This window comes from Arthrobacter sp. K41 (assembly GCF_059089645.1).
The window spans coordinates 448140-502251 of sequence record NZ_JBNHEW010000002.1 but is presented as its reverse complement, the minus strand read 5'-3'; the positions used below and the strand labels follow the sequence as shown (position 1 = coordinate 502251).

55 protein-coding genes, 3 tRNA genes and 2 pseudogenes (1 of these 60 running past the window's edge) are annotated in these 54112 nt (G+C 65.1%); 21 read left to right on the top strand and 39 right to left on the bottom strand.

All coding sequences use genetic code 11. From position 1 onward, the window contains the following. Positions 1–15 precede the first annotated feature (15 nt). Positions 16–720 carry a 3-oxoacid CoA-transferase subunit B gene (locus tag AC5RTE_RS06725; protein ID WP_494040617.1) on the top strand — a complete coding sequence of 235 codons (705 nt, stop codon included), beginning with the start codon at positions 16–18 and terminating at the stop codon, positions 718–720. A gap of 106 nt (positions 721–826) precedes the next feature. On the opposite strand, the gene AC5RTE_RS06720 is transcribed toward AC5RTE_RS06725, so the two are convergent. After that, positions 827–1543 carry an ankyrin repeat domain-containing protein gene (locus tag AC5RTE_RS06720; protein WP_494040616.1) on the bottom strand — a complete coding sequence of 239 codons (717 nt, stop codon included), beginning with the start codon at positions 1541–1543 and terminating at the stop codon, positions 827–829. A gap of 9 nt (positions 1544–1552) precedes the next feature. After that, positions 1553–2116, bottom strand: a complete 564-nt coding sequence (locus AC5RTE_RS06715; RefSeq protein WP_494040615.1) for a GlcG/HbpS family heme-binding protein — start codon at positions 2114–2116, stop codon at positions 1553–1555. Between the two features lie 205 nt (positions 2117–2321). Here AC5RTE_RS06715 and AC5RTE_RS06710 point away from each other — a divergent pair, with 205 nt between their 5' ends. The 5 genes from AC5RTE_RS06710 to AC5RTE_RS06690 all read left to right on the top strand — a co-directional run bounded on the left by AC5RTE_RS06710 (position 2322) and on the right by AC5RTE_RS06690 (position 5943). Then, a complete protein-coding gene (locus tag AC5RTE_RS06710; protein ID WP_494040614.1) occupies positions 2322–3623 on the top strand; it encodes a sensor histidine kinase in 1302 nt (433 codons plus the stop codon). Then, entirely contained in the window at positions 3620–4246 is a 627-nt protein-coding gene (locus tag AC5RTE_RS06705) for a response regulator (RefSeq protein ID WP_494040613.1), read from the top strand. The genes AC5RTE_RS06710 and AC5RTE_RS06705 overlap by 4 nt, the downstream gene beginning before the upstream one ends. 132 nt (positions 4247–4378) lie before the next feature. Next, the gene (locus AC5RTE_RS06700) at positions 4379–4582 is read left to right on the top strand and encodes a cold-shock protein (protein WP_013599688.1); all 204 of its coding nucleotides are present in this window, start codon (positions 4379–4381) and stop codon (positions 4580–4582) included. A gap of 170 nt (positions 4583–4752) precedes the next feature. Beyond that, a complete protein-coding gene (locus AC5RTE_RS06695; RefSeq protein WP_494040612.1) occupies positions 4753–5136 on the top strand; it encodes a hypothetical protein in 384 nt (127 codons plus the stop codon). Between the two features lie 33 nt (positions 5137–5169). Continuing rightward, entirely contained in the window at positions 5170–5943 is a 774-nt protein-coding gene (locus AC5RTE_RS06690; RefSeq protein WP_494040611.1) for a MerR family transcriptional regulator, read from the top strand. Between the two features lie 61 nt (positions 5944–6004). Here AC5RTE_RS06690 and AC5RTE_RS06685 read toward each other — a convergent pair whose 3' ends face one another. Next, on the bottom strand, positions 6005–6982 hold the full coding sequence (locus AC5RTE_RS06685; RefSeq protein ID WP_494040610.1) for an SDR family oxidoreductase: 978 nt from the start codon (positions 6980–6982) through the stop codon (positions 6005–6007). 125 nt (positions 6983–7107) lie between these two features. Next, on the bottom strand, positions 7108–8295 hold the full coding sequence (locus AC5RTE_RS06680) for an acyl-CoA dehydrogenase family protein (RefSeq protein ID WP_494040609.1): 1188 nt from the start codon (positions 8293–8295) through the stop codon (positions 7108–7110). Between the two features lie 109 nt (positions 8296–8404). On the opposite strand from AC5RTE_RS06680, the pseudogene AC5RTE_RS06675 reads away from it, so the two are divergent. Then, positions 8405–8915, top strand: a pseudogene (locus AC5RTE_RS06675) (MarR family winged helix-turn-helix transcriptional regulator). A 51-nt stretch (positions 8916–8966) separates the two neighbouring features. Here AC5RTE_RS06675 and AC5RTE_RS06670 read toward each other — a convergent pair. From AC5RTE_RS06670 to AC5RTE_RS06650, 5 genes and pseudogenes are all read right to left on the bottom strand, one after another. Further along, a complete protein-coding gene (locus AC5RTE_RS06670; protein ID WP_494040608.1) occupies positions 8967–9620 on the bottom strand; it encodes a DedA family protein in 654 nt (217 codons plus the stop codon). Between the two features lie 123 nt (positions 9621–9743). Continuing rightward, positions 9744–10520 carry an enoyl-CoA hydratase gene (locus AC5RTE_RS06665; RefSeq protein WP_494040607.1) on the bottom strand — a complete coding sequence of 259 codons (777 nt, stop codon included), beginning with the start codon at positions 10518–10520 and terminating at the stop codon, positions 9744–9746. Beyond that, positions 10517–11533 (bottom strand): 3-hydroxyisobutyrate dehydrogenase, encoded by a 1017-nt coding sequence (gene mmsB, locus AC5RTE_RS06660; RefSeq protein WP_494040606.1) that lies wholly within the window; start codon positions 11531–11533, stop codon positions 10517–10519. The genes AC5RTE_RS06665 and mmsB overlap by 4 nt, the downstream gene beginning before the upstream one ends. Further along, positions 11526–12599, bottom strand: a complete 1074-nt coding sequence (locus tag AC5RTE_RS06655) for an enoyl-CoA hydratase/isomerase family protein (protein WP_494040605.1) — start codon at positions 12597–12599, stop codon at positions 11526–11528. The genes mmsB and AC5RTE_RS06655 overlap by 8 nt, the downstream gene beginning before the upstream one ends. Then, positions 12599–12802: pseudogene (locus AC5RTE_RS06650) on the bottom strand (aldehyde dehydrogenase family protein); the annotation flags it as partial. The gene AC5RTE_RS06655 and the pseudogene AC5RTE_RS06650, both read right to left, overlap by 1 nt. Positions 12803–12931: 129 nt before the next feature. Between AC5RTE_RS06650 and AC5RTE_RS06645 the strand changes: the two are divergent. Together AC5RTE_RS06645 and AC5RTE_RS06640 are read left to right on the top strand one after the other, a co-directional pair. Beyond that, positions 12932–13738 carry an exodeoxyribonuclease III gene (locus AC5RTE_RS06645; RefSeq protein ID WP_494040604.1) on the top strand — a complete coding sequence of 269 codons (807 nt, stop codon included), beginning with the start codon at positions 12932–12934 and terminating at the stop codon, positions 13736–13738. Positions 13739–13772: 34 nt separating this feature from the next. Next, a complete protein-coding gene (locus AC5RTE_RS06640; protein WP_494040603.1) occupies positions 13773–14657 on the top strand; it encodes a DUF8083 family protein in 885 nt (294 codons plus the stop codon). A 49-nt stretch (positions 14658–14706) separates the two neighbouring features. Here AC5RTE_RS06640 and AC5RTE_RS06635 read toward each other — a convergent pair whose 3' ends face one another. The 5 genes from AC5RTE_RS06635 to AC5RTE_RS06615 form a co-directional block, all read right to left on the bottom strand. Beyond that, the gene (locus tag AC5RTE_RS06635) at positions 14707–15759 is read right to left on the bottom strand and encodes a LacI family DNA-binding transcriptional regulator (protein WP_494040602.1); all 1053 of its coding nucleotides are present in this window, start codon (positions 15757–15759) and stop codon (positions 14707–14709) included. A 154-nt stretch (positions 15760–15913) separates the two neighbouring features. Further along, a complete protein-coding gene (locus AC5RTE_RS06630) occupies positions 15914–16162 on the bottom strand; it encodes a hypothetical protein (protein WP_494040601.1) in 249 nt (82 codons plus the stop codon). Continuing rightward, positions 16159–17055, bottom strand: coding sequence for a carbohydrate ABC transporter permease (locus tag AC5RTE_RS06625; RefSeq protein WP_494040600.1), 897 nt, complete (start codon positions 17053–17055; stop codon positions 16159–16161). The genes AC5RTE_RS06630 and AC5RTE_RS06625 overlap by 4 nt, the downstream gene beginning before the upstream one ends. Next, positions 17052–18089 carry a carbohydrate ABC transporter permease gene (locus AC5RTE_RS06620; RefSeq protein WP_494040599.1) on the bottom strand — a complete coding sequence of 346 codons (1038 nt, stop codon included), beginning with the start codon at positions 18087–18089 and terminating at the stop codon, positions 17052–17054. The genes AC5RTE_RS06625 and AC5RTE_RS06620 overlap by 4 nt, the downstream gene beginning before the upstream one ends. Positions 18090–18095: 6 nt before the next feature. Then, complete coding sequence (locus AC5RTE_RS06615; protein ID WP_494040598.1) at positions 18096–19394, bottom strand: ABC transporter substrate-binding protein; 1299 nt, start codon at positions 19392–19394, stop codon at positions 18096–18098. 139 nt (positions 19395–19533) lie between these two features. Between AC5RTE_RS06615 and AC5RTE_RS06610 the strand changes: the two genes are divergently transcribed. Further along, positions 19534–21342, top strand: coding sequence for a glycoside hydrolase family 13 protein (locus tag AC5RTE_RS06610; RefSeq protein ID WP_494040597.1), 1809 nt, complete (start codon positions 19534–19536; stop codon positions 21340–21342). Positions 21343–21354: 12 nt separating this feature from the next. On the opposite strand, the gene AC5RTE_RS06605 is transcribed toward AC5RTE_RS06610, so the two are convergent. From AC5RTE_RS06605 to AC5RTE_RS06570, 8 genes are all read right to left on the bottom strand, one after another. Continuing rightward, the gene (locus AC5RTE_RS06605) at positions 21355–21966 is read right to left on the bottom strand and encodes a hypothetical protein (protein WP_494040596.1); all 612 of its coding nucleotides are present in this window, start codon (positions 21964–21966) and stop codon (positions 21355–21357) included. Further along, positions 21963–22568 (bottom strand): hypothetical protein, encoded by a 606-nt coding sequence (locus AC5RTE_RS06600; RefSeq protein ID WP_494040595.1) that lies wholly within the window; start codon positions 22566–22568, stop codon positions 21963–21965. The genes AC5RTE_RS06605 and AC5RTE_RS06600 overlap by 4 nt, the downstream gene beginning before the upstream one ends. Further along, a complete protein-coding gene (locus AC5RTE_RS06595) occupies positions 22565–22945 on the bottom strand; it encodes a hypothetical protein (protein ID WP_494040594.1) in 381 nt (126 codons plus the stop codon). The genes AC5RTE_RS06600 and AC5RTE_RS06595 overlap by 4 nt, the downstream gene beginning before the upstream one ends. After that, positions 22942–23133, bottom strand: coding sequence for a hypothetical protein (locus tag AC5RTE_RS06590; protein WP_494040593.1), 192 nt, complete (start codon positions 23131–23133; stop codon positions 22942–22944). Before AC5RTE_RS06590 ends, AC5RTE_RS06595 begins: the two co-directional genes overlap by 4 nt. Continuing rightward, positions 23130–23585 carry an Asp23/Gls24 family envelope stress response protein gene (locus tag AC5RTE_RS06585; RefSeq protein WP_494040592.1) on the bottom strand — a complete coding sequence of 152 codons (456 nt, stop codon included), beginning with the start codon at positions 23583–23585 and terminating at the stop codon, positions 23130–23132. The genes AC5RTE_RS06590 and AC5RTE_RS06585 overlap by 4 nt, the downstream gene beginning before the upstream one ends. 178 nt (positions 23586–23763) lie before the next feature. After that, positions 23764–23839: transfer RNA gene (locus AC5RTE_RS06580), tRNA-Phe, on the bottom strand. Positions 23840–23887: 48 nt separating this feature from the next. After that, positions 23888–23961: transfer RNA gene (locus AC5RTE_RS06575), tRNA-Asp, on the bottom strand. Between the two features lie 90 nt (positions 23962–24051). Further along, positions 24052–24124: transfer RNA gene (locus tag AC5RTE_RS06570), tRNA-Glu, on the bottom strand. Between the two features lie 165 nt (positions 24125–24289). On the opposite strand from AC5RTE_RS06570, the gene AC5RTE_RS06565 reads away from it, so the two are divergent. Beyond that, entirely contained in the window at positions 24290–25339 is a 1050-nt protein-coding gene (locus AC5RTE_RS06565; RefSeq protein WP_494040591.1) for a PHP domain-containing protein, read from the top strand. Here AC5RTE_RS06565 and AC5RTE_RS06560 read toward each other — a convergent pair. Then, entirely contained in the window at positions 25336–26019 is a 684-nt protein-coding gene (locus tag AC5RTE_RS06560) for a DsbA family protein (RefSeq protein ID WP_494040590.1), read from the bottom strand. The two genes, AC5RTE_RS06565 and AC5RTE_RS06560, sit on opposite strands and share 4 nt — an antisense overlap. A 125-nt stretch (positions 26020–26144) precedes the next feature. Between AC5RTE_RS06560 and AC5RTE_RS06555 the strand changes: the two genes are divergently transcribed. From AC5RTE_RS06555 to AC5RTE_RS06545, 3 genes are read left to right on the top strand one after another with little or no spacing between them, the layout of a single operon-like run. Beyond that, positions 26145–27122: a DMT family transporter gene (locus AC5RTE_RS06555; RefSeq protein WP_494040589.1), complete on the top strand. Its 978-nt coding sequence runs from the start codon at positions 26145–26147 to the stop codon at positions 27120–27122. A gap of 9 nt (positions 27123–27131) precedes the next feature. Then, the gene (locus tag AC5RTE_RS06550) at positions 27132–27578 is read left to right on the top strand and encodes a metallopeptidase family protein (RefSeq protein WP_494040588.1); all 447 of its coding nucleotides are present in this window, start codon (positions 27132–27134) and stop codon (positions 27576–27578) included. A gap of 10 nt (positions 27579–27588) precedes the next feature. Then, the gene (locus AC5RTE_RS06545) at positions 27589–28509 is read left to right on the top strand and encodes a cation diffusion facilitator family transporter (protein ID WP_494040587.1); all 921 of its coding nucleotides are present in this window, start codon (positions 27589–27591) and stop codon (positions 28507–28509) included. Between the two features lie 6 nt (positions 28510–28515). On the opposite strand, the gene AC5RTE_RS06540 is transcribed toward AC5RTE_RS06545, so the two are convergent. The 5 genes from AC5RTE_RS06540 to AC5RTE_RS06520 all read right to left on the bottom strand — a co-directional run bounded on the left by AC5RTE_RS06540 (position 28516) and on the right by AC5RTE_RS06520 (position 35611). After that, positions 28516–29400 carry an ABC transporter permease gene (locus tag AC5RTE_RS06540; RefSeq protein ID WP_494040586.1) on the bottom strand — a complete coding sequence of 295 codons (885 nt, stop codon included), beginning with the start codon at positions 29398–29400 and terminating at the stop codon, positions 28516–28518. After that, a complete protein-coding gene (locus tag AC5RTE_RS06535) occupies positions 29387–30433 on the bottom strand; it encodes an ABC transporter ATP-binding protein (protein ID WP_494040585.1) in 1047 nt (348 codons plus the stop codon). The genes AC5RTE_RS06540 and AC5RTE_RS06535 overlap by 14 nt, the downstream gene beginning before the upstream one ends. Next, positions 30430–31713, bottom strand: coding sequence for a LolA family protein (locus AC5RTE_RS06530; RefSeq protein ID WP_494040584.1), 1284 nt, complete (start codon positions 31711–31713; stop codon positions 30430–30432). Before AC5RTE_RS06530 ends, AC5RTE_RS06535 begins: the two co-directional genes overlap by 4 nt. Before the next feature lie 58 nt (positions 31714–31771). After that, a complete protein-coding gene (locus tag AC5RTE_RS06525) occupies positions 31772–34444 on the bottom strand; it encodes a PEP/pyruvate-binding domain-containing protein (protein ID WP_494040790.1) in 2673 nt (890 codons plus the stop codon). Positions 34445–34573: 129 nt separating this feature from the next. Next, on the bottom strand, positions 34574–35611 hold the full coding sequence (locus tag AC5RTE_RS06520) for a universal stress protein (RefSeq protein WP_494040583.1): 1038 nt from the start codon (positions 35609–35611) through the stop codon (positions 34574–34576). Positions 35612–36033: 422 nt separating this feature from the next. Between AC5RTE_RS06520 and AC5RTE_RS06515 the strand changes: the two genes are divergently transcribed. Continuing rightward, positions 36034–36660 (top strand): NAD(P)-binding protein, encoded by a 627-nt coding sequence (locus AC5RTE_RS06515; protein ID WP_494040789.1) that lies wholly within the window; start codon positions 36034–36036, stop codon positions 36658–36660. A gap of 6 nt (positions 36661–36666) precedes the next feature. Here the strand turns inward: AC5RTE_RS06515 and AC5RTE_RS06510 are convergent, their stop codons facing one another. Further along, positions 36667–37272, bottom strand: a complete 606-nt coding sequence (locus AC5RTE_RS06510) for a copper resistance CopC family protein (protein ID WP_494040582.1) — start codon at positions 37270–37272, stop codon at positions 36667–36669. 113 nt (positions 37273–37385) lie between these two features. Here AC5RTE_RS06510 and AC5RTE_RS06505 point away from each other — a divergent pair, with 113 nt between their 5' ends. Next, on the top strand, positions 37386–38828 hold the full coding sequence (locus AC5RTE_RS06505; protein WP_494040581.1) for an NCS2 family permease: 1443 nt from the start codon (positions 37386–37388) through the stop codon (positions 38826–38828). A gap of 17 nt (positions 38829–38845) precedes the next feature. Here AC5RTE_RS06505 and AC5RTE_RS06500 read toward each other — a convergent pair whose 3' ends face one another. Next, positions 38846–40150 carry a cation:proton antiporter gene (locus tag AC5RTE_RS06500; protein WP_494040580.1) on the bottom strand — a complete coding sequence of 435 codons (1305 nt, stop codon included), beginning with the start codon at positions 40148–40150 and terminating at the stop codon, positions 38846–38848. 178 nt (positions 40151–40328) lie between these two features. On the opposite strand from AC5RTE_RS06500, the gene hutG reads away from it, so the two are divergent. Beyond that, entirely contained in the window at positions 40329–41279 is a 951-nt protein-coding gene (gene hutG, locus AC5RTE_RS06495) for a formimidoylglutamase (protein ID WP_494040579.1), read from the top strand. 36 nt (positions 41280–41315) lie between these two features. Here the strand turns inward: hutG and AC5RTE_RS06490 are convergent, their stop codons facing one another. Then, entirely contained in the window at positions 41316–41996 is a 681-nt protein-coding gene (locus AC5RTE_RS06490; protein ID WP_494040578.1) for a response regulator, read from the bottom strand. Beyond that, entirely contained in the window at positions 41993–43588 is a 1596-nt protein-coding gene (locus tag AC5RTE_RS06485; protein ID WP_494040788.1) for a sensor histidine kinase, read from the bottom strand. Before AC5RTE_RS06485 ends, AC5RTE_RS06490 begins: the two co-directional genes overlap by 4 nt. Positions 43589–43920: 332 nt before the next feature. Here AC5RTE_RS06485 and AC5RTE_RS06480 point away from each other — a divergent pair, with 332 nt between their 5' ends. The 4 genes from AC5RTE_RS06480 (at position 43921) to AC5RTE_RS06465 (ending at position 47451) form a co-directional block, all read left to right on the top strand. Next, the gene (locus AC5RTE_RS06480) at positions 43921–44931 is read left to right on the top strand and encodes a Bug family tripartite tricarboxylate transporter substrate binding protein (protein WP_494040577.1); all 1011 of its coding nucleotides are present in this window, start codon (positions 43921–43923) and stop codon (positions 44929–44931) included. Then, a complete protein-coding gene (locus tag AC5RTE_RS06475) occupies positions 44928–45431 on the top strand; it encodes a tripartite tricarboxylate transporter TctB family protein (protein WP_494040576.1) in 504 nt (167 codons plus the stop codon). The genes AC5RTE_RS06480 and AC5RTE_RS06475 overlap by 4 nt, the downstream gene beginning before the upstream one ends. Then, entirely contained in the window at positions 45431–46984 is a 1554-nt protein-coding gene (locus AC5RTE_RS06470; protein WP_494040575.1) for a tripartite tricarboxylate transporter permease, read from the top strand. Before AC5RTE_RS06475 ends, AC5RTE_RS06470 begins: the two co-directional genes overlap by 1 nt. 74 nt (positions 46985–47058) lie before the next feature. Continuing rightward, positions 47059–47451, top strand: coding sequence for a universal stress protein (locus AC5RTE_RS06465; RefSeq protein ID WP_494040574.1), 393 nt, complete (start codon positions 47059–47061; stop codon positions 47449–47451). Between the two features lie 11 nt (positions 47452–47462). Here the strand turns inward: AC5RTE_RS06465 and AC5RTE_RS06460 are convergent, their stop codons facing one another. The 7 genes from AC5RTE_RS06460 to AC5RTE_RS06430 form a co-directional block, all read right to left on the bottom strand. Then, positions 47463–48326 (bottom strand): fumarylacetoacetate hydrolase family protein, encoded by an 864-nt coding sequence (locus AC5RTE_RS06460; protein WP_494040573.1) that lies wholly within the window; start codon positions 48324–48326, stop codon positions 47463–47465. Between the two features lie 301 nt (positions 48327–48627). Then, a complete protein-coding gene (locus AC5RTE_RS06455) occupies positions 48628–48864 on the bottom strand; it encodes a hypothetical protein (RefSeq protein ID WP_494040572.1) in 237 nt (78 codons plus the stop codon). 160 nt (positions 48865–49024) lie between these two features. Continuing rightward, a complete protein-coding gene (gene hutH, locus AC5RTE_RS06450; protein WP_494040571.1) occupies positions 49025–50617 on the bottom strand; it encodes a histidine ammonia-lyase in 1593 nt (530 codons plus the stop codon). A gap of 5 nt (positions 50618–50622) precedes the next feature. After that, positions 50623–52320: a urocanate hydratase gene (gene hutU, locus AC5RTE_RS06445; protein WP_494040570.1), complete on the bottom strand. Its 1698-nt coding sequence runs from the start codon at positions 52318–52320 to the stop codon at positions 50623–50625. A gap of 191 nt (positions 52321–52511) precedes the next feature. After that, a complete protein-coding gene (locus AC5RTE_RS06440; RefSeq protein ID WP_494040569.1) occupies positions 52512–53345 on the bottom strand; it encodes an IclR family transcriptional regulator in 834 nt (277 codons plus the stop codon). Positions 53346–53535: 190 nt separating this feature from the next. After that, positions 53536–54072, bottom strand: coding sequence for an NAD(P)-dependent alcohol dehydrogenase (locus AC5RTE_RS06435; protein WP_494040568.1), 537 nt, complete (start codon positions 54070–54072; stop codon positions 53536–53538). Continuing rightward, a protein-coding gene (locus AC5RTE_RS06430) for a hypothetical protein (RefSeq protein WP_494040787.1) crosses the window boundary here: on the bottom strand, positions 54060–54112 show its 3' end. Its footprint extends 127 nt past the window's final position; the window shows 53 of its 180 coding nt (coding positions 128–180); the start codon falls outside the window, past its right edge; it ends in the stop codon at positions 54060–54062. The genes AC5RTE_RS06435 and AC5RTE_RS06430 overlap by 13 nt, the downstream gene beginning before the upstream one ends.

The window sequence follows — 54112 nt, the reverse complement described above, 5'->3', positions numbered from 1 at the left end:
CCCGAGGAGCACCCCATGGCCTGGACCAGGGATGAGATGGCTGCGATCGCGGCCGAAGAATTGAATGACGGAGACTACGTAAACCTGGGAATCGGAATCCCCACCCTGGTGGCCAACAACCTGCCCGCCGGCGTCCGGGTTGTCCTGCAAAGCGAGAACGGCCTTCTGGGCATGGGGCCGTTCCCCTTCGAGGGCGAGGAGGACGCCGACCTCATCAATGCCGGCAAGCAGACGGTCACGGTGCTGCCCGGCGGAAGCATCTTCGACTCCGCAACCTCTTTCGGCATGATCCGCGGCGGGCACGTCAAAGTGGCAATCCTGGGAGCCATGCAGGTCTCCGGCAGCGGCGACCTCGCCAACTGGACCATCCCCGGCAAGATGGTCAAGGGCATGGGCGGCGCCATGGACCTCGTGGCCGGAACCCCGCGCGTGGTGGTCCTCACCGAGCACAATGCCAAGGACGGCAGCGCCAAGATCGTGCGGGAATGCACCCTTCCCCTTACCGGCCTTGCGGTGGTGGACCGTATCATCAGCGACCTCGCCGTCTTCGACCTGGTCAAAAGTGGAAGTAAAGCAGGCGGCGGGCGCCAACTTACCCTTACCCGCCTCGCCCCAGGGGTCACCGTGGAGGAGGTCCGCGCGAAGACGGAGGCCGAGTTCGCTGTTGCCCTTGAAGGGCAGGAACCGGCAGCGTCTGCCCTGGAAGGGGCACCGGCTTGAGCCTGCAGGAGCGGTTCGGGAAGGATGTCCTGCTGACCGGCTGGGGACACAGCCGGTTCGGCAAGCTGGCGGAGGAAACCCTGGTGTATAGCGGCCGCTGCGCTGGTCAGCCCCCGCCGCGAAGCACGGCCGCGATCTCCGTAAAGCCCAAACGTTCGGCATTCTGCAAAGCCGTCCGCCCTTCCGGATCCGCGATGTTGGGATCGGCGCCTGCCGCCAAAAGCAGGCGCACCACTTCCTGGTGCCTGGGCCCGCCGTTGTTCAGCAGGATGGCTTCCTGCATGGCCGTCCAACCCAGGTTGTTGACGTGGTTGACGGGCACGCCGGCGTCGATCAGAATCTGCACCGTCTCCACGTGGCCGTGTTCGCTGGCCGGGATCAGGGCCGTTCCGCCGTACCGGTTGGTGCTGGAGACGTCTGCTCCCGCGGCCAGGGTCAGCCGAAGGACCTCGTTGAATCCTTCAGCGCCCGCGTAGAGGAACGCAGAATCCTCGATGGCGTCCTTGGCGTTCACGTTGCCCCCACGGGCGATCAGTTCTTTGACCAACGGAGCGTTGTTGGCCTTGGCCGCGGCTATCAGCTCCTGGTCGAGTTGTGCCTGCGCCTCGGCGGAGAGCGCGGGCGCCGTGGTTTCCGGTACCGGCTGCGCGGGGGAAGACGCCGGTGATGCCGGGCCCGTGGACTCCTGGGCGTCCGGGCTGGCCTGGACCGACGCTGGAGGAGACGCCGGCTGGCGCTCCCTCTGGCCCTCCGGAGGCGCCTGGCAGGCTGTCATTGGCACCGCCAAGGAGAGGACCAGAAGCAGAGCCCCGAACCATTTCATGCGCTTAGCCTACTGAGGGGCACCGGCACCTGTAATGGCATCCGCCCCGGCTGCAGCACAGGCCTCATCAAGTGCACCGTCCGGCGCCCCGCCGACGCCGATGCCCGCCACCGACACCCCGTTCACCTTCAGCGGAACGCCACCGGCCAGGAAGAGAGTGCCCGGGAGGTCCGCAATGCTGGGGCCTGTTCCGTTGATCCGCTTGGCCAGTTCGCTGGTTGGAGTGCCAAAGGCGGCGGCGGTGTAGGCCTTCTGCCGGGCGGCTTCAATGGTGTGCTCGGCTGCATTGTCACCACGCAGGAGCGCCTGCACTGTCCCGAAGCGGTCCACCAGCGCCACCGTGACGAACGGCAGTTTGTCCGCCTGGCACTTGGCCAGCGCTGCCTGCACTGCCTTGGTCGAGGCGCCGACCGAGATGCGGTTCTGCTGCACCACATTCTCCGGCACGGGCTGGATATCGGCCGCAGGGACGGCGGTTGGAGCCGAACCGGCATTTGCGGCAGCCGTTGCACCGGCAGTGAGGGTAAGCGCGCCGGCTGCTGCGGCGGCGAGGACTTTCGTGAACTTCTTCATGGATTTTCCTTTGTTCGGAGCCCTAAACGGCGTTTGGAGCGGCTACGGTCCAATCCTTCCGGGACTCGGCGTTCCTGCCATCGGGCCTTTGGTGCAGGCGGTGTGCTACGAAAAGCCAGCTGTATCAGCCAAAAGGCTGAGGGACGGAGCCGGGAGGGGGCCATAACATTGACAGGTAGCACTCCCCCACCGGAACCGGATCTCCATGCCTGCCCAAGCCAACGCCGCCCCAGCCGCATCTGCCGGTGACCCGACAGCTGCCGGCGGTACCGCCCCGGACAGGCCGCACCAGCTGCAGGGGCCGGGCGACAATAAGACGGCCGCGGCCCTGAACAGTACCGGCGCCCGCTTCGGCACGATCGACGCAGCAGTGCACCTTGGCTTTGCTGTACTGCTGGTGGCCTCTCTGGTCCGTTATCTGATGCGGCACAGCCCCGCGGACAATGTCCTGGTTCTTGGCCTTGCTGCAGCCGCCTGCCTGCTGTACTTCGTCGTCGCCATCCTTGCATCCCGCGGCAGGCCGGGAGCGCCCTTGGTGTTCGCGTTGGCGGCAGTGTGGGCGGTCCTGGTCATCGCAGCCCCGAGCTTTGCCTGGTGCTCGTTCGCGCTCTTCTTCCTCTGCCGCAGTGCGCTGAGCGGCGCGGCCGCCTATGCAGCGGCTGGAGTTACCGCCGCAGCTACCGCTGCAGGGCTGTTCCGCTTGAGCAGCGGCACTGACCTGGCAATGCTCCTCGGCCCGCTCGCCGTCGGCCTGATGCTGACCTTGATCTACGACAGGATCCAGCACGACGCCGAGGAACAGCGCCGCCTGCATGCGGACATCTCCCTCGCCCAGGGACAGCTCGCAGCCAGTGAGCGCCGGGCCGGCACCATTGCCGAACGGGAGCGTGTGAGCCGGGAAATCCACGACACCGTGACCCAGGGCCTGGCCAGCAGCCTGCTCCTGCTGGAAGCGGCCGGCAGGGCGTGGCCAAGTCCTTTGGCCCAAGCGGAGCTCGGGCAGGCCACCGCCCTGCTGCGCGGCAGCCTGTCCGAAACCCGCAGCCTGGTCCATGAACTTGCCTCCCCTGGACTGGACACGTCCCCCCTGCCTGAGGCCTTGCTGTTCGCGGCCAGGCAGTATGTTCCGGACGCCAGGCTCCTGGTCACCGGTGAGCCGCGCCCGGTGCCGCCGGAAGTCCGCCACGCGCTGCTGCGGGTAGTCCAAAGCGCGGCGTCCAACATCAAGCTCCATGCAGGCGCAGCCACCGGCACAGTGACCCTTGGCTACCTTCCGGACGCTGTCACCCTTGATGTTTACGACGACGGCGGTGGCTTCGATCCGGAGGCGGCAGCACCGCCGTCGGACGCCGGAGGGTACGGACTCCGGGCCATGCGGCAGCGGGTGGAGCAGTTGGGCGGCATATTTTCAGTGGAAAGCGCCCCTGGCGAAGGGACCGTCGTGGCAGCCCAGCTCCCGGCGCCGGATGTGCCTTTCGACCCCGCTGCGCCGGAAGAACCTGCATGAGCGCCATAACGGTGCTGCTGGTGGACGACCACCTGGTGGTGCGAAGCGGACTGCGGGCACTGTTGGCCACGCAACCTGACATCGCCGTCGTCGCCGAAGCGGCCTCCGGAGAGGAAGCCCTGCAACGGCTGGAACAGGACGCCGTCGCGGTAGTGGTCATGGACCTGGCCATGGGCCCGGGGATGGACGGGATCGAGGCAATCCGGTTTATCCGCGAGCGCAACCGAAGCCAGGCCATCCTGGTTTTCACCACGTACGACTCTGATGCGGACATTGTGCGGGCCGTGGACGCTGGCGCCATGGGATATCTCCTGAAGGACGCCGCACCTGATGAGATCTTCGCGGCCATTCGCGGGGCAGTTCAAGGCAAAAGCGTGATGAGTGCTCCGGTCGCGTCCCGGCTTTTCCAGCAGCTGCGGAACCCTGACGAGATTCTCACTCCGCGTGAAGCGGAACTGCTCAGCCTCCTCACGCAAGGACTCAGCAACCGGGAACTTGGGCAACGGCTGTTCATCTCCGAGGCCACGGTCAAGACGCACCTGGCCCACATCTACGCCAAGCTCGGAGTGGATACCAGGGCCGCTGCCATTGCCACAGCGATCCGCCGCGAGGGCATGCGCTGAGAACACTTTATTGCCGCTACCCTTGCACGGATGGCGTACGCCCCGTACGTTGGGGACTGCGGGGGACGTTCTCCGCGCACCTCGGGCCGATGGCCTGGGGAGAGAATCAGAGTCACACGAAGGAATGCAGCCATGGCAACAGGCACAGTTAAATGGTTCAACGCCGAAAAGGGTTTTGGCTTCATTGCCCCCGATGACGGGTCCGCTGACGTTTTCGCCCACTACTCCGCAATCGCCAGCAGCGGATACCGCTCACTCGATGAGAACCAGAAGGTTGAATTCGATGTGACCCAGGGTCCCAAGGGCCCGCAGGCGGAAAACATCCGCCCGCTCTAAGGCTTCGGCTTTCCTCCCGCTTCCGCAGGAGGGACCCGCCACGACAGCGGCCCCACCAACAGATGTTGGAGGGGCCGCTGTTTTATATTCAGTTCGTCCCTCCCCGCCGGCTCGCTCCCCGTGCACGCTTTTGGCCTCCCTTTCCCGGCCGATGCTGGGATAATTGCGTTATGACCGGACAACGCCCGGACAACGTCCCCGGCAACGATGGAGAAAAGGATCCGTGGGAGGAGTTTGACACGCTTCCGCCTCCCGTGCCGGACCGCGTTCCCGGGCAACCCGGTGGTGAACCCTATGGTTTCGGTTTCCGGACCGGCGTCCGCAGCGCGCGGGTGGCCGTGGGGTTTGCCGTTTACACTCTGGTACTTGGGACCGTGCTGGCGCTGGCAGGATGCGTTGTTTTTGTGGCCGAGGAACAGTGGCTGCTAGTGGCACTGATGATCCTTATCGAAGCGGTCTTCATCTTCGCCTTCACCCGCCTCGTCGCCCAGGCCCGTACCCGCTCTCCCCGCAACCCGCGCTTGCGTAACCGTTACCCGGAAAAACCTGCTTGACCTTGACGCTGCGTCAAACCCTACGCTCGGAGCATGGAAGCACCCGAACCGGACTGGTCCATTCAGGATGTTGCCAGGATGGCAGGCACAACAAGCCGGACCCTGCGCCACTACGACGACGTCGGGCTGCTGAAGCCCAGCCGCGTTGGGAGCAACGGATACCGCTACTACAACGCCGCAGCCCTGCTGCAGCTGCAGCGGATCCTCCTTCTCCGGGGACTTGGGCTGGGGCTGCCGGCCATCGCCGAGGTCTTCCACCACGAGACAGACGCTGTCAAGGCACTGAGCCGCCACCTGGATTGGCTGCGGCAGGAACAGGACCGGTTGGCCCGGCAGATTCTGTCCGTTCAGGAAACAATCGCAACAGCTAAAGGAGGCGGTGAACTCATGGCCGAGAAAATGTTCGACGGCTTCGACCACACCCAGTACAAGGACGAGGTGGAGGAACGCTGGGGAAAGGAAGCCTACGCCAAAAGCGACGCCTGGTGGCGCGGCATGGGAAGCGGGCAGAAACAAGCGTGGAGGGCCCGCGCCGAAAAGCTGGGCGGCGACTGGATAGCCGCTTCCGCATCAGGAATCGGCGCGGACAGCCCTGAAGCGCAGGACCTGGCCCGGCGCCACGTGGAGTGGTTGGCCTCCATACCCGGCACTCCAGCTTCGGAGCGCGGCGGTGACGTCAGGGCTTATGTGGCGGGGCTGGCCGAGATGTACGTGGCCGATCCCCGGTTCGCCGCCAACTACGGCGGGGAAGCAGGAGCCGGTTTTGTGCGGGACGCGCTGCGCCTGTACGCCGAAAGGGACCTCTAAGGGGGGGCCGAAGCACGACGCCGGGTCCGTGTTTGGCGGGAACCGGCGCCGTAGCCGGCAATCAGCCGAGCCGCTTACGCAGGACCGCCACCGCGCCGGCCAGGGCCGTGGCACCCATCAAGGTGCGCTGGGCAGTCCGTCGCCGGCCGTGCCACCCCCCGGTGACAGATGTCCTCCGGACGGACTGGGACGGCTGGTGAAGGTTTCCGGGAGTCACGGGGGCGGACTGCCGACGGGAAAGCTGCCGCCTGTCCACCTGACGGGCGGTCGCAGCTTCCACGGCACCGGGTGTCACCTTATGCTGCAGGAGCAGCAAACGGCCCGCCAGCCCGCCCGCCACGCTTTCCCGGCGCGGATGGGCCACCAGCTTCACCACCGCTTTCGCCACCCGCTCCGGCGTATAGACCGGAGGCAAGGCCATGGGGCGGCGGCCGCTGTAGTTGGCCCCGTTCTGGTAGAAGGGGGTGTCTATGGTGGCCGGGAGGACGGTGCAGACATGTACACCAGTGAAACCTTCGCGGGCGAGTTCCGAGCGCAGGCTGACGCTGAGTGCGCGCACGGCGGCTTTGGAGATGGAATAAGCGGAGGAATAGGGCAGCGGAGTTTCCGCCACAATCGAGGCAACATTGATTAAGGTTCCTGAGCCCTGGGCTGTCTGCCGGATCAGGGCCGCCCGTGCGCCATTGACGTAACCCGAGATGTTGACGTCCAATACCCGCTGGTAGTCCTCCGGCGGGATCTCGGTCAGCAGGCCGAAAGCACCCACCGCTGCGTTGTTAACCCATACGTCCAGGCGCCCAAACTCCCTGACAGCGCGGGAGGCCAGTTCATCCACTTTGTCCGGGTCGCTTACGTCTGTGGGGACCGCGATGGCTTGCGCGCCGCGCTTCCTGCATGCCGCAGCCACGGCTTCGAGGGATTCCGCTCCGCGGGCAGCCAGGACCAGGCGTGCCCCCTTGCCGGCGAAGCGCAGGGCAGTGGCCCTCCCGATCCCGCTGGACGCTCCAGTGATTACCACTACTGAATTTTTGACAGTCATTCCGGTACCCCTTCACACGAACACGCCACAGGAGAAACACTAAGCAGGCTTAGTGTTCGATGCTACCCACGCCGGCGCCCCGGAACAACGGTGCGGCGCCAGGCCCGGTTCAAGAAGTGCGCAGCTCAAAGGAAAGCGGACTTCCCGGTGACCGCCCTGCCCACGATTAGCGAGTTGATCTCGTAGGTTCCCTCGTAGGTGTACAGGATCTCGGCGTCACCGAACAGCTTGCCCATCTCATAGTCGCTGCTGATGCCATCGCCGCCCAGCAGTGAACGCCCCATGGCCACTGAGGCCCGCGCCAAACGGGTGATGGTGGCTTTGGCCATGGCAGCCTGCGCCATCTCCAGCTTTCCTTCCTCCTGGATGTGGGCCAGTTGTGCCATCAGGGCCAGGGAGGCCGAAGCGTTGCCCAGGATGTCAGCGAGCTGCTGCTGCACAAGCTGGAACCGGGCCAACTCCTTGCCGAACTGCCGCCGGTCCAGGGTGTATGCCCGGGCGATGTCGAAGGCGGCGAGCTGGATGCCCGCACCTTGCCAGCCCACCCAGGCGCGGGAGTCCCGCAGCAGCCCATTGGTTCGGGAAAAGCTGGTGGCTCCCGGCAGCAGGTTGCCTGCGGGAATCCGTACGCCTGCCAGCACAATGTCCGCGTTCTGCATGATCCGCAGGCCGATCTTGTTTGAGATCTTTGAGGCGGTGTAGCCGGGACGGTCGGTCTCCACGATGAAGCCCTTGATTTCACCGTCAGCCTCGTCCCTGGCCCACACGAGCGCGAAATCGGCGATGGTCCCGGCCCCGATCCAGCGCTTGGTTCCGTTGAGGACCCACTCACCTCCTTCCAGCCTGGCTGAAGTCTCCAGGCCGCCGGCGATGTCCGAGCCATGCTGCGGCTCCGTCAGGGCGAACGCTCCCAGGTGGCTGAAGGTTTTCAAGCCCGGCAGCCACCGGGACTTTTGCTCCTCTGACCCCAGTTGGCTGATCATCCCAAGAATCAGCTCATTATGGATCCCTGCCAGCGCCGACAGGGACACATCCGCCCGTGCCAGTTCTACGTACATAAGGCCTTTAAAGAGCGTGGAACTGCCGTCCAGCTGAAGGGCGCCGAGGCCGTACTTTCCCATGTCCGCTACGAGGCCAAAGGGGAAGTCCTCGCGGTTCCAGTACTCGATGGAGGCTTGCCGGACCGAGGATTGGAGGAACCGGCGGATGCTGAAGTACCTGTCCCGCTCGGCCGCCGGCAGAAGGTCCACGATGTACATCAGGTCAGCGTCCGGAAAAGGCAGGGCTCCGGCGCCAGGTGATGGAGGCTGCATCGGCGTTTACCCCCTCGCTGCCGCACCATTCTGCTGAACCCTTGGATGTCCTAATATATTGCACAGGTCATCACACGAGTGAGCTGCATCACCTGCAGAAAGGCTGGCTGTGGGTACTCCGCTGTCCCGATGATCCTATTGCAGATGCCCGCCGGAACTGGGAGCAGCACGGCTGGGCGGAGGCCGCTGCGCCCGTGGCCGCCATCACGGCGATAATGCGTACCCAGCAAAACCTCCTGTCCAGGATCGAACTCATCCTCAAACCCTTTGGCCTGACGTTCGCCCGCTATGAGCTGCTCATGCTGCTGAGCTTCGCCACGAGCGGGTCCCTTCCCATGAAGAAGGCGAGTACCTTGCTCCAGGTTCACCCGACCTCCATCACCAACGCGGTGGACCGGCTCCAGGAGGCGGGGCTGGTGCGCCGCTCGCCCCATCCCTCCGACGGCCGCACCACACTGGTTGGGCTCACGGGTGAAGGGCGTACCCTTGCGCAACGATCGACGGCGGCCCTGAACGCCGCGGTATTCAGCCGTCCGGGATTCGGGTCCGAGGATGTGGATCAGCTGATCCGGATCCTCCAGGACTTCCGGCGGAATGCGGGCGACTTCCTGGATTCCTGACAGAGGTCCTGGTTTGCATTGTTTCCCCTGGGCAACGTCCTCATCGCAGGATCAGGGTGTGGCCCTAATGCGCTTGAGGCGCCTGACCACCAGCAGCGCCACTGTGACGCCGAGGGCTGCATACACGGCGTAATTCAGGAACCGCGAGTACTCCTCAATAACCCGGTACTGGGTGCCCAGCAGGTAGCCGAGTCCCAGGAGCGCCCCGTTCCATAGTCCGCTGCCCGCCAGGGTGTAAAGGCTGAACATCCCAAATGGCATGCCGGCCGCGCCGGCGGGAAGGGATATCAGGCTCCGCACACCCGGAAGCAATCTTCCGAAGAAGATGGACGACCGTCCGTGCCGGCGGAACCAGCCCGCAGCGTGCTCAAAGTCCTCCCGGTCAACCAAGGGCAGCCTGGACAAAGCGCGGATGGAACGCTCAAACCCCAGCCTGGCTCCGAGCCAGTACAGTAAGACGGCCCCCAGGTAGGCTCCCAGTGTGCTGGTCATAAAAACCAGGATCAGGTTCAGAGTCCCCTGCCGGGCCAGATAACCGGCCAGCGGCAGGATCACTTCGCTGGGGATGGGCGGCACAACGGTTTCGGCAAGGGTGAAGAGCCCCACTCCCCATTCGCCCAACTGCTCGATGCCCCGGGCAGCTATCCCCACCAGTCCGGTGAGATTATCGGTTGAGCCGCCTGCATCCGCCGCCGTTCCCCACATACAACTCCCCCGTCCGCGTCCCGAAAGATTGGTGTGCCCTGTCTACCTTACGCACCTGTGAGGAGTCTGGGACCAGGGGGTAACAACCTCAAATGTGGGCACCCTGCAGGGGGCTGCCGTCCCTCAGTGGTGCCGGAACTCGGGCTGTCGTTTTTCCGCGAATGCCGCCATACCTTCCTTCTGGTCCTCCGTTGCGAACAGCGAGTGGAAGAGCCTGCGTTCGAAGAGGACCCCCTGGGCCAGTCCAATTTCGAAAGCGGCGTTTACGGCTTCTTTCGCCACCATGGCCACAGGCTTGGACTTGGACGCGATCACTTCTGCGGCTTTTATCGCCTCGTCCACAACATTCTCGGCGGGTACAACGCGGGACACCAGGCCGCAGCGGTCCGCTTCCTCAGCACCGATAAACCTGCCCGTGAGGATCAGGTCCATCGCTTTGGCTTTGCCCACGGCGCGCGTCAACCGCTGCGATCCGCCCATCCCCGGCAGCACGCCGAGGTTGATCTCCGGCTGACCGAACTTCGCGTTGTCCCCGGCGATGATGAGGTCACACATCATTGCCAGTTCACAGCCCCCGCCCAGTGCGAAACCGGACACCGCGGCAATTGTGGGTATGCGCAGCCGGGTGAAGTCCTCCCACCCGCGGAACCAGTCTGCTGCGTACATGTCCATGTAACCCTTGGCGGCCATTTCCTTGATATCAGCCCCGGCAGCAAAGGCCTTTTTTGACCCCGTGAGGACCACCGCCCCCACACCCGGATCAACATCCATGGCCCGGGCAGCGGACACGAGCTCCTCCATGGTTGCCGTATTGAGGGCATTCAGCGCCTGCGGCCGGTTCAATGTCACCAGGCCCACCCGGCCCCGCTGCTCCACGAGGATGTTCGTGTATTCCGTCATTCCGGGCTCCCGTCGTCCTGCGCTGCCTGATGTGGTGCATGTTTTGCTGCCTCGTGCGGAAGGCTGGCCGCCCGGCTACCCGCCGCATTCACAGGTTGATCTTTGCCGGACTTGTCCCGGATATCCGTGATGATGGCGGAGAAGTCCCTGCCGGCTCCGCCCTCCGCGGCAAACGTATCGTAAATTTCCGCAGCCAGCGGTCCTACCCTGGCAGCCACTCCTGTGCTGTTCAGTGCATTGACTGCGAGTTTGAGGTCCTTGGCCATCAGCGCTCCCGCGAAGCCGGGCTGGTAACCGCGGTTGGCCGGGCTGGCGGGAACGGGACCGGGCACGGGGCAGTTGGTGGTGAGTGCCCAGCATTGCCCGGACGCAGCCGATGCCACATCGAACAGCGCCTGGTGGCTCAGGCCCAGCTTTTCCCCGAGCACAAAAGCCTCACTGACGGCGATCATGGATGCCCCCAGGATCAGGTTGTTGCAGATTTTGGCGGACTGGCCGGCGCCGTGCCCGCCGCAGTGGACCACGCGCTTGCCCATGACCTCCAGCAGCGGCCGGACGGCATCGAAGTCGGGTTCGTCCCCGCCCACCATAAACGTGAGCGTTCCGGCTTCGGCGCCCACCACGCCGCCGGAAACCGGGGCGTCCAGGGAGCGGTGCCCTGCTTCGGTGGCCAGCCTGGCTGCTTCCCGCGCTTCATCGACGTTGATGGTGGAACAATCCAGGAATATGGTTCCAGGGGCTGCCGCTGCCAGTAGTCCCGCCCTGCCGTCCGTGCCCCGGTAGGCATCCAGAACGTGCCGGCCGCCGGGGAACATGGTGAGGACAACGTCTGCCCCGGATACGGCTTCAACAGCGCTTGCTGCGACTGGAATGCCGCGGGCGCGGGCAGCCTCCAGGGCTGCAGGCACCACGTCGAAGCCGGTTACCGCATACCCCGCCTTTACGAGGTTTCCTGCCATGGGCCCGCCCATATGGCCAAGGCCCAGGAAGGCAACGGTGTGGTTCTCACGCATGGTCCGGCTCCTTCAGCTCCAAATCCAGTTCCCTGCTGCCCAGCGGTTCAAAGAAGCGCTCCACCTGCTCCGGCAACACCCCAGCCAGGGTGGGCGGATTCCAGTGGGGCTGGTGGTCCTTGTCCACCACCTGCGCCCGGATTCCCTCCCGGAAATCGGGTGCTTCCAGGAACCGCAGCCCTACGCGGTACTCCTGCGCCAGGGCATCGTCGAGACTGAGGCCTTTCACCCGGCGGAGGGAAGCCAGCGTGACTTTCACGGCCGTAGGGGACTTCGACTCGATGGTGTCAGCAGCCCGGGCAGCGTCCCCACCAATTTTCCGTAGCCGGCGGACAATCTCCTCGGCGTCGTCGGAGGCGTAGCAACTGTCTATCCACTCCCGCTGCTGCTCGAGGGCAGATGGCGGGGCATCTTGCGCGACGCTTACGACGGCGGCTTCCGGGATTTCGCTTTCCAGCGCCACCAGCAGGTCGTCCAGCCTGCCCGAGGGAATGTAGTGGTCGGCCAGGCCCAGGTACACAGCGTCGGCCCCGCTCAGGTGTGTCCCTGTTAAAGCTGCATGGGTTCCCGCCTCGCCCGGCGCCCGGGACAACAGGAGGGTCCCGCCGACGTCCGGCGCAAACCCGATGGTGGTCTCGGGCATACCCATCCGGGTCCGCTCAGTGGCCACCCGGACCGAACCGTGCGCGGAAATCCCCACGCCACCGCCCAGGACCAGCCCGTCCATCAACGCGGCGTAGGGCTTAGGGTAGCGGGCAATCAGGGAATTAACCCGGTACTCCGTTTGCCAGAAGTCCGCCGTTGCCCCTCCGCCCGTGAGCATGTCCTCGTAGATGGCCACGATGTCCCCGCCGGCGCAGAGCCCCCGTTCACCTGCGCCTCGCACCAGAACCGTGGCAACGCCGTCGTCGTCCGCCCACGCGGTGAGTTGCTTCAGAAGCGCGCCGACCATTCCGGCGGTCAACGCATTGACGGCCCGGCGCCGGTTGAGGGTGATGAGCCCCAGCTGGCCGCGGCGCTCAAACAGGACCTCCCCGTTGATCGCATCAGTATTCAGGTTTGTCATCAACTTCCTTCCGGCATCACAAAACTGGTTCCGTGCCGTATTCCTGAGGGCCACCGCGTGGTGACGGTTTTGGTCTTGGTGTAAAAACGGAAGGCGTCCGCCCCGTGCTGGTTCAGGTCGCCGAACCCGGACGCCTTCCAACCGCCGAACGTGTAGTAGGCGATGGGCACAGGGATGGGGACGTTGATCCCCACCATGGAAGCTCCTTCGCGTGTGACCCAGGTCATTTCTGGTTGCGAATATACTCGGGCTTTCTACTGAACTCCACCGGGCGGGCAGGACCCCGGACAGGCCTGCTCCGCAATCCGTGCCGCCACGGTAAGTTAGGAGCTGTGAAGATTGCTACCTGGAATGTGAATTCGCTCCGTGCCCGCGCCGACCGTGTGGAAGCCTGGCTGCAGCGCAGTGACTGCGACGTCCTGGCTATCCAGGAAACCAAGTGCAAGGACGATAACTTCCCTTGGGAACTCTTTGAGCGGATGGGCTACGAGGTTGCCCACTTCGGAGTGAACCAGTGGAACGGCGTTGCCATCGCGTCCCGGGTGGGGCTGGAAGACGTTGAGCGGACCTTCCTGGACCAGCCCTCTTTTGGGAAGGCGGGCAAGGACCCCGTGCAGGAAGCCCGGGCCATGGCGGCCACCTGCGCCGGCATCCGGATCTGGAGCCTTTATGTCCCTAACGGCCGGTCACTGGACGATGAGCACATGCCGTACAAGCTCAAGTGGCTGGAAAGCCTCAAGACGCATGCCCAGGAACTTGTCACGCAGAACCCCGAGGCCCAGGTGGCGCTGATGGGCGACTGGAACATCGCACCGTTCGACGAGGATGTCTGGGACATCGACCTCTTCGTGAATAACAGGTACACCCACGTCAGCCCTCCGGAGCGCGCCGCGTTCCACGCATTCGAATCTGCCGGCTTCACCGATGTCGTTCGTCCCTACACGCCGGGCCCGGGCGTCTACACCTACTGGGACTACACCCAGCTGCGTTTTCCGAAGAAGGAAGGCATGCGGATCGACTTCGTGCTGGGCTCCCCCGCCCTTGCTGCCCGCGTGACAGGCGCTTCAATTGACCGCGAGGAGCGCAAGGGCAAGGGCGCGTCGGACCATGCGCCCGTGCTGGTGGAACTGGCAGACTGATGACATCATCCTGGACCCAACCTAGGAGGCCGTAGTGACGGGAAACCTCTACCGGGGCCAGGCAGGCCTGCCATTCTCCTCAACCCTGCGCGTCTATGAACCCCTCGACGCCTTCCCCGAAGAGCAGCGGAAAGCCATTGCCGCTGCCGGGGCGCAGGCCGCCTCCCGTGCCGCCGTCGAGAACGCTGAACTGCTGGCCTCACTGGGACGGATCACCCGTTCCGGCGGCGACCCCTTCCCTACCGGGCGGACCGACCTGGTGCGCGTCACCACGGCGCCCGCTCCCGGCAAGGGAACGTCCGACGACGGCGCTGACGCCGAGCCTGAGCTGCTGTACTGTCCCAGCCAACTGGTGTTGCGGGCCGGCTTGGCGGCCAACGCGCTGATGGAGGGGATTCATGGTCCGCTGGCTGAGCTGCTGATCCCGGAGGAGCAGCGGGACAAGCACCAGGAGCGGATCGACCAGGTCAAGGCCCGCGACGGGTCCGTCCGTGTGCACACCCGGGCGTCCACCTGGGGTATCCCCTTCAGCTGGTTTTCCCTGTTCATGGATACGGACCATAAAGACGTGGTGGAGGCAGCCGGCAGGATCGTCACTGTCCGGGTGTGGGCACCCATCACAGAAGCCCTGGAGCGGGCGCGGTACGCCGTGGCCAACCTGGCATTGGCGGCACCGGATCTTGACATGCTGGACGATCTCGCACAGCTCACGGAGTGGCTGGAGCTATTCCATGTGAACTCCATGGTGGAGCTGGACTACGGGGCTGTCGCGGACAAAGTGTATCCGGACGATTCGCCCATGGACATCAGGCTGGGAATCGAATGCCTGGCGGAGGGTGACATGACCGGCGCTGCCGCGGCGTACCGCCGCCTGGCATCGCGCTGGATTCCCATCCGGCAGCTGGCCCGCGCCTCCTGAAGCTGGCCCGCGCCTCCTGAAGCTGGCCCCGCGCCTCCCGAAGCTGGCGCTAAGACTGGGGCGGCGCCGTCGTCCTTCTGACAATCAGCTCATGCGGCGCGACGGCGGACCGTACCGCCCCTGCCTCGCCGTCCAGTTCATCGAGGAGCATCTTGGTGGCAAGTTCCGCCTGCTCGTCGGGCCGTTGTCCCACAGTGGTCAAGCCTATGGCGTCAGCAAAATCATGGTTGTCGATGCCCACCACCGAAAGTTCCTCCGGCACGAGCACGCCGACCCGGGCGGCTTCGAAGATCACCCCCATGGCCATCTCGTCCGATGCGCAAAAAATAGCTGTTGGCTTGTCTCCTGGCTTTGCCCAAAGGCGGCGGAAGGCTTCCTGCCCGCTGCGGACAGTAAAGTCCCCCCACTCGTCCCATTCGGCGCGGGTGGGGAGGCCGGCCGCGGTCATGACGTCCTTAAAGGCAAGAATTCGGACCCGGGGAACATCAAAGTTCAGGTCTGTCTCGTCGTCACCGTGCAGCAGCGCGATGTCCCGGTGGCCCAGGTCGATCAGGTGCCGGACGGCAGTGGAGGCCGCAGCATAATCGTCGATGCCGATATAGGCGCACTCCTCGACATGGCCGCCCACCACCACCAGCGGGATGTCAATCTTCTGCAGATGGTCCAGCTCGTCGTGGGACAACGCCATGCACAGGACCAGCAGGGCATCAATCTGCTTGTAGACCATGGTCTTGCTGAAGAGCCGCTCACGGTTGCTGCCATGGCCGCCCAGGTTGAACAGCGACAGATTGTAGTTGCGGGCGTGGAGTTCCCGGTCAGCTCCCTCGATGGCTTTGGAGAAGAACCAACGGCTGACGAATGGGGCAAGAACCCCGATGGTTTTGGTTCTGCCTGTTGCCAGTCCCGAGGCTGAACTGGACGCCACATACCCCAGATTCCCGGCAACCTCGAGGATTTTCTGCCGGGTTGCCGGTGACACCCGGGGCAGCCCGCGGACTGCCCGCGACACCGTGGCGGTGGATACCCCGGCGGCGGCGGCGACGTCTTCGATGCTGACCCCGCTGTGGCCGCCCCGTTGAGACCTTTCACTTGTGCGTGCCACGGTGTCCCCTCATTTGATCCCTGCAGGCATCCGCCCTGCTTGGTGCGATACCCCGGGCAATAATATTTTGAGCACCGGTCCGCACCGCAGTGCTACCTGGCGCCGTTGTACCCGTCGCGCCGGCTACCCGATGACGCCGGGCAGCCGGGGTGCGCTACCTCCGGTCCGGAAGGCGCCGGCGCAGGCGCACCATTCCATAGAGTGCGAGCAGCGTGGCCAGAAGCCCCAGTGCCCAACCGAGTGCCGGCTGCGCCGTCAGCTCCATCCAGACGGTGACGACGAGCAGTACCAGCGCCCAGAATCCTAGGAACCCGATGATGATGTCAAAATCCTCACCGGACCTCATGCGGCGGCGGTTGCTTCCCGCCCCGGCGGACCGGGGGCGGGAAGCGTGGCCCGTCACTTGACCGCACCAGCCGTCAGGCCGGCAACGATCTTGCGCTGGAAGACGAGTACCAGGATCACCAAAGGAATGGTGACGATGGTGCCCGCGGCCATGATGGCCGTGTACGGGATCTGGTTTGGCTGGGCGCCCGCGAAGCTGGCGATGGCCACCGTCACCGGTTTCGTTGCCTCGTTGGACAGCTGGCTGGCGATCAGGAATTCATTCCACGAGGAGATGAATGCCAGGATGGCCGTGGTGAAGATCGCCGGTGCCGCCAGGGGCATGATGACCTTCCGGAACGCCTGTCCCTGCGTGCAGCCATCAACCCGTGCAGATTCCTCCAGCTCCCAGGGCATTTCCCGGAAGAAGGAGGTCAGCGTGTACACGGTGAGGGGCAACACGAACGAGATGTTCGGAATGATCAGCGCCTGGTACGTGCCCATCCAGCCAATGTTGGTGAAGAGCTGGAACAGCGGGGTGATAAGGGCAACGCCCGGGAACATGGATGCCCCCAGGATGAAGCCCAGCACCAGGTACTTGAACCGGAAGTTCAGACGTGCCAGGGCGTACGCCGCGAACACGCCGATCACGAGCGAAATCACTGTGACCGTGACGCCGATGAAAATACTGTTCAGCAGGGCCTGGCCGAACCTGTTGCCGAACGAGGTATCGAAGGCGGTGACGAAGTTGTCCATGGTTACGTGGGTGGGCCAGGGTGTGGTGTCGTAGGTGAAGCCCACGTCGCGGAAAGCCGTTACCACCATCCAGTAAGCAGGTGCGAGGCACCAGATCAGGATGACGGCAGCGCTGATGTAGGTCCGGACGCTTGCCCACTTTTCCCGGTTCTGCGCAGACTTGCGTCCCTTGTCCTGCTGCGCCCGCAGGGACGTCGAAGCAGTGGTGGTTGTCATTTCTTCCCCTTGCCGGTGGCTCCGCTTTGCTCCACAACGTTCGCGCCCAGGAAGCGGACGAAAATGAACGCCACCAGGAAGATGATGAAGAACGTAATGGTGGACAGGGCGGCAGCTGAGTTGAAGCCTTGCCTGATCTGGTTAATCACCAGGATGGACAGCGTAGTGGTGTTGTTGGCACCACCGGTCAGGATGTACGGCAGGTCGAACATACGCAGGGCATCCAGGGTACGGAACAGGATGGCGACCATAAGGGCCGGCTTGACCAAAGGCAGGGTGATCATCCGGAAGCGCTGCCATGCGGTAGCGCCGTCCACCTTTGCGGCTTCGTAAACCTCGGCAGGGATCATCTGCAGGCCGGCGAGGATGAGCAGCGCCATAAAGGGCGTCGTCTTCCAGGTGTCGGCAATGATCACAGCCCATTTAGCCGGCCATTCGCTGCCCGTCCAGAGGATGGACACGTTAAACAGCTTGTTGATGATGCCGTTGAAATCGAACATGAACAGCCAGAGCTGGGCGGTTACTGCCGTGGGGATGGCCCACGGAACGAGTACCGCTGCGCGGACCAGGCCGCGGCCCTTGAACGTGCGGGCCATGATCATGGCCATCCAGAAACCGAGGACGGTTTCGAAGGCAACAGTGATGACTGTGAAGAGGAAAGTAGTGCCCGTAGCCGTCCAGAACTGGCCTCCGAGGGTGCCCGGCGGGCAGGCGACCGTGCCGCCGCCCTGGGCTGCACACTGCTGCCCCAGCCAGTTCACATAGTTCTGGATACCTGCCGGGCCGCCCTCGGTGAAGAGCCCGGTGACAGGATCGAGTCCGGCGTCCTTCTGGAAGGACATGATGATCGCGCTGATGATCGGGTAAACGATCACAATGCCCAGCGCGATGATGGTCGGGGCAAGAAGCCATGATGCCCACTTGCCCTGGCTCAGGATCTTGTTGTCTTCGCCTACGCCCTTGGGTCCGTGGTGGACCGGGGTAGTGCCCGACGCCGGCCCTTTGACCGGCGTCGGGCCCAGTTCAGTAGCCATGGCTTCTTACGATCCTGCGCCGGCGGTCTCGATGGACTTCTGCATGTCGGACAGCGCGTCCTTGGCCGGCTTATCGCCCTTCAGCGCAGCGTAGGCGTTCTCCTGGATGGCCTGGGTGACAGCCGGGTAGAACGGGGTTACCGGACGGGGAACAGCGTTCTCGATCGAGGTCTTCAGGACGGGCAGGTACGGCAGCTTGGCAACCAGTTCCTGGTCCTCATAGAGAGCGCCGAATACCGGTGCCAGGGAACCCTGCGTTGCGAAGAACTTCTGCTGCTCCTCTTCGATGAGGAACTTTACGAAGTCCAGGGCAGTCGCCTTGTGGTCGGAATAGACGCTGATGGCTGCGCTGTGGCCACCAAGGGAGGAAGCACCAGGGCCGTCCTTGCCCGGCAGGGCCGCCATGCCCAGCACGTCCTTGACCTGGGAGGAACCTTCGGTGGTGGCCAGGTTGTAGACGTAAGGCCAGTTGCGGAGGAACAGCAGTTTGCCTTCCTGGAACGCGCGGCGGCTTTCCTCTTCCTGGTACGTGATTGCCTCAGCAGGAATGTTGCCGTTCTTGAAAGCTTCGACCAGGTTGTTCAGGCCTTCCTCGGCCTCCGCGGTGTTCAGGTTCGGCTTACCCTCGTCGTTAAGGACGGAACCACCGGCGGAGTTGATGGCCTCGGAAGCATTGACGGTCAGTCCTTCATACTGCTTGAACTGGCCGGAGTAGCAGCCAATGTTGTTCTCCTTTGCAATGGAGCACATCTCCATCATCTCGTCCCAGGTCTTGGGTGCCTCGGGGACCAGGTCCTTGCGGTAGTAGAGGATGCCGCCATCGGAGGAGACCGGAGCCGCGTACAGGGTGTCCTTGTAGGAGCCGGCCTCGACGGTGGGTTCAAGCATGCCCGTGGTGTCGACGGCCATCTTGTCCTTGAGCGGCTGGAGCCAGCCCTTGGCGGCGAACTCGGCGGTCCAGACGACGTCAACGCTCGCTACGTCGTAATCGGCGTTTTTGGCCTGGAAGTTCTGGACGAGGTCATCGTGCTGCTGGTCAGCCTGGTCAGTCTGTTCCTTGAAGGTGACCTTCTCATCGGGATGAGCGGCGTTCCACTTTTCAATCAGCGGGCGGACTACGTTGCTGTTGTCCTTGCCCTGTACATAGGTGATGGGACCCCGGCTGTCGAGGTTGGCTTCGGCGTCACCGCCGCCACCACCTCCACCGCCGCCCGTGGTCCCACCGCCTCCCCCGCCGCATGCGGTCAGAGTGAGGGCCAGAACACCGGCAGTGGCGGCCGGAAGTAGGAATCTAGGGGTTTTCATTAGCTTGAAGCTCCTCGCTGAGTGACAAGTAGGTCTACAGTGCGCTTGCTGGTGAGGTTGATGTGGTGACGCTCACACTAGTAATGTTGCTGCGGGTTATGCAAGCGTTTACATCAAAAAGTTATCTGAGAGGAACCAAATGTCCAATCCGGACGTTCCTACTGACCATCCAACCCGGCCGGAATGGTGGGCGGACGCCGTCGTCTACCAGATCTATCCCCGGTCCTTCGCAGACGGCAACGGAGACGGGATGGGAGATCTTCCTGGTGTCACGAACCGTCTTCCCTACCTGCAGCAACTCGGAGTAGACGCCATCTGGCTGTCCCCGTTCTACAAATCCCCCCAGGCGGACGCAGGGTATGACGTGGCAGATTACCGCCAGGTGGATCCCCTTTTCGGCTCCTTGGGTGACTTCGACGCCATGTTGCAGGAAGCTCACCAGCGCGGGCTCAAGGTCATTGTTGACCTGGTACCCAACCATACTTCCGACGAACATGTGTGGTTCCAGGAAGCGCTCGCTTCCGCGCCGGGTTCTCCGGAGAGGAGCCGCTACATGTTCCGGTCTGGAAAGGACGACATTCCCGGTTCCGGTGACGGCAAGCTCCCCCCGAACAACTGGAAATCGATCTTCGGCGGGCCGGCCTGGAGCCGGATCACTGAGGCTGACGGATCTCCGGGCGAGTGGTACCTGCACCTTTTTGACAGCAAGCAGCCGGACCTCAACTGGGAAAACGCCGAGGTGCACGAGGAGATGCGCTCTGTGCTTCGTTTCTGGCTGGACCGGGGTGTGGACGGCTTCCGCGTTGACGTGGCCCACGGCCTGGTCAAGGAGCCCGGCCTGCCCGACTGGGAAGGCGCCGCCGCCATGGTTGAAGGCACCGTGGAAGTGCCCCGGGAAGCAGCGCACCGCCCCGGTGATGCTCCCGGAGCCCATACGGACGCCGAGGAGCCACACAGGGCGGTATCCCCGCTTTATCCTCCCTCACCGTTCTTTGACCAGGACGGCGTGCACGACGTTTACCGGGACTGGCACCAGGTGCTGGCCGAGTACGAAGGCGACCGCATGATGGTGGCCGAAGCCTGGGTGGAGCCAGCGGAACGGCTGGCCCGCTACACCCGCCCGGACGAAATGCAGCAGGCCTTCAATTTTGATTTCCTGCTTGCAGGCTGGGATGCGGAGCGCATGGCCGAGTCCATTGAAGCCTCCCTGGCAGCTGCCGCTTCCGTCGGCGCTCCCTGCACGTGGGTCCTGAGCAACCACGACACCGTCCGGCACACCACCCGGTTCGGCCTAAAGGACCCCACGATGTTCCCCAAGGGACTGGGAGCGGACGATGAGCAGCCCAATGCTCCCCTGGGGCTTGCCCGCGCGAGGGCTGCGACCTTGATTTCGCTGGCTCTTCCGGGTTCGGCTTACCTGTACCAGGGAGAGGAGCTGGGACTTCCCGAGCACACCACCCTCCCGGCCGATGCGCGGCAGGACCCGACGTTTTTCCGGACGCGTGGCGCAGAGATTGGCCGTGACGGCTGCCGGGTCCCCCTGCCCTGGGCTGCGGAACGGCCCGGCCACGGCTTTTCCGTGGCCCTGGACGGCGGGGCATCCCAGCCCTGGCTCCCGCAGCCGGAGAGTTTCGGCCCATTGGCAGCGGACCAACAGGAAGGAGTGGAAGGCTCTACCCTGGAGCTTTACCGGGCTGCCCTTGCCTTCAGGTCCGCACATCGGCTGGGTGCAGGCTCCTTTGGTTGGGCTGAGGTCCACGCGCCGGACAGCGGGGTGCTGGCCTTCCATAACAGCGACGTCCTGGTGTTAGGCAACCTTGGGTTTGCTTCCGCCCCCGTTCCTGATGGTTATTCGGTTGTTCTCTCCAGCGGTCCTGAACTTGCAGCCGAGTGGGCGGATAGGCGCGAAGTACCCGTAGACTGCACCGTTTATTTGGTCAGGGACTGAAAGTACCAGCGGTCAACGCACGCGCTCAGCCCTGCTGAAGCGCGTCCGGGCGCCGGCTGCAACGTGGATCAGCACCGGAATTTTTCTTCCAACCACCGTCTCCAGTGCCGCGACCAGGGCGTATACCTCGCCTGCCAGCAGGTGAGGGGCCACGCCCTGGCGCGGCAGGAGGCGCACTTTCAGGGCCGGGCTGCCTTTGACGTCATAGGTGGTCACAGTCGCACCGGCCAGGTCGGGACGATCTGCGAGGGCATGTTTAAGCGCCTGCTCCGCCACTCCTCCACTGATCCGGACATCGCCCGGAACCGCCCCGGGATCGTATTCATAGGCAAGCAGGTTGGCCCGGCCCTTGCCCTGCTGCGCAACCCAGGCCACCATCAGTCCAATCAGCAGAAGCAGGGCCAGCGCCACCAGGATCCACAGCCAGCTTTCAGTGCGCCCGGGAAACCTCGTGGCAGCGAAGACCTGATTGACCTGGTTCCAGACACCGGCAGACCAGGAGTGCCACCAGGAAGCAACGGCCGGAACAGCCGCCAGCAGCATCAGCAGGACGCCAACAGCAAGAAGCATCAAACCGAGGACCGCAACGAGGATCCGGTTAAGAAGGGTAGGGGTACTGTTCATGCGCCGATCACTCCTGACGGCGCCACGTTGACCTGTGCCTCGGGTGAAGGGTGCAGAGCCATGGCGTGGAGTTCGCTTTGGACCGCAGCAAGCACGGCGTCGTGGTCCACGGGAACTCCCGAGGTGGGCCGGACATTCACCACCACCTGCCGCTGCGAAACCACCACCATGACCTGTTCGGGTGCGACATTTGCGGCAAGCCGGGCGCGGCGTGCCAGCGCGGAAGCGATGACTTCATCGTCCACCACTACGGCACGTCCGGCGTTTTCACCGCCACCTGCAAGGTGCCGGGCACGGCGCCCGGGCAGGACCCCGTTGAGGAAAAAGACCAGGCCAAACATGGCCAGGACCGCGCCAAGGGCGCCCAGCAGCAGCGGTGAAATATCTGCGGGGAGGGCCACCATGCGCTCGGCCGCCACCTGCGGCTCGATGAGCCAGGCCGGCTGCCCGAAGGCTTGAACGGCAGCTTCGAGGAGCCCGTAGGCAGCAAGCGCGATGACCAGGACCGCGGCGGCAGTGGCCACTACCGCGCGTGAGGAGTGCGTTTCCCGATGCAGTATGCGGCCCATATCAGGACCCTGGTTTTCCACGCGCCGGCTCATCGGACGCGTCCTCCTTCGCTGATCCTCACTCCGCTGATCCTGATGTCCACCCGGCTCAACTGTGCACCGCTCAAATCCGCGACTGTGGCGAGGATGCGGGCTTTTGCCGTTACCGTGCGCTCCCAGATGGAGCCTCCACCGCCTTTCACCCGGGAGGGGTCCAGAACCACGGCGTTCAGTGGCGGGATGCTGATGGGCGTGACAAGGGACAGCGCCAGCATGCCGTCGTCGTCCGTCCAGTCAGCCCGGACATCCTCGGCGTCCACGCCCAGGTAGTGGGCGGCTGCGGCCTTGGCAAGGCTGGTCAGGGCCTGCGTGCTGATGCGGTTATGGCCGGTCAGCTCCTGGCCCCGGACAGCCGGAGCGGTGGAGCTCATGAGGACGAGCGCCGGCCGATGATGGCGTCCAGGACGCCGCGAAGGTCCAGTTTCCCTTCAGCGGCCCGGCCCAGGACTGCCCCGATGGCCATAAAGAGCAGCGATATCAGAAACCCCCACAGGCCGAACTGCAGGGACATAAAGGCGACGAAGGCGCCCATCGCGGTACCGGCGACGGTGAGGTTCACAGCAGCCCCTCCCTTTCCGTGGAACCGGTGGTGGGCTTAACCGGTGGCATAACGTAGACGTCGGTGACTTCCACGTTGACCTCGATCACCTGCAGACCCACGAGTTCCTCCACCGCCCGGTAAACTGCCGCGCGTACCTCGTTGGCCAGTGAGTGCAGCGGTGTGCCGTAGCTGGCGACGAGGCTGATATCCACTGCAACCTGCGTTTCGCCCACCTCAGCGCGTACGCCGGCGGCATGATCCGAACTGCCAACGGCGTCGCGGATGGCGCCAAGCGCACGGGGTCCGGAGCCCAGGGAGTACACCCCCGGTACGGCCCGGGCGGCAAGTCCTGCCACTTTGGCTACTGCCGTTTCAGAAATAACCGTACGGCCAAGACCAGGCGCCGGCACAGGAACCGGGACGGGACGGCTCTGGATGCCCTGGCCGGGTTGCGGGTTCTGGTATTCCATCAGGCACTCCCCCTTCTGTTGATCCCAACCCTATCCCTGGCGGTGACTTAAGGGCAGACAGGGCCGACCGGCTGCAGAGAAGTGTCCTGGCGTGGAGAGCGGCGGAACCTGGCATCCATTCCAGGAGTAAGGCGTTAAAGAAGAAAAGCACCAGTTCCGAAGAACTGATGCTTCCCAGTGGTGGCTCCGACCGGCGTCGATCCGGTGACCTTTCGATTTTCAGTCGAACGCTCTACCAACTGAGCTACAGAGCCTAGGTGACTAGTCACCATGAGAGCCGGAATTGCTTCCAACAATCAGAGCGACCCTGACGGGACTTGAACCCGCGACCTCCGCCGTGACAGGGCGGCGCGCTAACCAACTGCGCTACAGGGCCTTGCGTTTCTTGCTTCGCAGTATCTCTACCGCTTTTTTCAAGGCTTCCAGCCTACCAGACATTCTAAGTCTGTTTGACCAGTTCCTTGCGTACCCCCAACGGGATTCGAACCCGTGCCGCCGCCGTGAAAGGGCGGTGTCCTAGGCCGCTAGACGATGGGGGCCAGAACCCGTTCGGAACAAAAATAAAAGGCGTCAAGCGATGCTTTCCGTCTTTGCTCTTTGCGTTTCTCCGAACTGGACTCTAAAACTATAGGGCCTACTGGGGAATATTCCAAAATCCGCGAAAACACGCGCCCAGAGCGGCACGAACAGGTGAAGATGGACTGATGGACGCCGTTGCAGCACTCAACGAGATCGCCTTTTGGCTGGAGCGCGGACGCGCTGCCACCTTCAAGGTCCAGGCCTTCCGCAAAGCTGCCGGGGTGATCGCTCCGCTGCCGCCGGAAGAAGTGGCAACCAGGGTGAAAAACGGCCGCCTGAAATCCATGAAAGGCATTGGCGACCGGACTTACCAGGTCATCCGGGATGCAGTCGAGGGCCAGGTCCCGGAGTACCTCGCCGACCTTCGCGAGAAGGGCGCCCAGCCTTTGGCTTCCGGTGGCACCGTCATCCGGGAGGCGCTTCGGGGTGACCTGCACAGCCACAGCGAATGGTCCGACGGCGGGTCCCCCATTGAGCTGATGGTGGCAGCAGCCGGGGTGCTGGGCAGGGATTACCTCGCGCTGACGGACCACTCCCCCAACCTCACCATCGCCAACGGGCTCTCGGCGGAACGGCTGATGCAGCAACTGGACGTAGTGGCGGACATCAACAACGGCACCCACGCCGGCTCTGACGGGAAGCAGGACAACCGGGTGCGGCTGCTGACCGGCATCGAAGTGGACATTCTGGAGTCCGGCGAACTGGACCAGGATCCGGAACTGCTGGACCGCCTGGACATCGTGGTGGCAAGCGTCCATTCCAAGCTGCGGGCGGACCGGAACACCATGACACGACGCATGCTCAAGGGCATAGCGGATCCGCAGACCAACGTGCTGGGGCACTGCACGGGACGCCTGGTGGAGGGGTCAAGGGGGACGCGTCCGCCGTCGGAATTCGACGCCAAGGAGGTGTTCGCCGCATGCGCGGAACACAACGTGGCGGTGGAGATCAATTCGCGGCCGGAGCGCCAGGACCCGCCGGATGCACTGATCCAGCTCGCTTTGGACGCAGGCTGCCTTTTCTCAATCGACAGTGACGCGCACGCACCAGGGCAGCTGGACTTCCTTCAGTACGGCGCGGAGCGTGCGGACCGGAACGGTGTTCCGGCCGACCGTATTGTCACCACCTGGCCCGTCGAGCGGCTGCTGGAGTGGTCCGGGGCGAACCAGCGTTAGCCCGCGGCGTCCGCGAGTTTCTGCCGGAACTCGGCCTTGGTGGTCAGGGTGAGCTTCTCCCCGTTGAGGAAGAAGGTGGGGGTGCCGGTCACGCCCAGCGCATTACCGTCCGCTACGTCGGCCAGGATGCGCTCTTCCGTCCTGGGATCAGCGACGACGGCATCATACTGCGCAAGGTCCAGCCCCAACTGCTCGGCGTAATTCCGGAACCGCGGGGCCTGGGACTGCTGGTTTCCCGCCCACTCGGACTGGGTTTCGAACAACTTGTTGGCCATGTGCTGGTACTGGCCCTGCCGCCCGGCCGCCTCCGCTGCCAGCGCCGCCTGTCCCGAGTTCGGGTGGGCTGACAACGGGAAGTGCCGGTGAACGAATGTGATCCTGTCTCCGAACTCGGCTTTGAATTCCTCGACGATGGGATGGATGGAGCCGCAGGACGGGCATTCGAAGTCCAGGAATTCCACAAGTTGTGCCTTCTCGACCGCCGGGCTGGTCAAGCGGTGGCTGTCCGCACGGACAAGCTGTTCGGCACCGGGGGCCGCAGGCGCGGACTGTTGGGACTTCCCCAAGGTCAGCACGGCGTACCAGGCCGCCCCGGCCACTACCACTGCGGCGAGGACCAGCCAGATGATTTTTCGGATCAGGCGTGCTGTATCCCGGGGAGGCGCGAGGTTTGAGACCATAACCCGCATCCTAGCCGCCAAACCGATACCCTTTTGGGCTCTTTATCGAATCTTTGGCAGGAACTTGGTTAGACGTGGCCGATTTCCGCCAGACCGGGAGCTGGACGCCCGGCTAGATTGGCACCATGGCATCAAGCACCCCCGTCAGCGCACCCGCGCCCCCAACCGGTCCCGCATCCCGGATCAAAGCACTTGGCATTGCGGCCATGGCCGTTACCGTGGTCCTCTGGGCTTCGGCATTTGTGGGCATCCGGGCCATCGGCCCACACTTCTCCCCCGGCTCCCTGACGCTCGGCAGGCTGGCGGTTGCCGCCGTCGTGCTGGCCCTGCTGGTCCTCCCCCAACTGCTGAAGAGCCGGCTCCTGCCCCGGGGCCGGGAGTGGTGGCCTATCCTTGCCTACGGGGTGATGTGGTTCGGCGGGTACAACGTGGCGCTGAACGCGGCGGAGCACGTGCTGGATGCCGGCACCAGCGCCCTGCTCATCAACGTCAATCCCATCCTCGTGGCCATCATGGCCGGCGTTTTCCTCAAGGAGGGATTCCCGCGCTGGCTGATCATCGGGAGCCTGGTTGCCTTCGCGGGGGTGGCGCTGATTGCCGTGGGTTCAGGCCAGCCCTCCGTACCGGGGGAAAGTCCGACGACGGATGTGGCGGGGGTGCTGCTGTGCCTGCTTGCCGCTGTGCTCGCCGCAGTCAGCGTCATCATCCAAAAGCCGGTGCTGCGCAAGTTTCCCGCTGCACAAGCCACCTGGTTCGGGATCCTGGTGGGGGCAGTGTGCTGCCTGCCTTTTGCAGGACAGCTGGCCACCGAAGTGCAGGCGGCGCCGGCTGGGGCAACATGGGGCCTGGTTTATCTCGGCATCTTCCCCACGGCCATTGCCTTCACCACGTGGGCGTACGCGCTTTCACTGATTGAGGCGGGCAAGCTTGCAGCCACCACCTACCTGGTGCCCGGCACCACCATCCTTATCTCGTGGCTGCTCCTGGGCGAAATTCCCACTGCACTGGGCCTGGTGGGCGGGTTGGTCTGCCTGGTCGGTGTGGGTCTGACCCGGCGACGCACCAGGCCGGGACGGGAAGCCAGGCCAAAGGTTCGTCACTAGAGTTGGAGTATGCCAGCCAGTTTGCCGCCGGGTTTGCCTGTTGTTCCCGAGGGCCCCAGCGAGCCCCTTCGTGCGATCGGGCCACCCGGCTTCACCATGCCGCCGGACGAGTTCGAGGCCGCAGTCCAGGACGCCCTGGCCAGTATCCCGGACCAGCTGGCGGGCGCGATGGATAACGTAGCGGTGTTCATCGAGGACGACTACGTGCCCCGGCCGGGCGAGGACCCGGACACCGTACTGCTGGGGCTCTATGAGGGCGTGCCGCTGACAGAGCGGGACTCGTGGTGGGATGCCGGTTCCCTGCCGGACCGCATCACCATCTTCCGCGAACCCATCCTTGAAATCTGCTCCTCACGTGATGACGTTATCCATGAGGTGGCTGTCACGGTGGTCCATGAAATCGCCCACCACTTCGGGATCGATGACCACCGGCTGCACGAGCTCGGCTGGGGCTAGCCTTGTAGGCATGGGACACGATCACAGCCACACGCACGGTATTACCGCAACGGGCCGGCACCGCAAGCGGCTTGTGGCGGTTCTTGTCATCACCCTCGTTGTGGTCCTGGTGCAGGTGGTGGGTTCAGTACTTTCCGGTTCGCTCTCGCTGCTTGCCGATGCCGGCCATATGCTTTCCGATGCCGCCGGGGTAACCATCGCGTTGCTTGCCGCCTGGATTGCAGGCCAACCGGCGAGTGACCAGAGGACCTACGGGTACCAGCGGGCCGAAGTCCTCGCGGCATTGGCCAATGCCTTGATCCTGATCGTGATCTCCGTGGTCATCTTCAGTGAAGCAATCCGGCGGATCGGTTCCGCCCCTGAGGTGCAGACGGACATCATGCTGTTTGCCGCCATCCTGGGTGCTGCGGCCAACCTCGTGTCGCTCCTGATTTTGCGCGGAGCACACCAGGAAAGCCTCAACGTCCGCGGTGCTTATCTCGAAGTCCTGGGCGACCTTCTGGGTTCGGTCGCCGTGATAGCCGCCGCGGTGACAACCATGGTCACCGGCTTCCACGCTGCCGACACCATCGCCTCAGTGGTGATTGCCCTGCTGATCCTGCCCCGGGCATGGACGCTGCTGCGCGATGTGGTTGACGTGCTGCTCGAAGCCAGCCCCAAGGGGGTTGAAGTCCAGATGATTCGTGAACACATCATGTCTGTGGAGGGCGTATCTGATGTGCACGACATCCACATCTGGACCATCACTTCAGGCGTGCCGGTTTTCTCAGCACACGTCGTGGTGGAGGACGGCGTGCTGACCGCCCGCGGAGCGGACCAGTTGCTGGACAAACTGGTGACCTGCCTGGGTTCGCACTTCGATACCGACCACTGCACGTTCCAGTTGGAGCCGGCCACGCATTCCGAACACGAGGCGCACCAGCACGCCTAGGCTTGGTCAGCTCAGCACGTCCTTGGTGATGAACCGCCCGTAGGCGAGGGCACCGAACAGGGCAATGTACCCCGCCTGCAGCAAGGCGTTGCTGGCGAACGAGTCCCACAGCACCGGCTGGCGGAGCAGGTCTCCAAAGCCCAGCCAGTAATGGCTGAACAGCCACGGGTGCAGCCACTCGAGCTGAGGCAGCTGGTCAAGGACCTGGGACACTACTGAGACCACCACTGTGGCCGCCATGGCACCCACCGGGACCACAGTGAGCGTGGACACAAAGAGTCCTATGGCGGAGAGCCCGGCCAGGGAAACGGCCAGGTAGGCAGCAATCAGGAGGAGGCGTACCCCGGCCTCCGCCGGCTCGATCACGTCCCCTGACAACAACGTCACCGGGCCCACGGGGAAAAGCGCCGCCCCAATGCCGGCACCGGCCAGCGCCACAGTGATGGGCGCAGCAAGGCAGAACGCCAGCGCCCCCGCGTACTTCACCAGAAGCAGCCGCACCCTGCCTGTAGGAGCAACCAGCAGGTACCTCAATGTGCCCAGGTTTGCCTCGCCCGCGATGGTGTCCCCTGCCACCACGCCCACGGCCAGGGGCAGAAACAGTGGAACCGACACCAGCATGGCGGTAAACGCAACGAAAAGTCCGTTCTGGGTGATGCGGTCCAGGAAGGCAGGGCCCCGGCCCGCGGGAACTCCGGATGAGATCCTGACGGCCACGGCGATCAACACCGGTATCGCCGCCAGCGCCAGCAGCAGTGCCCAGGTACGGCGCCGCGCAAACAGCAGCCGGAGTTCCGACCACAAAAGGGAGGCACCGGACCCGCGGGGCGCCGCTGCGGGTTCTGCTCCTGCTGCCTTTGCGGTTACCTGCCGGGCGTCACTGGGCAACATCGAAACCCTCACCCGTCAGGGCAACAAAGCGGTCCTCAAGGCTTTCCCGTTCCACTGCGAAACCGCGGACCCTGACTCCGGCATTCACCAGGCGTGCCACGATCTCTTCCGGGGCGGTGTACGGGGAGGCAGGGGTGCCCGGCACTGGCCTTCCTGCCCCAACGCCTGGACTTCCAAGTACCCCCGGCCGGGCCAGAGCGGCCGTTACCACCTCGCCGTCCGGTTGCGCAGCTGCAGGTTCCGGCAACAGCCCAAGGCGCGCCAGGACCGACATCGCGGTCCCGGCGTCCGGCGTCACCAGACGGATGGAGGCGGTTCCGGACCGGCGCAGCTCGGAGAGCGGGCCCTGGGCCACGAGCCGGCCCGCGCTCATGATGGCCGCATGGGTGCACATCTGCTCCACCTCGGCCAGCAGGTGGCTCGAGACAAAGACGGTAGTCCCGTCTGCTGCGAGGGACCGGACGAGGTTCCGGACTTCCCGGGTGCCCTGGGGGTCCAGCCCGTTGGTGGGTTCATCCAGCACCAGCAGTTCGCGGGGAGACAACAGCGCGTTGGCAATACCGAGCCGTTGCTTCATGCCCAGCGAATAGGCGTGCACGCGCTTGCCTGCGGCGTGGCTTAATCCCACCCGTTCCAGCGCCTGGTTCACCCGGGATCCCCGTGAGGCGGGTGGGGCATGCCGGGTGGCGGCGTCGAGGCGGTGGAGGTTCGCGGTCCCGGAGAGAAAGGGGTAGAAGGCCGGGCCCTCCACCAGTGCCCCCACGTGCGGGAGGACGTCCTGGAATTCGCCGGGCATGTCCCTGCCCAGCAGTCGAACGGACCCCGCGGAGGCGGCGGCGAGGCCCAGCAGCATCCTGATGGTGGTGGTCTTTCCGGAGCCGTTGGGTCCGAGGAAGCCGAAGACCGCGCCGGGAGGCACTGCGAGGTCGAGGCCATCCACGGCCAACTGCTGCCCGAAGCGCTTCGTCAGCCCCTGGGTCTCAATGGTCAGGCCGTAGGTCCGGGAGCCGGGGCCTCCTGCGGGCCCGGTCACGGAGCCGTGGATGCGGCTTGCAGCCTCTCCGGCGGGACCATGCCCGCGAAGATCCGGCCGTCGTCAGTGAACAGGACGGTGAACAGCGTGGTGGAGAACAGCCGCCCGCCGGGAACTGCGACGACGGCTTGGGACAACAGCGGATTCCTGGAAAGGAGGGCATCCATGGTGGAAGTCGTCCCTGCCTCAGCCGGGATTTCCACTACCGTTTCCCACCCGGCCCCGGTCAGGTAGGGCCGGACTTCGTCCTTGATGCTCCGGGCAGCATTATCCGGCGTGACGTGGATGCCGGGGTTGCCGGGGAACCCGGAGCTGAGCGGCCAGTGGTGGGAATGGCGAACCTGCAGTTCCTCAACGGTGCTGCCGGGCGGCGGGACGAAGTTGAAAAGCGCGTCGTCCGGAGCATCGAGGGACAGGCTGGTGAATCCGGCGCTGAAGGCGGGTTGGGCTGCACCGCGGGCCGTCACCTCCACAGAGAGCGGCATGCCGTTGGCTGCGTCGACGGCGATTGCCACCTTGCCCACCAGCGTGTCCCCGGTACGCGGCTCGAGCAGGAGGTTGTAGGCAGGGCGCCCGGCCGCTGTCACATCCGGGCCCACTGACACGGCAGTTGAACTGTCCACCGCGGCCAGGAACTTTTCGGAGAGGTCCTGGGGCGTGGGCGGGACGGGCACCACAGCCTGCGGGGTATTCAGAGGCGGCGTCCCGGTGTTCCCTGGGTCCGCCAGCGGCGGCTGGGTAAGCGGCAAATCGGCGGCGTAGCCGGGCAGGGTCAGGTGCGCGGCGGAGTTGTCCTTTGAGGAGTAAAGCCAGACGTCGTTGCCGCGGCGGATCACGTCACGTTCGGCGAGCCGGTCCACCACCTGGATCCGCGCCTTGGTTTTTCCGTCCATGAAGACCCTCGCCGTATGCTCACCGGTGAGGAACTCCATGGCTGAGGCTGCGCCTCCGGGCGAGGCAGGGCCGGACGTCGGACCCGTTGCCGGCAGTTCCGGCAGCCCCAGCTCGGAGGACTGCTCAATGGTTCCCGAAAACGTGTGTGTCCTGTGGCCGGCCAGCAAGGCGATCACCTCGGCAGGGGTTTTTGCGGGCAGCGGGTCGCCTGCCCGCGCCGGCATGGATCCCACCAGTACCCCGGCGGCGATCACGGCAGGCACAGCCGCTGCAGGAACCCACCTCAACCAAGTCCGATTGCCGCCTGTTCCGGCAAGCCTGCCCGTGGTCAGGCGGTTCATCCTCCGGCGGTCCGCAGTCGGGCCGTCTCCGTCACTGGAGCCCATAGTCCAAGGGTACGCCTCGGGAATGCTCCCTACACCTGCCCCGGAGACTTCCACCCGGTTACGCGGGCACTACGGTTCCAGCGCCGCCGTCGACCGTTATCTTTTGCCCGGTGGTCAGCCGGGAAGTGGCATCCGGCACCCCTACCACGGCGGGTATGCCGTACTCCCGCGCCACTACGGCACCGTGCGAGTTGGGCCCGCCCATCTCCATCACCAGGCCGCCGGCGGTCAGGAACAAGGGCGTCCAGCCGGGATCGGTGGACGGTGCCACCAGGATTTCCCCTGGTTCAAGGTGGGCGCCCACAGGGTCCAGGATTACGCGGGCAGGAGCGGTGGCCGAACCCGCCGATGCCGGGCTGCCGGAGAGTGCTCCGTCAGCGAGGCCGGCACCCGCGGCGTAGAGCACCTCGGGCTCGGTGCCGTCCGAGAGCAGGACCCTGGGAACGTGGCGCCTGCCGAGTTCGGCGGCGTAAGCGGCGCGCCGTTCCAGGACGAGTTCGCGCAGCGTGCCCTGCTCGGCGCCTCCGTTGGGGCCCCGGCCGGCAAGAGCCTGCCTGGCCTCTTCAAAGTCGAGGAAGAAGATGTCGTCGGCGCCCTCCAGCTGGCCGTCAGCTGCCAACGCCGCTCCCACACACGCCAGTTGAGTCCGCACTTCAGCGAGGCCCAGGACCAGCTGGTACTTGGGCAGCTCCCGCAGCCCGGCGAAAGTCCTGGTGCGGCGCAAAGCGGCACCAACGAGCAACCCACGCAGCCTGCCGCGGCTGCGCGCCTTGGCTACGAGCCGTTCCACTTGTGCTTCTGCCTCCGCATTTGCCCGGCTGAACTGCACGTCCGGAGCCATGGCGGGGTCAGTGAGGCGGAGATAGTTGGCCAGGACACCCAGGATGTGCGTCGGGTCGTCGGACCACCGGGGCATGCCCACGTCGATTTCGGCCACCGCCCGGTGACCGTAGCGGTCAAGGAACCGGACCAGGCCTGCGTGCAGGACAGGGGGCAGGCGCCCGGCTTCGAACTCTGCTGCCAGTTCGGACGGCTGCCGCTCCTCCAGCGCCGTGCGTGATTCACGGTCATCCCGCACCGCTGATGCAAGCCGCCACAGGTCAAGGTCCATCTCGGTGGTCACGTTCTGCGGCAGGCCCCGGAGCACTTTCTGCAGGTCCTCCCAGCGGTCCTTGCCTCCCAACAGCTTTCCCGCCAGCCACAGCATCGCGAATCCCAAGGCAGGCAGGGGCAAGATGGCCGGGACAATGGCAAAGAGCCGGTCTCCCAGGAGCCGCTCGGCGTGGTTCAACCGTTCAATTGGCCCTGCTCCCGGGCCCAGCTCCAAGTCGTCGGCGAATTCCCGGGTGAAGCGGTCCAGCCTGAGCAGGGCCGCCTTGGGCCTGAACAGTGCCCGGAGCACCGATTCCGGGGCGCGGGCCCGCACCGCTGCCGGCAGGACATGCCGCACCACTCCGATCGGAGTCCGGCGGGTCACCGAGAAACGGGGGTCGCTGAAAATCCGCCGCAACACCACTGCGGACCTGGCTTCCATCACGTCGAAGATCCGTGGAAAAATCCGGCGGCCCACGTTGCTCCTGGCCGGGGTGGTGAGGTCGAAGTACAAGCGCTGGGCAGCCTCGGCATACGGTGAAGGGCCCCGCCGGGGCTCGGGAACGGCGAAACCGGCGGCCTTGGCCACAGAGGAGGCAAGAAGCCGCATCGATGCCAGCCCCATGGGCGTGAGCGGCCGGGTGAGTCCCTGGGCCAGGCTGAAGCAAAGGTAGACCCTGCTTCCCGCGCCGGGGTAGCCGCTCTCCGGGACCGGGAACAGGGTGGTGATGGGCCGGGACTGGGTCAACCAGGGCGTTCCGCCGGAGTCAATGGCCCATTCGGTGTCCTGCGGGGATCCGAAGTGCCGCTCCGCCTGGGCACCGAGGACCGCAAGTTCAACGGCCTGTTCATCGGTAAGGCTGGGATCCTCCGCCCGGCCCCGAAGGTCCTGTGTCTCCGTTCCCCCACCTGAAAGGGGGCGCACCATCAAGCGCTTATCGCCCAGCTTCCGCTCCACAACCCGGCCTGTTTCGGCGTCCACCACAAAATGTTCCAAATTGACGGCCCCGGAAACCACTGCTTCGCCAAGTCCCGGCGCGGCATCGATGACGGCTTCGCGGCGCCTGCCGGTGACGGGGTTGGCCGTGAACATTACCCCTGCCGATGCCGCATCGACCATGCGCTGAATGACGACGGCGAGGGCTACTTCGTGCGGTGTGATGCCAAGTGCGGCACGGTAAGCCACTGCCCGGTCCGTCCAGAGGGAGGCCCAGCAGTTGCGCACAGCCTCAAGGACGGCGTCGATGCCCACCACATTCAGGTAGGTATCCTGCTGGCCGGCGAAGCTCGCAAACGGCAGGTCCTCGGCCGTAGCCGAGGACCTCACCGCCACCGGGGTAGATTCACCCAGCGCTGCATAGGCTTGTTCCACTGCGGCAGCAATCCTGGGCGGAACCGGTATGGCGCGGATAGCGTCCCTCGCCATCCCCGCCGCTGCGGCCAGCTCATCGGCCCGGCTGGGCAGGCCGGGCGGCAGTTCAGCCTGGATTCTGCCAAGCTCTGCAAGCACCCCGTCCTGGACGGGCTTCACCGCCTCCCGGTACGCCTCCGTGGTCAGGCAGAAACCATCCGGCACGGGTAATCCTGCTGATATCAGTTCACCGAGGTTGGCAGCCTTGCCTCCCACCAGCGGCAGCATGCTGCCGCCAACATGGCTGAGGCGCAGGATCAAGGCAGCAGGGGTGTTCCGGTCCGCTTGGCGCGGAGCTTCCCCTGCTTCTCCTGGTGGGTAGGCGGCCACGGTGACGCTCCCTCCGAGATGTTGTGATCAGGCTGCGCCGAGGATGGGCCCGAACCGGGCGCGGTCCGCAAGGCGCGGGTCCTCGCGGTCAGGGACCACCATGACGGGGCCCTTGGCGTGATGGAGGACCCCGTCGGAAGTAGACCCCAGGAGCATGCCGGTGAAGCCGCCGCGGCCGCGGGTTCCCACGACCACCAGTTCCACGTGCCGGCTTGCTTCCACCAGCACGTCCACCGGCGAGCCGTCCAGCAGTTCGGATTCCGCCGACAGGTTGGGATAGTGGCTCCGCAACCAGGCCATGCCTGCCTCCAGGGTCAGCTGAATATCGGCGAACAGTGCCTTGCGGTCCATCGGGGCGGGAACCCAGGCCAGTGAGCCGCTGTACTGCGGAACCGCGCAGACCACCCGGAGCAATGCACCCAGCCGTAGAGCCTGGTCCGCGGCTTCGAGCACAGCAACCCGCGCCTGTTCGGAGCCGTCAACACCCACCACCACCACGTTTTCCACGCGCTGGTGCCCGGCTTTGGCCTGCTCGGCCCTGACCCGACGGTCCTCGGTGGTTTCGCCCAGCCGGTCCGCGCAGACCAGGGGCACGGTGACTGTAGGGCATTTCGCGTGTGCCGGCAGGGCGCTGCTAACTGAACCAAGGAGTCTTCCCACGAAGCCGCCACGGCCGCGTGTACCGAACACCAGAAGTTCCGCTGTCTGGGACATTTCCAGGAGCACGCCGGACGCGTCGCCGTTTTCCACCGAAGCGCTGACCTCAATGTCGTAGCCGGCGACCTTGTCCAGTGCCTGCCTGACCACAGCTTCGGCGCCCTCGCGGATCACTGAGTCATCTACAGTGGCGTATCCGCCGTCCAGGCCGGACGCCGCGAAGATCGGTACCGAGTAGGCGGTAACGATGTGCAATGGACGACGGCGGCGCTGGGCTTCCCTGGCAGCCCAGACCAAGGCGCACTGGCCGTGGTCCGACCCGTCAACGCCAACAACGATCCCGTCGGGAGCGGCATGCGATCCGCCGTTGTCCCGCGCCGGGTCCGGATGCAACTCCTGTGCGCCCATGGGGCCGCCTCCTTGCGATACTGCCTGATGTTGCGGCTATTCTGCCAGAAGCGGGGCCGTTCCCTGTGCACCCGTTTTGCAGCCGCAGCTGCCCGGGAGGACCTGCTTCCATTTCTCACTATTCTCTGTCCGCCGTTGCTTAGCAAGCCTGTTCAGACCCGCAACCGGAACTTATCCACAGGCTCGTTGCAGGGCTCAGGAAAGCGTGTTCACCTGCAGTGGAATCTTTTCGGATTGGGCTATCCAGCGCTGCAAATCTTCTGTAGTCTTCAGGACATTGTTGGTCCGGGACGCCTACTGCCTCTTCCTGTCAGAGCTGCCCGGCAATGCACTGCGGCCGGACTTTGGGGGTAACGGAACGCGCGCGGGCGAGGACGCCCGCACCCGCCGAAGCTTCGAAGGAGGAAACTGTAGTGTCAAGCATGCCTGGGAATGCCGGGACCGAGCAGACCACCACTGTGATTATTGGCACCGGCCTGTCCGGCCTGGCAGTGGCTGCCGAGCTGTGCCGCCGCGGGGTTGATTCCATAGTGGTGGACGGACTGGACATCCTGGGGGCCGCCCAGCCGGCCAACACAGCTTCGCTGCAGCGCTGCGACGCGGCTGATTCGGCAACCCTTCGGGAGCGGAACGAGATCCTCCGTCACCTGCGCAACTACGCCGCCAGCCACGACGTGGATGTCCGCAACAGCACACGCGCCGTACAACTGACCATGGTGGACGGCAAGTGCGGTGGCGCGACTGTCCCGCAGTGGGAGGTGCATACGCCCACCGGCATTCTGGTGACAGACCACATTGTGCTCACACGCTGCGCCCACAGCCAGCTGCGGCGCATGATCAACGACTTCGGCATCTCAGTGGGCCGCAACCTCGTCTCTGCCATGCGGGCCATCGGCATCTACCTGGTGGGTGTGGGAGAACTGATCACACCGTCTCCTAAAGAGGCCCTGCGCCAGGCGAAGACCGTGGGCCTGGCCATTTCCGCAAAGGTCAACCCTGCGGCCGACGCTCCCCCGCACACCGGAAGCCTGGCGATCCTGCCCTGCTAGCGCCCGTCAGCTCTCGTGGTCGGCGCCCGCGGCAAGCCGTCGGCGGGCAAGGATGGCCAGGGCGGCAAGCAAACCTGCTGCTGCTGCGGCGAAAATAACGATGCTCCACTGGAACGGCTCCCCTTGGCCGGCAGTCTCCGGCGCGGCTGTCACTCCCGGCTGGGCCGTTCCCATCCCCGGAACGGCCGCTCCCGCCGTCGAACCCTCTGACGCTGCAGCACCTTCCGCTGCTGCCGAAGCCGTGAAAGTGAACGTCCCTTCGATGGGGTGCGAGTCGGAGCTGACCACCCGCCACGTGACGGTGTACTGCCCGGCCGGGCCGCCCGCCTTCAGCTTCTGGCTGGCCACATTGTCCACAATGTCCACCGGCCCGTCCGCCCACTCCGCGCCGGAGGCATCCTTGACGGAAAAGGATGAGCCGATGCCCAACGGGTTGTTGTTGAAGGCCACCGACACCTGTTCCGGCGGCACCGCTACCGAAGCGCCGTCGGCGGGGGTGCTGGATTCAGCGGCGTCATGTGCCGCGGCGGGCCCGGCCACGCCGAGGACAGCGGAAGCAAAAACGAAGGACCCGAGGACAAAGCTCAGTAACTGGCGGCGGATGGAACGCATGCTTGGACTGCTCCCTCTGTGTTGGCTTCCTAACAGACTAGGCGAAATTGTCGGGGACCCTGCCGGAGCCCCCATAGGATTCAGGTATCCCCAAAGACTCCCCCGGAGGACTAATGCTTAAGCAAGGCTCTGCCCTGGACCGGTATTTTATGATCACCGAGCGCGGCTCCAACCTTTCCCGCGAGATCCGCGGCGGCTTCGCCACCTTCTTCGCCATGAGCTACATCGTGGTGCTGAACCCCCTGATCCTTTCCGTTCCGGACTCCAGCGGCAACACCCTCGGGTTCCCGGCAGTCGCCGCGGTCACGGCCTTTGTTGCCGGCATCCTCACCATCCTGATGGGAGCCTGGGCCAGGCATCCGTTCGCGCTGGCCACCGGGCTGGGCGTCAACGCATTCGTGGCGGTCACCGTAGCCACCAGCCCGGGCCTCACCTGGCCGGACATGATGGGCCTGGTGGTCCTGTCCGGCGTCACGATGCTGATCCTGGTGCTCACAGGCTTCCGGACAGCGGTGTTCAAGGCCGTACCTGAGGGGCTTAAGACGGCTATCGTGGTGGGCATCGGGCTGTTCATCGCCTTGATTGGCCTGGTCAATGCGGGCTTTGTCCGCCGCATCCCGGACGTGGCAGGCACCACAGTGCCGGTTGGGCTTGGCTTTGAGGGCAAGCTGCTGGGCTGGCCCACCGCGGTATTTGTTCTTGGCCTGGTCCTGACCATCGCCCTGGTGGTGCGCAAGGTCAAGGGTGCCATCCTGATCGGCATCATTACGTCCACCGTTATTGCCGTGATCCTGGAAATGACACTGCACATCGGCCCCAGTGTCCAGCCGGGCAAACCCTTCAACCCTCAGGGCTGGTCCCTGGTGGCTCCGACGTTCTCCGAATGGGCTGCCCCCGATCTGTCCCTGATCGGCAAGGCCAACCCGTTCGGCGCCTTCGAACACCTGGGCTTTGTGGCCGCCACGCTGCTGGCCTTCGTCATCCTGCTGAGCATCTTCTTCGACGCCATGGGCACCATGGTGGGCCTGGCGAATGAGGCCGGCACGGTGGACGAGCACGGCAATATTCCTGACGTCGACAGGGTCCTGCAGGTGGATGCGCTCGGCGCGATCGCCGGCGGAGGGGCTTCCGTGTCCTCCAACCAGATTTACGTGGAGGCCGGTGCCGGCATCGGTGAGGGCGCCCGCACCGGCGTCGCCTCGATCGTCACCGGTCTGCTGTTCCTGGTGGCCATGTTCTTCACCCCGCTGATCAACCTGGTTCCCTTCGAGGCTGTGGCCCCAGCCCTGGTGGTGGTGGGCTTCATGATGGTCTCCCAGGTGGGCAAGATCGACTGGCAGGACTGGGGCATCGCGATTCCGGCCTTCCTGACCTTCACGCTGATGCCGTTCACCTACTCCATCGCCAACGGCCTCGGGGCCGGCTTCATCGCATTCGTCCTGATCCGCACCGTCCAGGGCCGGATCCGGGAAATCCACCCGCTGATGTGGGCAGTGGCCGGGGCGTTCCTGCTGTTCTTCGCCATTGGCCCCATTGAGGCCGCCATCGGCATGTAGCAGGGAACAAGCTCCTGCTACACCGGAGTGTTGGGAGCCAACCCTTCATCACCGGATACCGCACGGGCCTTCTTCTCGCGGAGCTTGTCCAGCCGGTTCATCAGCGGAGAGGTGGTGGCGCCATGGATCACAATGGACAGCGCCACCACCAGGCCTACAAAAGCCCACAGCCATTCCGCCTGGTCCGCGAAGTTGCCCTTGCCCAGTGCGTAGGAGAGGTAGTAGAGCGAGCCGATCCCGCGGATCCCGAAGAACGAGAGGGCAATCCGCTCACGGGGCCCGGTTTTGCCGCCCGCCAGCCCCAGCCAGCCTGCCAGCGGCCGGACCACCAGCAGGAATGCCAAGGCAACAAGCACCTCCGCCCAGCCGATGCCTTCGAGCAGCCCACGGGCAATCGCACCGCCCAGCAGGACCAGGATCACCACCGTCAGGAGCCGTTCCAACTGCTCCACGTAGGAGTGCAGCACCCGGTGGTAGCCGTGGGTACGTTCAGCGCCGCGGATGGTGACAGCGCAGACAAACACAGCGATAAACCCGTAGCCCTCGATCATCTCGGTCAGGCCGTAGGTGAGGAACGTGGCCGCGAGCGCAACAAAGCCTTCGGAGTGGTTGGAGAGCCGCAGGCTTTCGGCGCGTGCAGAGAAGAAGATCCGGGCCAGCACCTTGCCGCTAAGGAATCCCAGGATGAGCCCTATGGCGAGCCGCCACAGCACGTCCACCCCGAACCATTCCGGAAACCAGGCTGACGGGGATGACCCGACGACGCTGATGGCAATGGCGAGGTAGACGAACGGGAAGGCCAGTCCGTCGTTCAGGCCGGCTTCGGAGGTGAGGCCAAACCGCACCTCGTCCTCCTTGTTGGTGCCGTCGTCGTGGTCTGCCGGCTCGCCCACCTGCACCTCGGACGCCAGTACAGGGTCCGTGGGTGCGAGGCTTGAGGCCACCAGCAGGGCGGCGGCCAGGCCAAGGCCGAGGAACCACAGCCCCAGCAGGGTGAGCACGATGATGCACAGGGGCATGGCGATTCCCAGCAGCCGCCAGGTGGTGGACCAGCGTTTCCGCCCCACCGGCCGGTCAAGCGCCAGCCCCGCGCCCATCAGGGAGATGATCACGCAGACTTCCGCGAGGTGCAGCACGAAGTCGCCGTGCACTATCGGGTCCGGGTCGGGGAGGGTGGGGATCAGGGCGAACGCCCCCATCCCTGCGCCGAGGAAGACCATGGGCATGGAAAAGGGCATATCGCGCAGCAGCTTGGGGAGAACCGCGGCGGTAAACACCGCAAGGCCCGCGGCCGCAAACAGGATATTGGGGGCTTCAAACACGTTGCTGTTCTCCGGCCTGGATCGGTGCGCCCTGCTGGCGCGGCAATGGCATGTCAGTCCCCGGAAGGGATTGCTCCACCATATCCCTTCGGATTCGGCGGAACCGGATTCTTGGATTCCGGACGGCGCGACGGCGGAGTTGCTGGTTTTCGTCGGCGGCATACGGTGAGCTTGGAGCATGCCTGCCTTCCTCCCTGCCGTCGACGTCCCGCCGAAGCCCTGGAAGGGGAGGTTCGATGGCGACGGCGCCGAGCACCGCCGCTGGTGGCAGGCGGTCACCCCATACGACGACGGCAATGCAACAGCGGCAGGAGCGAATCCTGCCGTCCTGCTCGGGTTTTGCAGTGACGAGGGCGTGCGGCGGAACAAGGGCCGGCCGGGTGCGGCCGCCGCGCCTGCAGCCCTGCGCGCCGCCCTCGCACCGCTGGCGTTCCACCTGGACCGACCCGTTTCGGACGCCGGCGATGTGGTGGCCGGCACCGGCCTTGAGGCGGGCCAGGAGCGCACCGGCCATGCAGTGACGGCGATCCTCGACGCCGGGCACCTTCCCGTAGTGTTGGGCGGCGGCCACGAAACCGCCTACGCAAGCTACCTGGGGGTGGCCGGATCGGCCGCTGTCCAAGGCGGCCAGCGGCTGGGAGTCCTGAACCTGGACGCGCACTTCGACCTGCGTGATGAAACCGAAGCCAGCTCCGGCACGCCGTTCCTCCAGATGGCACGCGCGGAAGCCGCCGCCGGCCGCGACTTCAGGTACGCCGTCGTCGGCATTTCCGAACTCAACAACACACGGGCCCTTTTCGACACTGCCGGGAAGCTGGGCGTCCGCTACCTGCTGGACGAGGACTGCTCTGCGGAACGCGTCCGGAACTTTGTGGATGCCTTCATCGGGGACATTGACGTCCTGTATCTGACCATCGACCTTGACGTGCTGCCGGCGGCCGTTGCCCCCGGCGTCAGCGCACCTGCCGCCTACGGCGTCCCGCTGCAGGTCATCAGCGCGGTGTGCCGCCAGGTGGCGCGGTCCGGGAAGCTGCTGCACCTGGACGTGGCAGAGCTGAACCCCGGGCTTGATATCGATGGCAGAACCGCAAAGGTCGCCGCCCGCCTGATCAACACGCTCCTGCACTGATCGCTTTGCCGCGGTTCACTGGTTTATCAGCGCGGTCTACTGGCCCTTGAGGACGTAGCGCCGTTCCGGGCGGCCCACTCCGTACTTGAGCCGGACTTCCAGCGCCCCTTCGTCATACAGGTATTCAAGGTACCGCCGGGCACTGACCCGGGACGTTCCCAGCTGTTCCGCCACTTCAGCCGCGGACAGGTCGCCTTCGGCCGCGTTAAGGGTTGCTTCCACGAGCTTGAGGGTCTCGATGCTGAAGCCTTTCGGAAGCGGCCGCTCGGCCTGCGTACCAGCACCGTCAAGGCCGAACACCCGGTTCACGTCCGACTGCTCGGCCACGTCTTTGGCGGAATCCAGGCCCTGGTACGCGCTTCGGTAGTGCTCCAGGCGTTCCTGCAGGTCGGACTGCGAAAACGGCTTAATGAGGTAGTGCACAATACCCCCGCGCAGGGCTTTGCGCACGGTTTCCACTTCGCGGGCCGCGCTGATCACCAGCACGTCCAGCTCCGGGGCAACGTCCCGCAGCCGGTGCATGAGGTCCAGCCCGTTGATGTCCGGCAGGTGAATGTCCAGCAACACCAGGTCGGGCCGCAGCCGCCCGGTCTCCACCACGGCCTGGGCGCCGGTATGGGCCACTCCCACCACCACGAACCCGGGAGTGCGCTGGATAAACCCGGCGTGGACCTTGGCCACCATAAAGTCGTCGTCGACGATCAGCACCTTGATCACTGTGTTTTACCTCTTTTGAGCTGGGCTGTACTTCGTGTGAACCGTGCGGTGAAGACTGCCCCATTGTCGTTGGCTACCGTCAGGTCGCCGCCGGAGCGCCGGCAGACCACCCGTGAGAGGGCGAGGCCGAAGCCGCGGCCGTCGGTTGGCGCCGCTTCCTTGGTGGTAAACCCTTGCCGGAAGATATCGTCCAAAGCCTCGGCGGGAACGCCCGCGCCGTTGTCCCGGACAGTCACGGTAACGATGCCGGCAGCGTCCTCTACGAGCACCCGGACAGCGGCGCCCGGAAGGCCGGTGACGGCGTCGAACGCGTTATCCACCAGGTTACCCACCACCGTGGTGAGGTCCCGCGACAGGTCGTCGCTGACCGGTCCCAGGGCGGACTCGGGATCGAGCTGCAGTGCCACTCCCCGTTCCGTGGCTAGGCTGGACTTGGCGATCAGCAGTGCGGCGAGCGCAGGGTCGTGGATACGGCTGGTCACTTCATCGTTGAGCCTGGTGCGGTCCACGGTGGCGCCGTTGACGAACTGCACCACGGAGTCGTATTCGCCGATCTGGATCAGGCCGGAGATGACGTGCAGCTGGTTGGCGAACTCATGGGCCTGCGCCCGCAGGGTGTCGGTGGCGGTCCGGGTGGCGCCCAGTTCGCGTTCCAGGGAAGACAGCTCGGTCCGGTCCCTCAGTGTGGTGACGGAGCCGATGTCGCGGCCCCGCGAGCGGATGGGGACGCGGTTCGCCACCACCAGGCGCTCCCCCACCAGCACCAGCTGGTCCGGGTCCTGCTGCTCGCGGGTCAGCACCGCCTTCAGTGCGGGGTCCAGGGGGAGGGAGGCCAGCTTCCTCCCGACGCAATCCGGCGGCAGTCCCAGCAGTGTCCGGGCGCTGTCATTGGCCACCGTGATGCGTTCGTGGGGATCAAGGGCCACCACGCCTTCCTTCAGCCCGTGCAGCATGGCTTCACGGTTTTCCACCAGCCCGGTTATTTCGCTGGGCTCCATGCCGAGGGTCTGCCGTTTGACGCGCCGGGACAGCAGCAGGGATCCCGCCACGCCCAGGACGCTTGCGACGCCCAGATAGGTCAGGAGGTTGGGAACGGCATCCCCCAGCCGCTCCAAAGTTGAGGGGTAGTCGCGGCTGACAGAGGCGATGCCGATCATTTTTCCGGCGTCATCGAGTACGGGCACGTGGGCGGACAGGACGGCATTGCCGCTTTCACCCACGACGCCGGTCCAGGCCCGTCCTTCCATCACCCTGCTGGCGCCCAGTTCCAGGGGCTTTCCCAGCAGGCCCGGATCGGAGGCGGCAACCACGGTGAGGTCTGTCTTTGCGAGCGTCACGTGGGACGATCCCGAAACAGTCCGGACGGATTCGGCCACTGCAGGAAGGGCAGCACCAATCCTGGGTTCTGCATCCGGCAGCAAAGCCCGTACGGCCGGGTTGTTTCCCAAGGCCTCTGCGGCAGACAGGGCCCGGCGTCCCTCTGTGCGCTCGAACGCGGCAGCAGACTGGGCAAGGGAAATGGCCACCACGGCCACCAAAACGGCCAGGACGATCAGCAACTGCAGCACAAGGTACTGCCCGGCAAGGGACATTCCTCTTCGACGAGTCACTGCTGGGGTTCCTTTGTCGGTTGTTCTGCGTGCCCGCTGGCGATGGTGCGCAGGAGCTCGCCACCCGTCCCCTCCCGGCGTATCGGAACTATACCGCAGGGCATGAGTGAACCAGCCAAGACCGCAGCCGAGCCGGTCCCGGGGCCTTTGCTTTCACAGGCAGTGTGGGACCCCGGAAACGTGAACGCAATGAACTTAACTTTCTCTGCGTACATAAGAGTGACCGGCATCACGGCCGAACCTAGCATCAAAGGACAAGATCAGCTTTCCCTGATCATCCTGTACCGAATTGCATTACTGAGAAGAGGAACACCATGCGCCAGATCCGCGCATTGCGAGTCGCCGCCGTCGCCGCCGGCATCGCCCTGATGGCCACCGGCTGCGGTGCCACCGGCAAGAGCTCCACCGGTCCGGAAACCTCCGGCGCTGCCGCCGGGCCCATCACCGGACTGCAGATCATGGTCCCCAACACCCCGGGCGGCGGCTACGACACCACTGCCCGTGCGGCCGCGAAGGTCCTCGAGGACGAGAAGATCACCAGCAACACCGAGGTCTTCAACCTGGCCGGCGCCGGCGGCACCGTAGGCCTGGCCCGCGTGGTCAACGAAAAGGGCAACGGCGACCTCGCCATGCTCATGGGCCTGGGCGTCGTGGGTGCGAGCTACACCAACAAGTCCGAGTCGAAGCTGACCGAAACCACCCCGCTGGCCCGCCTGATCGAAGAGCCGGGCGCCATCATGGTCGGTAAGGATTCCCCCTACAAGACCATCGATGACCTGGTGAAGGCCTGGAAGGCTGACCCCGCTTCCATCTCCGTGGGCGGCGGCTCATCCCCCGGCGGCCCCGACCACCTCCTGCCCATGCAGCTTGCGGGCGCAGTCGGCATCGACGCGACCAAGGTCAACTTCGTTTCGTACGACGGCGGCGGCGACCTCCTCCCTGCGATCCTCGGCAACAAGATCGGCTTCGCAGCCTCCGGTGCGGGCGAGTTCCTGCAGCAGATCCAGTCCGGCGAGGTCCGGGTCCTGGCCACCAGCGGTGAGAAGCGGCTTGAAGGTGTGGACGCCCCCACACTGAAGGAATCCAATATCGACCTGGTGTTCACCAACTGGCGCGGGATTGTGGCCCCTCCGGGCATCAGCGACGAGGACAAGGCATCCATGATCGCCGCCCTTGAGAAGATGCACGAAAGCGAAGGCTGGAAGGAAGCGCTGAAGACCCACAGCTGGTCTGACGCCTTCATCACCGGCAACGAGTTCGAGACGTTCCTCACCGAGCAGGACAAGCGGGTGGCGGACGTCCTCACCAAGCTTGGGTTGGCGTGAGCTCCCTGACCACAGGCCTTAAGGGCCGCGCCGAGCTGGGGGTTGCACTCCTGCTCGGCGCGGCCGGCGTCATGGTCTTCATGGACGCCAACGGCCTGGTTACCCCGTACTCCCAATCGGACCCGGTGGGCCCCAAGACGGTTCCGTACATCGTGGCCGGACTGCTGGTGGTTTGCGCGGTCCTTCTGGCCATCAACGTGATCCGGGGCGGCCAGGGCGAGGCGGAAGGCGGCGAGGACATCGACCTCACGCATCCCGCTGACTGGAAAACCATCCTGCCCCTGGCAGGCGCGTTCATCCTTAACATCCTGCTGTTTGACTGGGCCGGCTGGGTGATCTCCGGCACGGTCCTGTTCTGGGGCAGCGTCCTGGCACTGGGCAGCCGCCGCTATGTTCGGGACGGGCTCATCTCCGTCGCCCTTTCCCTGCTGACCTTCTACGGCTTCTACCTCGGCCTCGGCATCGCCCTGCCTGCCGGACTCCTGGAAGGAATCCTGTAATGGACGTCTGGTCCTCACTGATGGACGGTTTCGCCACCGCCCTCACCCCCATGAACTTCCTGTACGCCGTGATCGGCGTACTTCTGGGCACCGCCGTCGGCGTCCTTCCGGGCCTGGGCCCGGCCATGACCGTGGCCCTGCTCCTTCCGGTCACCTACGCGCTGGAGCCCACCAGCGCCTTCATCATGTTCGCCGGCATCTACTACGGCGGCATGTACGGCGGCTCCACCACCTCCATCCTCCTGAACACTCCTGGTGAATCGTCGTCTGTGGTGACAGCCATCGAGGGCAACAAGATGGCCAAGGCCGGGCGGGCTGCACAGGCGCTTGCGACGGCGGCCATCGGCTCGTTTATTGCCGGCACCATCGGCACCGCCCTCCTCGCCGTCTGCGCACCCATCGTGGTGGAGTTCGCCGTCAGCCTTGGCGCTCCGAGCTACTTCGCCATCATGGTCCTGGCCCTGCTGGCCGTCACCGCTGTTTTGGGCTCGTCCCGGCTTCGCGGGTTCGCCTCGCTGGGCCTCGGCCTGGCCATCGGCCTGGTAGGCATGGACTCCGTCACGGGCCAGCGTCGCCTGACCTTCGGCCAGCCGCTGCTCGCGGACGGCCTGGACATCGTGGTGGTGGCCGTGGCCATCTTTGCAGTGGGCGAAGCCCTCTGGGTGGCCGCACACCTTCGCCGTACCCCGCTGCACGTTATTCCCGTTGGCCGGCCGTGGATGGGCAAGAAGGACTGGAGCCGCTCCTGGAAGCCATGGTTGCGCGGCACGGCTTTCGGCTTCCCGTTCGGCGCCCTGCCTGCCGGCGGCGCTGAAATCCCGACGTTCCTTTCCTATGTCACCGAGAAGCGCCTCAGCAAGCACCCGGAGGAGTTCGGCAAGGGCGCCATTGAAGGTGTGGCAGGTCCGGAAGCTGCCAATAATGCTGCCGCCGCCGGCACCCTGACCCCCATGCTGGCACTCGGCCTGCCCACCAACGCCACGGCCGCCGTCATGCTGGCTGCCTTCACCTCCTACGGCATCCAGCCGGGCCCCCAGCTGTTTTCCAGCCAGGGACCCCTGGTGTGGGCGCTGATCGCCAGTTTGTTCATCGGCAACCTGCTGCTCCTGCTGATCAACCTGCCGCTGGCTCCGCTGTGGGCGAAGCTCCTGCAGCTGCCCCGGCCGTACCTGTACGCGGGCATCCTCTTTTTCGCCACGCTGGGCGCCTACTCGGTGAACCTGCAGGCGTTCGATCTGGTGATCCTGCTGGTCCTGGGCGCGCTGGGTTTCATGATGCGCCGCTTCGGGCTGCCTGTGCTGCCGCTCATCCTTGGCGTGATCCTGGGTCCGCGCATCGAAGGCCAGCTCCGCAAGACCCTGCAGCTCAGCGCCGGCGATCCGGCCGGACTCTTCACCGAGCCGATCGCCGTCGTGATTTACGTCATCGTGGGGCTCATCCTGCTGTGGCCGCTGCTCTTCAAGCTGGTGCGCCGCAACCGCCCGGAACGCAAACCCCTGCTCCCCGCAAACGCCACCCGCGGAAACGACCCGACAGACGCAGGGATGTTCTAGCCCGATCCTCCCCGCCCCCGTGGGAGAAGACCATAACGCACCGACCACCGACCCACTGACCACAAGGAGACACCATGACGATCGTGGTGGGATACGTCCCAACCCCCGAGGGCGAAGCAGCCCTCAGCCAGGCCATCACCGAGGCCAGGAAGAGCAACACCACCCTCCTGGTCATCAACTCGTCCAAGGGCGACGCGCTGGTGGACAACCGCTACGCCCAGGAACCGGAAATCCAAAGCATCGAGGACCGGCTGGCCACCCAGGGCATCCAGCACGTCATCAAGCAGCCGGTCCGTGGCCATGATGCCGCCGCGGAGGTTCTGGACGCCGCGGAAGAGCACAACGCCGAACTGATCGTGATCGGGCTGCGCCGCCGCACGCCGGTGGGAAAGCTCATCATGGGCAGTGTGTCGCAGCGGATCCTGCTTGAGGCAGATTGCCCGGTCCTGGCGGTAAAGGCCGGCTAACTGGATTGCCGTCAGGCGCGGAAAAGTTCCTGGCGCTGGTGGCCCAGCCCTTCGACTTCGACTTCCACCACGTCACCTGGTTGGAGGTACGGAAAGCGGCCGCTGAGCGCTACACCCTCTGGAGTCCCGGTGAGAATCACATCACCGGGCTCCAGCCGCATGTACTGGCTGCAGTGGTGGATCAGGGTGGGCGCGTCAAAGATAAGCCCGGACGTCTTTGAGTCCTGGCGCGGCTCGCCATTGACCCAGCTGCGGAGCGGCAGGTTTACGGCGTCCACGTCCGCCGCAGGAACAAGCCACGGGCCCAAAGGGGTCGAGCCCGGCAGGGACTTGCCCTTGGTCCACTGGCCGGCCGCCCCCGGGATCTGGTAGTCCCGCTCCGAGAAGTCATTCGCGGTGACGTAGCCGGCGATGCACTCCTCGGCCTCCTCAACTGATCCGAGGTAGCTGGCTTCCCTGCCGATCACGATGCCCAATTCCACCTCCCAGTCATACTTGCTGGAGTACGGCGGAACCGGGGCCGGGTCGTAGGGTCCTGCCACGGTGTTTGTCGGCTTGAGGAACACGACGGGGATCTCGGGAGGAGCGGAACCTGATTCCGCCGCGTGGGCGGCGTAATTCATGCCGATGCCCACCACTGCTCCCGGCCGGGCCAGCGGAGAACCGACGCGGAGGGAGGCTGCTTCCGCCAGGACAGGCAGCGTACCTGCTTCGAGTGCCTCCCGGACTTTGTCCAGCCCTCCCGCTGCCAGGAAGGCACCGTCCACATCCCGTGTGAGGGGCAGCAGGCTGAAGTACTGTTCGCCGCCGTTTTCGGCCGGCCCCAGGACGGCGGGCTGTTCCTTGCCGTTGTCCCCCAGGCGCATGATCTTCATAACGGATCTCCTTCTTGCAAGCCCAAATTTTTGATAGATTGCCACCATCGTGGCGGAGTGGGCAAGGTTTTCGCCACCAGACCGTTTGTGACTGTGCTGCCGCTTGGTTCAGGTTCCCTTGACCCGGCTTTGGCCCGGACGCTACACGGTAGCCCTGGATGAGTCAGTGCCGTCCGGCGAGACCTACGAGGCCATCGCCGCCTGACCGCTTGCGACGGATGCCTCTCCGCGCACAAACAGAAGTCCCCGCCCCTGCATCAAGCAGTGGCGGGGACTTTTGCTTTGCGTTTGCTAAGCGGTGTCAGCCGCGGCGCACCTGCACGCCGTCAGACTTCAAAAAGAGCTCTTTCTCGGTAGGACCAGCCGGCACGAGCCACAGGACGTTTCCGCTCTGGGACACTTCCTCCACCTCCCCGGTGGCCACCACATGCGCCTGCTTGATGATCTCGACGCGTTCCCCGGCCTGAAGAGTCCTCCAGTCCGAAACCGCGGCGGAATGGGCACTTCGCCTCGATAAGACTGCCCCACGTGCTTTCATTTGAACTTCTACCCCTTTGTATATGTTCTGCGCCACAGCCTCTTCGATGTGACTTTCACTACACCTTCAGTTCTACTACACTCCCCGTCCGCCTGATGACCATGTGCTTGAGAATTTCACCAGGCGGACGGTTTATGCGCTTTTCCTGAAGATTCTTCGCTCAGGCAAGGGCGCCGACGGCGGATTCGGCCGCTTGGCGCACCTTACCTTCCTTAACCAGCTGGTCGGCCGCTTCCAGCTCCGGGGACAGGAAACGGTCCGTTCCCGGCCCCGCCACCACGTCGCGGAGCGCAGCCACGACGGCGGCACCCGCCGGTCCCGGAGTCAGGACCCCACCGGAGAGCTGCGTGCGGATGTCCAGGGCGCGGGCCGACGTCACCAGTTCGATGGCCAGCACCCGCCGCAGGTTCTCCACTGCTTTCCGCAGCTTCCGCGCCGCGTGCCAGCCCATGGAGACGTGGTCTTCCTGCATCGCCGAACTCGGGATCGAGTCCACGGAGGCGGGAACAGCCAGCCGCTTATTGTCCGACACCAGCCCGGCCTGGGTGTACTGGGCGATCATCAGCCCGGAGTCAACACCCGGGTCAGCTGCGAGGAAAGCGGGCAGGCCGTGGGAACGGGCCGGGTCAAGCATTCTGTCCGTACGCCGCTCGGCGATGGAACTCAGGTCCGCGACCGCGATGGCCAGGAAGTCCAGGACATACGCAACGGGGGCGCCGTGGAAGTTGCCGTTCGAGCTGACCCGGCCGTCAGGCAGGACCACGGGGTTGTCGATCGCTGAGGCGAGCTCGCGGGAAGCCACCAGCTCCGCGTGGTCCAGTGTGTCCCGGACGGCACCGGCCACCTGGGGGGCGCAGCGGAGCGAGTACGCGTCCTGCACGCGCGAGTCCCCCACCTTGTGGGACGCCACGATCGGCGAATCCGACAGCACCCGCAGCATGTTGTCGGCGCTTGCCGCTTGCCCCGGGTGTGGCCGCAGCGCAGCATGGAGCTCGGGCAGGAAAACCTGGTCGGTGCCCAGCAGGGCCTCGACGCTCATCGCAGCGGTGATGTCCGCCGTCGTCAACAGCTGGCGAAGGTCCGCGATGGCCATCAGGAGCATGCCGAGCATGCCCTCGGTGCCATTGACCAGGGCGAGGCCTTCCTTTTCGGCGAGGGTGACCGGCTCGATGCCGTGCCGGGCCAGGAGTTCCGCGACGGCGGGGCGGCCGGCCGTGCCGTACAGCTCGCCGTCGGGCCCTTCCGCTTCACCTTCGCCCATCAGGACCAGGGCGCAGTGGGACAGCGGCGCGAGGTCGCCCGAGCAGCCCAGCGAACCGAACTCGCGGACCAGCGGCGTGATACCGGCGTTGAGCACGTCCACCATGGTCTGCAGGACCACGGGCCGGACTCCCGTGCGGCCCGATGCGAGGGTCTTGGCGCGAAGGAACATGATGCCGCGCACCACTTCCCGTTCCACGGCGGGGCCCATGCCGGCGGCGTGGCTGCGGATCAGGCTCTTCTGAAGCTGCGTGCGCAGTTCATTGGGAATGTGGCGGTTGGCCAGGGCGCCGAAGCCGGTGGAAATCCCGTACGCCGGGACGTCGCTGGCGGCCAGGTCATCGATGTGGGCACGCACCTTGGCTACCGTTTCAAGGGCTTCCGGGGAAATGTCCACCTTGGCGTTGTGGCGCGCGACGGCGACGACGTCCTCCGGGGTGGCGCCGCTGGAGCCGAGGGTGACGGTCAGCGGTTCATGGGTAATCGTGCTCATGTTATTTACTTGCTCTCGTTCATAGGGATGCGGACGCCGCGTTCCGTGGCGACGTCGAGGGCCCGCTCGTAGCCGGCGTCGGCGTGGCGGATGACGCCCATGCCGGGGTCGTTGGTGAGGAGGCGCTCGAGCTTTTGGGCGGCGAGGTCGGTGCCGTCCGCGACGGCGACCTGGCCGGCGTGGATGGACCTGCCGATACCCACGCCGCCGCCATGGTGCAGCGATACCCAGGTGGCGCCGGAGGCGGTGTTGAGCAGGGCGTTCAGCAGTGGCCAGTCCGCTATTGCATCCGAGCCATCCGCCATGGCTTCTGTTTCGCGGTACGGGGAGGCTACTGATCCTGAATCGAGGTGGTCGCGGCCGATCACGATGGGCGCCTTGACCTTGCCGTCCCTGACGAGCTGGTTGAACAGCAGGCCGGCCTTGTGGCGCTCGCCGTAGCCGAGCCAGCAGATCCGCGCGGGCAGGCCCTCGAACTCCACCCGCTCCTGGGCGGCGTCGATCCAGCGGTGCAGGTGCTTGTTCTCCGGAAAGAGGTCTTTGATGGCTTCGTCGGTGACGCGGATGTCCTCAGGGTCACCGGAAAGGGCCACCCAGCGGAACGGGCCCAGGCCCTCGCAGAACAGGGGACGGATGTAGGCCGGGACGAAGCCGGGGAATTCGAAGGCCCGGGTGTATCCGCCCTTGCGGGCCTCATCGCGGATGGAGTTGCCGTAGTCGAAGACCTCGGCGCCGGCGTCCTGGAATTCCACCATGGCCTGGACGTGCTTGGCCATTGAGGCCTGGGCTTTTTTGGTGAAACCTTCAGGATCGGCTTCGGCCTCGCGGTGCCATTCGTCCACGGGGATGCCCTCGGGCAGGTAGGAAAGAGGATCATGGGCAGAGGTCTGGTCCGTAACGATGTCCACTGTGAGCTCCCCGGCCTTGTGGCGGCGCAGGATTTCGGGGAACGCTTCGGCGGCGTTGCCCACGTAGCCTACTGACCAGCCGCGGCGCTCTTCCTTGGCTTTGAGCACCTTCGCAATGGCGGCGTCGAGGTCCGTTTCAACTTCGTCGAGGTAGCGCTTGCCGGCCCGGCGGCGAAGGCGGGTTTCGTCGACGTCGACAATCAGGCAGGCGCCGTCATTCAGGGTGACTGCGAGCGGCTGGGCGCCGCCCATGCCACCGCAGCCGCCGGTGAGGGTGAGGGTGCCGGCGAGGGTTCCGTTGCCGTCGCCGGTGAGCTTCCGGGCGATGGCGGCGAAGGTTTCGAAGGTTCCCTGCAGGATGCCCTGCGTGCCGATGTAAATCCAGGACCCGGCGGTCATTTGGCCATACATCATCAGGCCTTCCGCTTCGAGCCGGCGGAATTCCGGCCAGGTGGCCCAATCACCTACGAGGTTGGAGTTTGCCAGCAGGACCCTCGGCGCCCACTCGTTAGTGCGGAATACACCCACCGGCTTTCCGGACTGGACCAGGAGGGTTTCGTCCTTTTCCATAGCTTCGAGGGTGCGGGTGATGGCGTCAAATGCTGCCCAGGAGCGGACGGCCCGGCCCGTGCCGCCGTAGACCACCAGGTCATCCGGGCGCTCGGCGACCTCCGGGTCCAGGTTGTTCATGAGCATGCGCAGCGGGGCTTCCGTCTGCCAGGACTTCGCGGTGAGCTCGGTGCCGCGGGCTGCTTTGACCGGGCGGGCACCGGTGGTGAAATCGGCGGGTGCCATAATGGCTCCTTTTCATTTTCCAAGGTGTGGGCTTGTTCTGTATCAATCAAAACCCTTTGCGGATGGGCTTTGCAGAGGTTCAAGGAGGGCGCTGTCCGGTATTTCAGACGCTCGCGGCGACTCGTTCCGCCGGCAGTCCTGGTTCCTGAAAACCCTTTTGGGAGAGTTGAGTGTCAGGGCAAAGGGGGTGGCTAGTTTCCGGGGCGTCCGTGCAGCCGGACGGACAACTCGTCGGCTGCCTTCTGGACGCGGCTGGCCAGTACCGGCCAATCCTGGGCGGGCACCTTGTCCTCGAGGAACGTAACGGCGACGGCCGCCGTCGGCCATCCCGTGTGGTCTGTTACGGCGGCGGCGATGGAGCCGAAGCCCGGGGTGACCTCGCCGTGCTCTGTGGCGTAGCCGCGCTGCCTTACCTGGTCGAGGTGGGAGGACAGCGCAGAGTACTTCATGATGGCGCCTTCCACCTCATGCCGGGCGGTGAAGGCGGCGGCGTTAGGGTAGAGCGCGCGCACCTGCGACTTGGGCAGGGCCGCGAGGATTGCCCGCCCGCTCGCGGTGAGGTGGCTGGGGAGCCGGACGCCGACGTCGGTCACCAAGGATGGGCGGTTTTTGGCCCGCTCCTCCACGATGTACAGCACGTCGCGCCCGTGCAGCACAGCCAGGTGCGCGCTCTCCCCGAGCGCATCCACGAGCGATGCGAGGAGCGGCCGGCCGAGCCGGGAGAGCGGCTCCTGCCGGGAGTACGCCGAACTGAGCTCGAAGGCGCTGATGCCAAGCCCGTACCGCTGCTCCTCGTGGAGGTGCAAAACGAATCCGTTGGTCTCCATCACGCCCAGCAGGTGGTAAACACTGGACCGGGGCAGGCCCAGCGTGGAGGCAATTTGCGACGCCGCCATCGGACCCCGCCTGGAGGCCAGCAGTTTGAGGATGCGCAGGGTATTTTCGGCAGCGGGCACCTTCGACGCCACCTTCGGGGTGCTTCTTAGTGTGCTTCCGACCCGCGCCTGTGCCTCAGGTGCTAACACCGGCCCTCCTTCTTTCCGTACTCTTAAGCCCAACCAGTCCGGGATACCGTACTTAAGCTTGCACCCTTACCGGTGGCACTTTCCGAGCCGGTGTCCTTCCAGTGTCTGGCATTGCAGACACCCGCGATGGAGACCCGTGGCCAGCGTGGCGGAGCCCGCCACCGCCCTGCGGTCCCTTAAATCCGGACCACTACCTTGCCGCGCGCCTGCCCGCCGCGGAGGTATGTGATGGCGGCCGGTGCTTCAGCCAGGGAAAGACCCTGTCCAGGGCGGGCCTAAGACTGCCGGCTTCAAACAGAACCGTCAGGGCCTCGAAGTCCAAATGCGTTTCCTTTGCGACCAGCGCCTTAAATTTCTGCCCCGAGAACAACGAGGCAAACGGTGCGCCCAATGACCGTTCGAACCCGCCGGTCAATTTACCGCCTCCTTCGCCGCCGATAAGAACAAGGGTGCCCTTTGGTGTGAGCAGGCGCCAAAAAGCGGACAGCGGCCGGTTGCCGGCGGTGTCCAGGATGACGTCAAACCGCATTCCGGAGCCCGCAATATCGGACCTGGTGTAGTCGATGACTGCATCCGCACCGAGGGAACGCACCAGTTCCACCTTGCCGGTACTGCAGACTCCCGTGACCTGCGCGCCAAAGGCCTTGGCCAATTGAACGGCAAAGGTGCCCACTCCCCCGCCCGCTCCGATGATCAGCACCTTCTGGCCAACCGTTATCCCGGCCACGTCCCGCACAGCCTGGAGTGCAGTGACGGCGGAAACAGGG

Bases quoted from the DNA above. Each gene is read 5' to 3' on its own strand.
- AC5RTE_RS06690 (WP_494040611.1), top strand. From the start codon at position 5,170: ATGGAAGCACCCGAACCGGACTGGTCCATTCAGGATGTTGCCAGGATG.
- AC5RTE_RS06465 (WP_494040574.1), top strand. From the start codon at position 47,059: ATGACGATCGTGGTGGGATACGTCCCAACCCCCGAGGGCGAAGCAGCC.
- mmsB (WP_494040606.1), bottom strand. From the start codon at position 11,533: ATGCGTGAGAACCACACCGTTGCCTTCCTGGGCCTTGGCCATATGGGC.
- AC5RTE_RS06555 (WP_494040589.1), top strand. From the start codon at position 26,145: ATGGCATCAAGCACCCCCGTCAGCGCACCCGCGCCCCCAACCGGTCCC.
- AC5RTE_RS06545 (WP_494040587.1), top strand. From the start codon at position 27,589: ATGGGACACGATCACAGCCACACGCACGGTATTACCGCAACGGGCCGG.
- AC5RTE_RS06705 (WP_494040613.1), top strand. From the start codon at position 3,620: ATGAGCGCCATAACGGTGCTGCTGGTGGACGACCACCTGGTGGTGCGA.
- AC5RTE_RS06700 (WP_013599688.1), top strand. From the start codon at position 4,379: ATGGCAACAGGCACAGTTAAATGGTTCAACGCCGAAAAGGGTTTTGGC.
- AC5RTE_RS06540 (WP_494040586.1), bottom strand. From the start codon at position 29,400: ATGTTGCCCAGTGACGCCCGGCAGGTAACCGCAAAGGCAGCAGGAGCA.
- AC5RTE_RS06530 (WP_494040584.1), bottom strand. From the start codon at position 31,713: ATGGGCTCCAGTGACGGAGACGGCCCGACTGCGGACCGCCGGAGGATG.
- AC5RTE_RS06615 (WP_494040598.1), bottom strand. From the start codon at position 19,394: ATGAAAACCCCTAGATTCCTACTTCCGGCCGCCACTGCCGGTGTTCTG.
- AC5RTE_RS06665 (WP_494040607.1), bottom strand. From the start codon at position 10,520: ATGACGGAATACACGAACATCCTCGTGGAGCAGCGGGGCCGGGTGGGC.
- AC5RTE_RS06720 (WP_494040616.1), bottom strand. From the start codon at position 1,543: ATGAAATGGTTCGGGGCTCTGCTTCTGGTCCTCTCCTTGGCGGTGCCA.
- AC5RTE_RS06610 (WP_494040597.1), top strand. From the start codon at position 19,534: ATGTCCAATCCGGACGTTCCTACTGACCATCCAACCCGGCCGGAATGG.
- AC5RTE_RS06455 (WP_494040572.1), bottom strand. From the start codon at position 48,864: ATGAAAGCACGTGGGGCAGTCTTATCGAGGCGAAGTGCCCATTCCGCC.
- AC5RTE_RS06560 (WP_494040590.1), bottom strand. From the start codon at position 26,019: ATGGTCTCAAACCTCGCGCCTCCCCGGGATACAGCACGCCTGATCCGA.
- AC5RTE_RS06485 (WP_494040788.1), bottom strand. From the start codon at position 43,588: ATGTCCCTTGCCGGGCAGTACCTTGTGCTGCAGTTGCTGATCGTCCTG.
- AC5RTE_RS06595 (WP_494040594.1), bottom strand. From the start codon at position 22,945: ATGAGCTCCACCGCTCCGGCTGTCCGGGGCCAGGAGCTGACCGGCCAT.
- AC5RTE_RS06520 (WP_494040583.1), bottom strand. From the start codon at position 35,611: ATGGGCGCACAGGAGTTGCATCCGGACCCGGCGCGGGACAACGGCGGA.
- AC5RTE_RS06550 (WP_494040588.1), top strand. From the start codon at position 27,132: ATGCCAGCCAGTTTGCCGCCGGGTTTGCCTGTTGTTCCCGAGGGCCCC.
- AC5RTE_RS06725 (WP_494040617.1), top strand. From the start codon at position 16: ATGGCCTGGACCAGGGATGAGATGGCTGCGATCGCGGCCGAAGAATTG.
- AC5RTE_RS06510 (WP_494040582.1), bottom strand. From the start codon at position 37,272: ATGCGTTCCATCCGCCGCCAGTTACTGAGCTTTGTCCTCGGGTCCTTC.
- AC5RTE_RS06565 (WP_494040591.1), top strand. From the start codon at position 24,290: ATGGACGCCGTTGCAGCACTCAACGAGATCGCCTTTTGGCTGGAGCGC.
- AC5RTE_RS06480 (WP_494040577.1), top strand. From the start codon at position 43,921: ATGCGCCAGATCCGCGCATTGCGAGTCGCCGCCGTCGCCGCCGGCATC.
- AC5RTE_RS06605 (WP_494040596.1), bottom strand. From the start codon at position 21,966: ATGAACAGTACCCCTACCCTTCTTAACCGGATCCTCGTTGCGGTCCTC.
- AC5RTE_RS06685 (WP_494040610.1), bottom strand. From the start codon at position 6,982: ATGACTGTCAAAAATTCAGTAGTGGTAATCACTGGAGCGTCCAGCGGG.
- hutG (WP_494040579.1), top strand. From the start codon at position 40,329: ATGCCTGCCTTCCTCCCTGCCGTCGACGTCCCGCCGAAGCCCTGGAAG.
- AC5RTE_RS06460 (WP_494040573.1), bottom strand. From the start codon at position 48,326: ATGAAGATCATGCGCCTGGGGGACAACGGCAAGGAACAGCCCGCCGTC.
- AC5RTE_RS06470 (WP_494040575.1), top strand. From the start codon at position 45,431: ATGGACGTCTGGTCCTCACTGATGGACGGTTTCGCCACCGCCCTCACC.
- AC5RTE_RS06600 (WP_494040595.1), bottom strand. From the start codon at position 22,568: ATGAGCCGGCGCGTGGAAAACCAGGGTCCTGATATGGGCCGCATACTG.
- AC5RTE_RS06585 (WP_494040592.1), bottom strand. From the start codon at position 23,585: ATGGAATACCAGAACCCGCAACCCGGCCAGGGCATCCAGAGCCGTCCC.
- AC5RTE_RS06525 (WP_494040790.1), bottom strand. From the start codon at position 34,444: ATGCTGCCGCTGGTGGGAGGCAAGGCTGCCAACCTCGGTGAACTGATA.
- hutU (WP_494040570.1), bottom strand. From the start codon at position 52,320: ATGGCACCCGCCGATTTCACCACCGGTGCCCGCCCGGTCAAAGCAGCC.
- AC5RTE_RS06710 (WP_494040614.1), top strand. From the start codon at position 2,322: ATGCCTGCCCAAGCCAACGCCGCCCCAGCCGCATCTGCCGGTGACCCG.
- AC5RTE_RS06655 (WP_494040605.1), bottom strand. From the start codon at position 12,599: ATGACAAACCTGAATACTGATGCGATCAACGGGGAGGTCCTGTTTGAG.
- AC5RTE_RS06680 (WP_494040609.1), bottom strand. From the start codon at position 8,295: ATGCAGCCTCCATCACCTGGCGCCGGAGCCCTGCCTTTTCCGGACGCT.
- AC5RTE_RS06620 (WP_494040599.1), bottom strand. From the start codon at position 18,089: ATGGCTACTGAACTGGGCCCGACGCCGGTCAAAGGGCCGGCGTCGGGC.
- AC5RTE_RS06695 (WP_494040612.1), top strand. From the start codon at position 4,753: ATGACCGGACAACGCCCGGACAACGTCCCCGGCAACGATGGAGAAAAG.
- AC5RTE_RS06515 (WP_494040789.1), top strand. From the start codon at position 36,034: ATGCCTGGGAATGCCGGGACCGAGCAGACCACCACTGTGATTATTGGC.
- hutH (WP_494040571.1), bottom strand. From the start codon at position 50,617: ATGAGCACGATTACCCATGAACCGCTGACCGTCACCCTCGGCTCCAGC.
- AC5RTE_RS06670 (WP_494040608.1), bottom strand. From the start codon at position 9,620: ATGTGGGGAACGGCGGCGGATGCAGGCGGCTCAACCGATAATCTCACC.
- AC5RTE_RS06715 (WP_494040615.1), bottom strand. From the start codon at position 2,116: ATGAAGAAGTTCACGAAAGTCCTCGCCGCCGCAGCAGCCGGCGCGCTT.
- AC5RTE_RS06625 (WP_494040600.1), bottom strand. From the start codon at position 17,055: ATGACAACCACCACTGCTTCGACGTCCCTGCGGGCGCAGCAGGACAAG.
- AC5RTE_RS06505 (WP_494040581.1), top strand. From the start codon at position 37,386: ATGCTTAAGCAAGGCTCTGCCCTGGACCGGTATTTTATGATCACCGAG.